Source organism: Atlanticothrix silvestris CENA357, from assembly GCF_016056295.1.
Lineage (GTDB): Bacteria > Cyanobacteriota > Cyanobacteriia > Cyanobacteriales > Nostocaceae > Atlanticothrix > Atlanticothrix silvestris.
In genome coordinates, this window is the sequence record NZ_JAECZB010000004.1 from 115,343 (window position 1) to 158,139 (window position 42,797).

The following is a 42,797-nucleotide window of genomic DNA, read 5'->3' on the forward strand; positions in this document are numbered from 1 at the left end:
TTTTCAAAAACCCTGATGCCTGGATTACGAATTGGTTACATGGTGGTTACAGGTGAACATCATCAACCTCTAGTGAAGCAGAAATTACTTAATGACTTGCATGTTTCTACGGTATCTCAAGTAATTGTGAGCGAGTTTTTAGCATCGGGACATTACCGCCGTCATCTGAATCGTTTACGTATTAGCAACTTGCAAAGTCGGAATGTGATGCTGCAAGCCTTGGAGAGCTACTTTCCTGACGCGATCGCCTGGACTATTCCCAAAGGCGGTTTATTTTTGTGGACTCATCTGCCGAATCATTTACCTATTCAAACGATTTGCTCTGAAGCCTTATCCCACAATGTCCTCATTGCTAGTGGTGCTGCATTTTTTCTAGGGCAAGGTTATCCAGCGATGCGCTTGAACTTTTGCCATACACCAGAGGATATTGAACATGGAATTAAAATTATTGGTCGCTTAATTAAAAATTACTTAACTCCGAGTTTCATCAGTGTAGGTTTGTCATCTCAAGAAGTAAGTGTATCGTCCATGCGCTGATAGTCATTTTCACGAGTGTATGTTTTAATTTGACAGCTTAGGGTACTTTTGGAGTAATTCCTTTAAACCGTTCTTTAGCCTCTTGAAATGCCTCTCGCATCACTGACTGAATTTTTTGAGGGTCGGGTTTTTTACCACCCATTAAATCACCGAAGTAAACGCAAGCCCCTTCACCTAATGCCCAGGTGTAGGCAGCGGCCCAAGAAGCTGCTATGACACTGCCAAAACCAGGCAGGAATTTAATTAATTCCCGTGCAATAGCCTGTGCTAAAAATCCACCTGCGATCGCACTTACAACTCCCCCAGCTTGAGATGGTGTCAATGTTTGCCCATAGAGTTTTCCCAACAGCCCTACCATTGAGACTTGTAAAGCCGTCAGCACAGGCATTGTAGCAAAAGGCAATGGTACAGCTGCGAGTGTGGCTGCCATAATCGCAAATGGCAAAATGTAACGCCGTCCGGCATCTCGGTAAAGGTTGCCTAGTTGTTCACCTGCTGTTTCATCTAATAATTGATAAATCGCACGGGCTTCTGCTTCTGGTAGTAGTTCAGCGAGAGTATCTCTCAATGTCTCTAAGCCATAAAATACCGTATTATAGCCGTCTTCTTCTAGGGTAAAGTCAATCAGAACAGAGCGATCGCACAGGTCTGTAAAAGCTTGCTTAATTGACCTAAAGGCTCGGTTGACTTCCTCAAAATCTGGCGGATAGGCCGGATGATCATCTGTACCTGGAGGATAAATTTCATGTAAGCAAGTCACTACCAAAAGACAGGGAATTTCTGGATATTTTTGACGTAACTGCTGGGTAATTTGCCGCAATGTGTCAGTGGCAAAATCATTGATTTTAATCGTCAAAATCAGGACTCTGGCGCGGCGACTCGACTTTTGTAAATCGCCGACTAATTCTTGAATGATTTTTTGAGTGTCTTGTTTGACATCTCCTAGTCCTACCGTATCTGTAAAAATGAACAAAGGCAGATCATCAGAAGGATAAGCATAGCGCTGGGTATGTTGCGTGTGCGGACGAAATCCCTGACCGACAATTTCGGCAGAAACTCCCGTTAGTCCCCGGACAATTGAACTTTTTCCAGCTTGGGGTTTACCAATCAGCAACGCCTCCGTGGTTGGCAATTCAGCGCGGACTGTTGCTAAAATCTCTGCAACTTCTGTTTCGCTAATGCTAAACCATTGCACAACTGTCTGTGCTACTTGCTCAACGGGTAATACTTGCATTAAATTTGCCGTTGCTTGATTCCAAACACCAGCAACGCGGTTTTTCCAGTAATTGTTAACTGATTTGGTTGTACCATCAGTTGGTTCACTGAACTGCTGAGATTCAGCTGATGGTAAGTCAGCATCATGTTGTTCAGTCATTGGCAACAAAAAGATTGTAACTACACCCTACCTATCATTGTAGAGTGCTTCACTATAATTCCATCCCTGTGTAATTCAAGCAGTCTAAGCATCTAATGCAATCTGCTTGAGTTGAACTTTCAAGCCGTTTTCTGGGCGAACAATAGAATTAACTGGCGGTGCTGGTAACTCAAATACATTGGAAGGCATAGCAAAAATCTTCTACATTTGTGTGCATTGAAGAACATTAATTCACTGTTAATATTGAATTCTTCATCACACAGAGAGATTTGTTACCTAAAATCTGCTTTGTTAAAAATTACCACCTGCTAACGGTAGTAATAGGCGACTGACGACACGATTATCTGGTAACTGATAGAAATGCAGTTCTCCTCCCAATTGCTGCATCAGGTTTTGACAGATTAATAGATGCAAGCCCGGTGGTTGATTGAGGTGGGAAACAGCAAGCACATCTTTGGATGTATTGCAATGTAATGCTGCCAGTAATTGTGGCTCAATAATGCCATTATCTGTGATTGACAGTTCTAGAAATTTCTCATCTAAACGGCGACACCAGATATCAATTCTGCTACCGCTTTGAGAACGGTGACAGGCTGCAACCAATAACTCATGAAGAACTAATTCAAATTTCACAATATCACCAACGATCGCTAGGGAAGATGGATAATCTGAAGTTTGAATTCCTTTAAGAAATGTAGAAGTATCTAGTGACTCTTGCTCTTCAACCGATTGCCCCAAACCATGTACACCCGTCCATAACTTGTTGTGTTTAAATAAATTTTCGACTCGTTCGAGCGATCGCTTGAGAAAACTCGCTATGGGCATAGTTTCGCTGCTAATATGCAACTGCCATTGTTCTAGTTTGAGCATTCCAGTCATCGAGGCAGTTGTATGATCTAACTGTCGTAGCAGTAGTTGGTAGCGTGTCTGAGTTAGTTCACTAGTAGGAATACCCAAATCCTGTATTTGGCCTAGTAACAGTACTGCTGTTCTTTGGATTTCTTGTAAACGCCGATGTTTGTACCAATTGAGTTGTTGTAATTTCTGGTTTGTAGATTCTAAAAGTTGGGTAATTTGCTGCTGACGACGTGACCAAGCCAATTGAGACACAAGAATTTCTGTAGCATTGAGGCTTTGTTGTGACCATTGACGTTCTCGACGGTCTGCGATTAAAACTACCCCGGTAGGTTCATAATCAGCAGCAGTACGTAAGGCAATAATTAAAATTTGACCAATGCTTGAACCATTTAACCATTTCTTAGTTTCCAATGGTAAATCATCTATATTTACACTTAAGTAACCATCTTTGGCTAACGCCCACTGAATCAAAACTTCATTCTTAACGGATACCTTTGCATCTGCAACAATCCCAAACCCCATCTCGGTAACTAATCCAGGGATAATTTCTGCATAAGGCTGACCGGAAGACCAAGACAGTAATAATGTCAGAGGACAACTCAAAACAGATGCAGTTTCTTCTAACGCTATACGTTCTAAATGGTTATCTCTGACCTCAATTTTTTCGTTTTGGGCTTGTTCTAGGGTATATATGCATTGCTTGATGCCATGTAAAATTTTATGCTGTTGCTTTGTATCAGTGTGTAATTGCCATTGATGCACAATCACCCCAATTTGTTGACTAACAACCCAGAGCAATTCTTTTTCTAGAGTTGTCCAAGTGCGGTGAGTTTCGTGAGCAATTATTACCAGTGCTTCTGGTGCATGACCTTGGGCACAGTTACAAACTAAAAGCGATCGCACGTTATTTTCTATTAAAGGGGAACGCCAGTTCAAAAACCGTAAATCTTCATTTAAGTTTTCTACCTCCACCGCAGTTGTTGCAGACTTTAATTTATACTGATCCATTTCTTTGACAGCATTAAAGGTAAATGCCAAAGGGCGGCGATTATGAGGTTGAGTTTGATAAAGAATTTGATAATTATGTTGATCAGGGTCGTACTGTAATAATAAAAAGCGAGTCGCTGCTAGTCGAGCCAACACTCTTGTTGCACAGTTGCGTAAAGTTTCGTGGAGATCATGATGGCTATAAATGGCTTGGGCGACTTGACTAGTTAGTTGAGTATCATCTTGGATTGTTTTAATGGCGCTTTCCATGCTTTCGGTAGGAGTAACCAAAGAAATTAATCCCGCTGCACCTTGGACAAAACTCTTGTCTGTCTCTGTCCAGATGCGAGGTTCATTACCTTCCACCGCTAGAAAACCTAATAAATTATTTTGCCAGATGATGGGAGCTGCCAACAGCGATCGCACCCGCAGGCGTTGCAATAATTTAGCGGTAAAATGACTTTCTAATGAACTACGAGCATCACCAATCCAAACAATTTCATTCACTGACAATGCATAATATAATTCACTCAATTCCTGCACTGTCATTCCGGCCGCTGGTTGTTGCTGGGAATCGCGACTCATGTTGATCAGCTGATTGCTCATTCGACACCAAAAGTAACGTCCTTGGCGCTCAAACCAGTAAACGTTTGTCCGGCTGGGGGAGACAAATTGATGTGTTGTCTCTACAACTGCTTTGAGTCTTTGATCTAGGTTACTCAGGGTGCGTAAGTTTTCTAGCAATGCTAATAGTGGCTCATCAGGGCGCTTGGTTTGCTTTTGCTGCAAATCTATTTCATGTCTATAAAGTACTGCCCCTAATTCACCTAAAACCATCAGCAGTCTTGCTTTGGCTTCTGCTGGAAGTAAGTAACCCCAGCGTTCTGAACCTAATAACAGCAAACCCAAACAACGATCTTTATAGCGAATTGGCAAAAAAATCGTTCCTTGGATGTTGAATTTTCTGCCTACTTCTTGCCATACTGCTGCACGGATTTCAGTTCGTAAATCTGCTAATCCTAAAGGACGTTGTTCTATTACTACTTGCTCTAATAAATCGCCTGGGTTGAGGACAACTCGTTTGTGTAACAATTTGGTGTCATGATCGGGTACAGTGCCCCCTCTACCCAACAACGCGTGCTTCAGGCGATCGTAAGTAGCAATCCAAATCAAACTGTAATCAAACTGCTGTTGAATATAAGAAATCGTAGTTTTAATCAGAACTTCAACATCATCCTGTTCCCTGAGGCTTTGCAGGACATATCCCAAGGCTTGGATTTGCTGTTCGGCGGCTATTGTTTTTTGTGGCTGCCCCATCTGATTATTGGTTACATAACTTGTAATATATAAGATGCCCAGAAAAGTACTCTGAGTAATAATCGGTTGTGGATTTTTGACACACTAATCTTTAAAAGTGTCAGTTTTCGTCTAACAAATGGATATTTATCAAGTTGCAATTCGTCCACTTTTGTTCGATTTGGTAAAAACAGATCCAGAGTGGCTACATCAGCAGACAATTCGGAGTTTAAGCTGGCTTTCACAAACAGACATTCATCCTGCTGCTAGCTGGGTAAACCGAAGTCTACAAAAATCCTTGTGTCTAAAAGATTCACGTTTAGAACAAACTTTATTTGGCTTACAATTTCCCAACCCTTTAGGTTTAGCGGCTGGATTTGATAAAGATGGAGTTGCGGCTAGTATCTGGTCGAGCCTGGGTTTCGGCTTTGCAGAATTGGGTACTGTCACATTTATAGCCCAGCCAGGAAATCCTCGTCCCCGTTTGTTTCGCTTACCGATGGACAAAGCGGCTCTCAACCGCATGGGTTTTAATAATAACGGTGCAGCCGCTATGTCCGCACGGTTAGCAAAAAGCCAGCAAGACTTAGGCTGGTCAATACCGATTGGGATAAATCTGGGCAAATCTAAGGTTACACCCCTAGAAGCAGCAGCAGAAGATTATTTGAATAGTTTTCGCTTACTTAAGGAGTTGGGCGACTATTTTGTAGTTAATGTCTCTTCACCCAATACACCAGGATTGCGATCGCTCCAAGATGCTGCCATGCTTAGTGCCATCTTAGATTTATTGCAATATGAAAATCAATACCAAAAGCCAATTTTTGTCAAGATAGCACCTGACTTGGAATGGGAAGCGATCGCCGATATTATTTCTTTAGCTAAGACCTACAAACTAGCGGGAATTATTGCCACCAATACCACCATTAGCCGTGAGGGATTGCAAACTCAAATCATTAGCCAAACTGGCAAATCACCTCAGGAAGAAGCCGGCGGAATTAGCGGTGCGCCATTACGCGATCGCTCCACTGAGGTAATTCGGTTTATTTGGCAACAAACCCAAGGACAAATCCCAATAATTGGGGTTGGTGGCATATTTTCCACTGAAGACGCTTGGGAAAAAATTACTGCTGGTGCTAGTTTGATCCAGGTATATACAGGCTGGATTTATCAAGGTCCAATGATGGTACGCCAGATTCTCAAGGGTTTACTTTCTAAGTTAGAAGAAAATAACTTAAATTCCATCTGTGAAGCTGTAGGCTTAGAAGCAAAAATTCCTAAATAAATAAAGTCCACCCACAAGGGGATGTAGTTTTGTTAGTAGTCAGTAGTCAGTGTCAAAGCGAAAAGTGCAGTCTTGGGTTCTACCCAAGAGGAGCAACTTTTCAAAAAGATTTGTGAAAACCACCCATAAAGGTATGGGGTATTAGACCAAATTACAAAAAACAACTTAACAACTGACAATTGACAACTGACATGCGCAGCGTCAATAAAAATGCTTGCTTTTGCCTTTGAATTTTTAGCTTTTGCCTTCCTCCTCTAGAGGGAAAAACTCCTTGTTTTTTTCCGAGAATGTCCAAGCAATGCCATCTGGGTCTTTGCTGCGACTCCACTCTGGAAACTCTGGATCGTTTCGTCGTTTATATACCGTGCTGGAATAAACATTTAGCCGCTTGGCGAGTTCTGATTGAATCAGAGAGCCAAAAACTAATTGACTTTCTAACGATCGCTGGACTTGTGTATGGTTTGCGGGCGTTACTAATTCAGTTTCTGGTTCCTCCTCCTGTTGTAGCGGTGGTTCCAGAAGCGAACGTGCAGTTTTGGTCACTGGTTGAGCCGGAAGTTTTTTAACAGGCTCACTACTGTCAAGTATGCTGCCCAGAATACTGGCAGTTATAAAGTAATAAACTTCACCTCCTTCTTCCGAATTGCGTAGACTGGCACCAAACTCAGCAGCTTTGTTATCTAGGTAGCGTTTGGCAATGGGCCCAGAAAAACTGCCCTTCATTGCCAAGTCCATTGGCGTTATCTGACCCTGGTTTTCCCGAATTAGCTGATGGAAAATTGGGTTAACTTGCTTACACCACTGTTGCCATTGATATTGCTGCCAAAGATTGAAACCTAGGGCCAGCAAAATTAACACAAGTAAAGCTTTCCAAGTGGAAACTAGAAAAATAATCAAAAACGAGATTGGCAAAAGCAGAACGAGAAACGCTTTCCCGTTGCCTTGCATTAATTTTTCACTCATGCCGATTCTTGCCAAGTGAATTTTGGAAAATAATATTATATATCTTGGCAAAAATTGGGACATTTTTTTGTATCATTTGGCAAAGTCCTGGCAAATTTGTCAGCAAAAACCAGACTCAGATAAGTTTTATATGGTCTAAAACTTCCTTATTAGCTCTTCTGTGCAGAAAATCAGGAGAAATATTTTTGCCATAAAAATATATTTATCAGGTACTTGACATTTTTGTAACATATATACTACATCAAAGATATAGAACACTTTTAGACAAGGAGTAACAGTGAGTAAAATGTGCTAATGTCAATTTTTCCGCTGTAACCAAGCAAAAATTTCATCCACAGAGAGTGTTAAATTTATATCTTCTAACACTGGTAATATATCTTTTCCTGAAAACAAATCTGGCAAAGAATTAGGTTGATAAACTAAAATACAGCGTTCAATTGGATCAATCAACCATCCTAACTGACTGCCATTCCTCAAACAGTGTAAAATGTTGCCAGTTACTTTAGTTTGACTTTGAGCAGGCGAAAGAATTTCTATTACCCAAGCGGGTGCAAAATCAATACCACTGCTGATAATCTCACCGCTTTCATCTAGTGGTAGTTTATTAGTGGAGATAACAGCTACATCAGGAACTACTGAACGATTACCGCAGGTACAGCGTAATTCAGGAAAAGCTTCGTAACTACTTTCCAACCCATCAATCACTGCAACTAAACGTTTTTGCAATAAGCTGTGCTTACCTCCTCCCATTGGTTTTTGAATCGCCTCTCCGTTAATATATTCCCAAGCTGGTGAATACTCAATGTATGGAAGCTTTAAAAACTCCTCTAGAGTTGTGTTTTCTGGATATGTAGTTTTTCCTTGCGTCAACTCAATATTTTTCATAGCTTCGGCGATCGCTTTGTGTGAAAATATGCAAAAGAGCGATGTCTACGAAAAGCTCGCCCACGCGTTAAATCTCTCGACGAAATGCTCTAATAGCTGCTCCAGCATCGGTCTCAGCCATCAAAATGTAGCGTCTCAGTAAATCCAAATTGAGGTCATTGAGTCCGGGCAGTTGGCTGCGCTCGACGCGTTCATAGCTGCCGCCATGCAGATGATAGAGCGTTAACAGCCCATCTTCCCAAAACCAGACTTCCAGTACTCCCAGAGCTTTATAGCGCTCTAACTTGCTGACACCACCACTGGTAAAAACGACTTCGATGGACAAATCTGGAATCGGTTTAGCGCTGCCAATGCAGTAGGACTCGTCCGCTTGAACCGAGACAACTCCTTCTTTTTCCTGAGTCATTGATCGGGTTGGCTGAAAGAAAATGCCTTTTTCGACGAGAAAGGTTGTCACTAAATAACCGATGATACTGGCAAAAATTTCATGTTCGCGTCCTGGCATGAGAATCTCGATTGTATCGTCATAGTAAAACAGCCGCACACCAGAAGAACCGTCAAAACCTTTTTGGATGAACTTGAACTGTTCCCACGTCCCACAATGGACAATGCGTTGGTCGGTAGTTCGGTCGAGTAGTGGGGGCATCGCGTTCACCTCTAGCAATCCCTGCCTGAATTGTGACATACTCTTTGCCAGTACAACTATTATACGCTTTCAAAATAACTGATTTGTTTTTGATCGCTCCTTTCCTTATATGATTTACTCCATTGCGTCAAATCTCTGCTGATAAATGGCGATGTCTACGACGGGCTACGCCTACGCAGTTTCACGAATAGTCATGAAAATAATCCTTTTTCAGTCCAGGGCGATCGCTTTTTGTAAAAATATTGCTGGCTAGCGCGTTAATTATGCTGATTCTAGATGAATAACTGGAATTTGTTCGGTTCTTTCAGGAGGTTTTGCTCCAGTTGCAACAGCATGAACCGTATGAAGAATATCTGCTGAATAGTAACGATTGCCGCAGGTATCACAAACACCAATCGTCACATCTTCAAGGATGACGAATCCATCTCTATGCTTAAATGCCTCGCGCTTGATGGTTCGGGGTTGAACGGTTTCTTCGCAATACTCGCATTTATAATCCATGCACCTCAACTTTTATTCTTTTTGCTGTACTGTATTGTTGGATTGCTGACTCTGGGCAACCTTGATTAACAACCTCAATGCCTCATTGACCGCTTCTCCGTTGGGAAAAGCTTGGGCAACATCGGGATCTAAAAGTACTAGGTTGTTTTTGTTACGATATTGCTCAACATATTTACCTCTAATTCCTCCTTCCATTTGAGCGAAGTCGTACTCAGGACGTAATTCATCTTCCATTTCGTTTTCAACTTCCTTGTTCATAAAATCTCTTCTCTTGGCGAGTAGCTTTTCGAGCGCTGATAATTCGTATCTTTTCCTCTCTATCAGTATGTGCAACAACTAAGAGTTGTCCAAACCTAGATAAGCCAATAATAACGTAACGACTTTCTCCAATAGAGTGGTCAGGATCGGGAAAAGTTACAGATAATGGGTCATTAAATACGGTTGCGGCTTCCTGAAAAGAAACACCATGCTTCTCAAGGTTTAGTGTTGCTTTGTTTGGATTCCATTCAAATTACATTTACAAATCTCTTTGCCTTTCCTTTCCAGAGTGGCTAAATCTAGGGCAAGGGCGATCGCAATTGCACTATTTTTGAGTAACTTCAGTCAGGGCTTCATGGATAACCTCATCGCTAACACCATGACGCTTCAAGCTAGCAATCAGTGCTGAGATAGTATCCCCCTCTAGTCGTTCCAGATCAGTTCTGAGTCCTTGCCCAATATAAGCGCGAATTAACGGTTGATAGCCAGAAAATCCCAGTAATGGCGCTATTCTTTTCAAATCTTCAATGACATCTTCGGGGATGCGAATTGTGATTGTAGTCATTGGACGATTTTTATCGAGTCGCTTTTTCAATGCTTCAGCTTTCATAATATTCTCGCTCCTTGCGTGTCGCTTTTCGAGCCGAAATGATCCGAATTATTTCGTTTTCACGTTCAATGTAGACGACATACAGAAGATTCCACCGTTTGTCTAAGCCAACAAATACCTCAAGGGGGTCGCCCACCATACCAGAGGTTGATGGGTGGGGAATTGAGGCAAACATTCTGTAACTGAACAAAGTGAATCCTTATTTTTGGGGTGATTGTTGTTGCTGCACATATTGTTTTAACTGTTCAACTGTTACCCCACCACAACTAGCTACAAAGTAAGAACCTGTCCACAACACAGGTTTTGTGTAAACCTTGTTCAACTCTTGAGAGAATTCTTTACGAATTAGTCGACTAGAAACAGTTTTGAGGTTAGCAATAAATTTACTGAGTTCAATTTGTGGATGATAACGAATTAGTAAATGTACATGGTCAACCTCGCCATTGAATTCTACTAATCTACACTCCCATTTAGTACAGGTATCTTGAAATATTTCAGCCAGCCGAGATAGCATCGGCTCATTAATTACTTTTTTTCTGTATTTAGTCACAAAAACTATGTGAGCAGTAAGAGAGTAAACTGAGCGAAAACCTTTATCATATAACTCTTCCATTAAACAGCAATAACTGATATAATTACTTACATGATTCTAACTTACTGTTACAGAATTAAACCTAGTGCCCACCAAATAACTCTGATGTCAAACACATTGGAGCTACTTCGTCGGCACTGGAATTATGCATTAGGGCAGAGGTTAGATGCGCTTAATAGAAGTCGTTGTCAGATTGACCGATGCTCAATAGTCAGCGAACCAATTGGAGAGATCCCAGAACGAATTAATTACTATACCCAGCAAGCAGATTTAAAGCAAACGAAGATACTGTTTCCTGATTACAAAAATATCTGGGCAGAATCTCAGCAAGTCAATTTACAGCGTTTAAATAAAGCATGGGAACGTTGGTTAATCCCAGATGCTCACGGGCGAAGAGGAGGTCGTCCTAGATTTAAAAAACCAGGTGAACTCAGGTCTTTTGTTTACCCACGAGTGAACTGCCCAAAAGCAGGCGCTTACCTTCAACTTGATAACAGATTGAAACTCAGCAAAATCGGTGAAATGCCTGTCATTATGCACCGACCACTACCAGAGGGTTTTGTACTTAAGACTTGTACGATTGTCTGCAAAGCCGATGGATGGTATTGCTGCATTTCTATGCAAGATAATTCTGTGCCGCAATTATTACCACTTGATGAAGTTGAATCGGCTGTCGGGCTTGATGTTGGACTGAAAGAATTTTTGACAACATCAGATGGTGACACAGTTGCTATTCCACAAATTTATCGTCAAACTCAACATCATCTGGCGCGACAACAACGTAAACTAGCTCGTCAGAAAAAAGGCTCTCGGCGGCAAGCAAAGAAGAAAAACCACATAGCCAGAATTCATCAAAAAATTGAGCGTCAGAGGAAAAATTTTCACTACAAAACAGCACACAAATTAGTCAAAAATTTTGACTTAATTGGGGTAGAAGACCTAAATATCAAGGGTCTTGCTAGAACAAGATTGAGTAAATCAATTCTGGATGCAGCATGGGGAGCATTTATCAATATCTTGGAGGCAGTGGCGGTAAAACGCGGTGTCCGAGTAGTTAAAGTTAATCCCCATTCCACTAGCCAGAATTGTTCAGGCTGCGGTCACAAGGTACTAAAAACCCTGTCTGTTCGTTTACATGATTGCCCGAAATGTGGACTATTGATGGATAGAGATGAGAATGCCGCAGTTAACATTTTAAATCGGGCAATCAGCGAGGTGGGACTCATCTTGCCTGTGCGTGGAGGCTTAGGGGTTGCCCTGCCCGTGAAGCGCGAAGCTTTTTTAGAATTTGATGGTTCTCAACTATCTTTCTCTAAATTAGAAGCTCCTGTTATACCGCAAGGTTAACGGGAGAGAACGTCACACGAAAGTGACATTATTAAGCACGAAATACACATCCATACCTTACATAGTAGACATTGTGTATTTACGTTGTCAATACGTTTTATGAAAAAGAGACATTTCCGTAAGGGCGATGTCTACGACTGGCTACGCCTACGCACTGTAAATCTATGCTAGGGTTTGGCGTTAGCGAAGCTGTCCGAAGGCATCGCAGTTTCACGAATAGTCATGAGAATAATCCTTTTTCAGTCCTCTTCATTTTTACTCAAGGATTTGAATAAATGTACGGCAAGGGCGATCACTTTCTGTAAAAATGCCTACTGGTTAGCGATCGCCCTTGGCTTGCGTCGTTATGGAATTTATGCCACGACAACCAATGATGTTGAATTACGTACTCAAAGCAATGAAGCCCAGTTAGCATTTATTAAGGAAACAAGGTTTTCGTACACAATAAACTGGCAACAATTATATACGCTCAACAAGGACTTTTAGTATTTCAAAATCAATATGACATCTTTCTGATTTACCTGATCTGAGCATTAAAAGTATTGGAAGATGACCCGATTGTGCTGTCCGCCAATAGTAAATATCAGAGTAGTATAACCAATTTCCTTCTTTTCGCCAGCCAACTTCATCACCAAATTTTTTTTGGATTTCATATCTATTATAAGTGGTATCAGAACCATCGCCAAGACGTTTCCAAATACGTTTTTGAGCGCTAAATCCAAACCGTCCATTGCTATACTTTAACCAGAGTTTATTTATATTATTTAAGTCTTTTCGGGGAAGGACTTTTATATATTCTGAGCCAAAACTGTTTGTCAAGTAAGTTTTGTATGGTGAGTTTTCTGGTAACTCTTTATGAGATATTACATAGATTATTTTAGCCGTTTCTAAATCAGCCTCTTCCCATTTTCTAGCTTTAAGTAATTCATCTAATTTCTGATAACAACCGGAAACTACTTCAGTGAAATCTTTAGAAGAAGTATGACTATAAACTGTAGCACTAGTAACAACTTCTCTTGCTACCTCGTTTTCATCATTAGTTTTCTTAGTATTAGTACTAAAGGATTTTTTCCACATAAAAAGCTTTTTTCTAACCTTGGGCTTTTTACGGGCTTCTTCTGCTAATTCAGTTGCAATTTCCGTCTTCGCATCTTCTTCACTATAACCCTGATTTTGCAGTTCAGTTATTAACTCACGAATTTCTTGTGCAACTTCTGAAAAATTTTGATCGATGTTAATAACATCTCCATGTATCTCAATGTAATCACCATTAATATTTATATTTTCGTTGTAATTACCTTCTGGATAGATATTGCGAGGCTCATTTATATCATCATTTAGTGAACTTTCTTCTAGACTGTTTTGTTTATATTTAACTCTTGAAATATATAAATAAAAACCTAATCCAAATATAAGTATGCCTAAAAAGATAGCATAAATTATTTGAGATTTTGCTAAAATACTAGTAATAATTGTTTGCCATAAATTAATAATAGTTAGGTATATAGACCTAATTAAAACTATGCCAAACGAACAGTATATTAATTTCTCTACCAACGAAAGCCGATTGCTCAGAAGATAAAACTCTCTGCATATTTGCTTTATTGGGATTTTCATATTTCAACTTTTGAATAGCGCTTTATGGCATCGAAATAGTTGACATTTTAAAATGGCAAAGGAATATTTAATGAAGCAAAAACTAATTTAATCACATTTAGCGTAGCTTCTCCTATGACAGCATTTGCAGCAGCATCACGTATTGATTGCCCTAATTTAACAAGCTTACCTTTAGTTGTGGGATTCTTTTTAACTTCATTTGCCCAGTCTTTAGCTACCTTCTGTTGAGCATCTTGGCGACTATAGCCTTGATTTTCTAGTTGATGCAATAACTCTTGTATCTGTGTAGTAGCTTGATATAAATCCTGACTAATATTTGTGTAATTACCGTGTACTTGTAAATAATTACCTTCAATAGAAATAGAATTGTTAAAGTTACCACCAGCCCCTAAATATATATTGTAAGTATTATTGCGGTTTCCATCGCTCATATAAAAAACTCTCTAACTATTATGTTTGCGAATCTAATTTTACTGATTCGCTCTAAATCGATTATTAATTTATACTAGCGTATAGTGCTAGATTTAACTACCACAGCACTAATAGAAGTAAAAAGCCTGCTGATGCAGGCTTTGTTTTATCATGTTATTAACTAAGTGGATGGAGAAAACCCATCGACGTGAGTTACCGTTTCGCCAACTTTTTAGACATCTTCCGTAGACGAATCGATTGGGGTGTAACTTCCACCAATTCATCGGGGCCAATGTATTCCAAAGCACGTTCTAGACTCATGTCTACTGGGGCTTGCAATTGTACTAATTCATCGCCACCAGCAGCGCGGTGGTTGGTTAACTGCTTGGTCTTACAGATATTCAGTTCCAAATCTTGAGGACGGTTGTGTTCCCCCACAATCATACCTCTGTAAACTTTAGTGCCTGGAGTGATAAAGAATGAACCTCTATCTTCAGCATTCTTCATCGCGTAGAAGGTAGAAACACCTTCTTCAAAGGAGATTAGAACGCCTTTATTTCGGGCTTCAATATCACCACTTAGTTGACGGTAATCTAAGAAGCTGTGGTTCATGATGCCTTCACCACGAGTCATCCGCATAAATTCACCGCGGAAACCAATCAAACCACGGGCGGGAATGACAAACTCTAGCTGAGTGCGATCGCCACTACCTGGTTGCATATCTTGCATTTCGCCTTTGCGTTGTCCTAGGCGTTCGATACAACTACCAACAGCGTCAGCAGGAATATCTAACACTAGAAGTTCATAAGGTTCACAAGGTTGGCCGTTGATTTCTCGGTAAATTACCTGCGGCTGAGACACTTGAAACTCGAAACCTTCCCGGCGCATGGTTTCGATTAAGATACCCAAGTGTAGTTCTCCACGACCACAAACTAAGAATTTATCGGGAGAATCGGTTTCTTCGACACGCAAGGCGACGTTGGTTTCTAGTTCACGGAACAGGCGATCGCGTACTTGTCTTGATGTCACCAATTTACCTTCTTGACCAGCAAAGGGCGAATCATTCACCCAGAAGGTCATTTGTAAGGTTGGTTCGTCTACTTTAATTAATGGTAAGGCTTGAGGTTCGTTGGGGTCAGTAATTGTTTCCCCAATATAAGCATCGGCGAAACCAGCGACGGCAACAATATAACCAGCGGTGGCTTCTTCCATTTCCACCCGCTTCAAACCTTCAAAGCCCATCAACTTACTAATCTTAGACTTGACAATGGTGCCATCTTCTGTAACCAAAGCTGCCTGCTGTCCAGCCCGGATAGTACCGTTGTGAATTCTGCCAATTACAATCCGTCCCAGGTATTCAGAATAATCTAAGGTTGTGACTTGTAATTGCAGAGGCTTGTTGATGTCGCCTACAGGTGGTGGAACATGTTGCAGAATCGCATTAAACAAGGGTTGCATATCTACCGATTCTGCTTCCATGCTTTCTTTCGCAAAACCTCCCATACCGGAGGCAAACAGATAGGTAAAGTCGCACTGGTCTTCATCTGCTCCTAATTCCAAGAACAGATCCAAAACTTTATCAACAGCAACGTGGGGGTCAGCTTGGGCACGATCAATTTTGTTGATCACAACGATGGGGCGCAGCCCTTTTTCCAAAGCTTTTTTTAGCACAAAGCGCGTTTGGGGCATGGGGCCTTCGTTGGCATCGACAATCAAAAGACATCCGTCAACCATGCCGAGTACCCGTTCAACTTCACCGCCAAAGTCGGCGTGTCCAGGAGTATCAACAATATTAATTAGCGTGTCTTTGTAGCGAACCGCTGTATTTTTAGACAGGATAGTAATACCCCGTTCTCGTTCCAGGGCGTTGGAGTCCATGACACAATCCGGAACGTCTTCACCTTCACGGAAAATGCCGGATTGTTTGAGGAGTGCATCAACCAAGGTGGTTTTGCCGTGATCAACGTGGGCAATAATGGCGACGTTACGAATTGGGAGCGTCATAGAAGCTTTTGGTGAACTCTAGAGGGGGTTTTCTGATTTACATTTTGAATGCTAGGCTTTTCTAACAGAATTGGGGATGATCAGCAAATTCTGTAAAGAAGCTTTAATAATTCTAGCGTAATCGTCACAATTGCGGTGAGTTTTGTCAACGCTGTCAGCTAGTAGATGGGCAACCTTACGAAAATTCACTCGTACTCTGTGCCACAATTAATATGATTTTAACCGTAATTTTACTTTTGCTATAAGTATAACTTTGTAATTGATATTTATTTTAAAGACTTGAATGCACAATCTACTACTGTTTTTTAATTCCGTCAAATTCACATTTATTTAATATTTTGATACAAAAAAATAGCCCCCAAAGTGAGTAACAATTGGGGGAGCTATTACCCAAAAAAATATAGAAATGCTATTTGTCTTTCAATCTGACATCAATAACAGTCGCATTGAAATTATAGTTAAAGCCTTCCAATTCAAAAGGCATACCAATTTTCACTTTACTGTTACCTAAAACTGGGCCGTTGTCAGTTACTTGGGCTTTGCCTTCTAGAGTCAAAAGCATATCTGTACTAAAGTTATTTGCCCTTGGATCTGGCAGTTCTTTAACAGATCCGTCTGGTTGGGAAACTGTTACTGTTCTGGGTAGCAGTTGAATCGATTTTATCCCAATCTGACCATAAGGTTGGTTGCGGATAATGACGTTCGTTTTACCACCTTTCTTTAAACCATTGTTAAATAAACTTTCAGGGTCGCGTACGTTCAAACCGCGAACTGCTAAATCGACCTCAATGGGTACTGTTTTTGTACCAACTTGGGCAACAGAACCGGTAGTGCCGGGAAAGACAAAGATGCCAAATATAACTAGCAGAATTACCAGCGCAGCACCTAAATCGAGGATGTTAATCTTACCGAACAAGCGACCTTTGGAATCTAAAATAGCCATAAAAAATCTTTCCAGATACAAGCGAAGTAATTGATTGTAACAACAAGGCTAATGAGAGAAACAGCAATTTTCCCTACTTGGTAATAGCTCAAAGCGTCTGGGCGTTGCAATCATGCGACAGTCTATCACGAGTTTGGAAATGCAAAGTCAACAGGAGTAAGGGGAGAATATTAAAGTGAAAAAAGCAGGGGAGCAGGGGAGAAAAACCACCCACAAGGGGGAGCCAGTTTCGTGGGCGGGTTCCCCGACTTGAGTGAAGTGGCATCAAGGTTTGTACCTTTCCCCCTGCCTCTTATCAAGGGCTGTCTGGTCTATTTTAGAGATAAGGCAGGGATTTTCATGAAACTTTGAGCAGAGAAGTCACAATTTAGTATTTAAGAAACGGAATACTCTGGTCTCTGAATCCTGATTTATCCCATACTACTGCTTCGACACTATGCGTCTACGCATCTTCTTGTGTTGATTATGCAACTTAGAAAGCCCTTGATTCGTCTTGTGATCTTAGTGTTCTTCCGAAATTATCCTCATACCTGACTATGATTAATTGGAAAAATTTCTTGGCTAACCATCGTGTAAGGCAACGTCGCTGGTATTATCCGTTAATTTCTTTGGTGGTTGCCTTAAGTCTGACTTTGAGTACAGCCACCCCAGGTAAGGCGATAGACTTATTACCTCTTCTGTTCCAAGGGGCCCAGATACTTCAGCTATCTAATATATCCGAGCGCCAGGAGGTTGATCTGGGAAAACAAATGAATCAGCAATTGGTAAGCAGGGAAATTCGACTTAACCGCAATTCTGAAATTAATCGTTATGTAGAGCAAATTGGTCGACGTGTGGTAGCTAATAGCGATCGCCCCAACCTACCCGCTACTTTCCAAGTAGTTGAGGATGATGCTATTAACGCTTTTGCTACTTTGGGTGGTTATGTTTATCTCAATACAGGTTTAATCAAAGCCGCAGACAATGAAGCGGAATTAGCTAGTGTTATTGCTCACGAATGGGGTCACATTACTGGCAAACACCTAGTTAAACAGATGCGACAAAGAGCAGTCGCCAGTGGTGTAGCTACAGCAACCGGTTTAGATCGCAATCAAGCGGTAGGTATAGGTGTAGAACTAGCACTCAATCGTCCCCGTAGTCGTCAAGATGAATATGATGCGGATCAAAGAGGATTAAGAACTTTGACACGGGCTGGTTATGCCCCGTCTGGAATGGTTTCTTTTATGCAAAAGTTGCTGAAAAAAAGTTCTGTCCCTACATTTTTGAGTACTCACCCTGCAACTAACGATCGCATTAATGCTCTACAACGTGCTATTAATGCTAACCCTACCAATTCACGTTATGGGTTGGATAATGCCGCTTATAGAGCCAAGATCCGACCATTGCTGTAGTCTTGATTTCACAGTGCAAAATCAAAAAATACTTGACCATCAAAGCCCATCCCATACCTTGTTAAGCTAATCGTCCTTTAAATTGCACTATTTTCATAGTAATAAAAGCTGCAAGCCCTCTCCCTTGCTCCCTACCCCCCGCTCACTGAGCGTAGTCGTTGGCGAAGCCTCTCGTAGAGAAGTGCTGCCCCCCTGCGGTCTCAATGTGCTTTCTTATAGGCTTAACAGCTTATGCTCGCTGCTTCTTGCGGCGCTCAGGGACTTGGGATGGCTCAACAGCTATTACTCCTTCTGTTAAGGGCAGGGTACGGAGGCAATTGCTAAAAACGTTGACTTGATAAATCAGGTTATTTGTAATGTCTAATGCAGTTAACCAGCCGCTACGAGGATGATAAGCACCAGTATCTATGTCTAGCCAGCCTTGTCCTTGGGCTAGTTTACCAGGAGTAACACCAGGAAAAGTAAATGTGATTGTGTGACCAATGATAATCAGTTTATCAGGAAAGTATGGCTTTGCAATGCTGTGAAATTCATCTCGTATCCAGCAAAATTGCTCGGCGCTTTGTTCTGCTAGAGGTATGATAGGGTCAATTCCAGCATGAGTTAACCAAACATCCCCCAAATCAATATATGTGGGTAGAGCTTTGAACCAATCCAAATGCTCATCGGGAATAGTGCCTTCTTGGTAACTAGCTATAGTTGCTTGACCGCCACTGTACAGCCATGCTTGCATCGCGGGTGTAGGGATATTTTCGCTGGTGAGAATATTTAACAACATCTGCTCATGATTTCCTAGCAGACACCCATAATTATTTTGTTTAACAAAATTAACTACATGTGAACTATGAGGGCCACGATCAATTAAGTCCCCCAGAAAATAGATTTGATCATCTAATCCAGGGGCGATCGCCTCTAACAAAGTCATCAATCCTTCATAGTGACCATGCACATCCCCAATAACAATTCGACGTTGGCTAGTTTCGCTCATCGGCTCTAGGCTTGAATAGTTTACTTGAATACTTTTGCTACAGTTTAAGTGGTTTGGTTTCCGCAACGAAAGGTAAAAAGTACTTGACAAATTCCCTTTCCATTAATCTTAGTTATTATCTGCGAAATCAGCTTGACTTGCAAAGACGCAAACTTGCTTACTAGACATCTCCGTAAAAGTAATGTGAAAATCAGCTGTAATGAACTGCTTTACCAGTTTTCATCCCATTTTGTCCACCTAAAGGCAGTAGATAAAAGGTTGACAGAATAACTATAAAAAATGAGAGAAGTAAGTTAGCAAGAATAAATTAAAGTATGTTAAGTAACGTAAAAGTAATGAAATAATTTTGTAGTAAGCGGCTATAGCCCTTTTGGTAAAGCTTTGTGGGCATAGTTGTGCTTAACGCGTAGTGTCTCTTTGGTGCAGCCTCTCGTACAGAAGCTTTAATTATTTATGCCGTTCTACTTAGCTCTGCTTGCCAAATTAAAAAGGAACAGATGGTTATGACATTTGATTACGACCTGTTTGTCATTGGTGCTGGCCCTGGGGGATTGGCAGCAGCTAAAAAAGCAGCTAGCTATGGAGCGCGTGTTGCAGTTGCTGAAAAAGAAACGATTGGTGGTACTTGTGTAAATCGTGGTTGCGTTCCTAAAAAATTGATTGTCTACGCCGCTGACTTTGCTTTGCGCGATCGCATAGTGCACAACTATGGATGGAATGAGTGCCAACGGCATTTTGATTGGACAATATTTATGAAGTCCGTATACCAGCATGTAGAACACATCAACTACTCTTATTGTGAGCAGTTGCAAAAAGCTGGCATTGACTTAATTTGGGAACGTGCAACTTTTGTTGATCCTCACACTGTAGATTTAGATGGTCGAAAAGTTACAGCAGACAAAGTTTTAATTGCAGTGGGAGGAAAACCCAATAAACCCAACATTCCAGGTATAGAATACGCCATCACATCCCGTGAAATGTTTCACTTGCCCTATCTACCGAAGCGTTTGGTCATTATTGGCGGTGGTTACATTGGCACAGAATTTTCGAGCATGATGCACGCTTTAGGCTGTGAAGTCACGGTGATTGAAGTAGATGGAATGATTTTATCAGGGTTTGATGATGATATTCGCTCTTGCGTGCAACAGAGTTTAAGCAAACGAGGCATTCGATTTATTCTCAATAGCACTGTTCAAGAAATCACACTATGCGATGATAGTTTGCTAGTAACTACTGCTGGAAAGTCTCAAGAAACTGTCACCGCAGACACTATTTTAGTTGCCACAGGCTATACTCCAAATACCAAAAATCTCGGTTTAGAAAAAGCTGGAGTGGAACTTGGTGAAGGAGGTGCAATCAAAGTAAATGAATACTACTGCACCACCCAAAAAAACATTTTTGCTGTGGGTGACTGCATCGGCCGTGTACAGTTAACTCCAGTTGCCAAGGCAGAAGGTATTGCCTGTGTGAATACAGTTTTCGGCAACAAACCGCAAAAACTGAATTATGATTACATCCCTTCTGCTGTTTTTTCTCGTCCGGAAGCAGCTAGTGTAGGAATGACCGAGGCCAAAGCACGGGAAAAACTGGGTGAATCTGTGGAATGCTATTGCACCAACTTTCAAACACTGTTGTATGCATTAACTCCAGAAAATGAACCAACCACAGTCAAATTAGTAGTAGATAGTGCTTCTGGACAAGTTTTGGGCGCTCACATGGTAGGTGAACATGCAGCAGATATCATTCAAAGTCTAGGTGTAGCCATTCGCAAGGGTATTACTAAAGAAGACTTGGAGGACACTATCGGTATTCATCCCACCGCAGCAGAAGAGTTTTTATCATGATTGGGGCATTGGGGAGGCAGTGCGGTCTTCTCCCAAAGGGAGACGCTAAAAGCGATGGGGTCTCCCCAAATGGAGCAACTGCCGTCATTGGGCATGGGAATGAGGCAGAGGGGCAAACGAGCAAAGGAGAATATTTTGTACAAGTTCTCTCACTAGCCTCTAGCCCCTTCTGGTTTCTGGGTTGGTTCCTGTCCAAGGTGTAGTGGGAATATCAGAATCTTCTAAAGTTAATGTATGCATTAATGATTCGTCTGTTAGCACAATATGCGTGTCTTGAGAATCGATTAATTTGTTAAGCGCTTCTAAAGGCTCTGATGCAGTTTGATATCGTTGCTTGAAATCATCCAGTACCATTTGACTGAGAATATCCGCGAAAAAGCGACTTACTAGTGCTTTATCCCGCCATTTCACCTCTCCATGAATATCTCTATTTAATTCGTGGGGTGCAATGCCAGTCAAGGCTTTAATGCCAATCATGCCGACTGCATAGATGTCACTATTGTATTGGGGTCGTCCAAAACATTGTTCGCTTGGTGCATAGCCTTTAGTACCAATGCCAATTGTAAAAGGAGTTTGCTCTTGATTGTCTAGTTTTGGTGTGGAGACTTCTTTCACAGCACCAAAGTCAATTAATACAAGTTTGCGGTCTGAGTGTCGTCGGATGATGTTAGTCGGTTTAATATCTCGGTGAATCACACCATGTTCATGAACAAATGTTAATGTTTGCAATAAGTCCCGGACGATATTAATAACTGTAATTTCCTCTAGAGCTATGCCTGACGGTAGTTCATGATTGAGGGGATGACCAAGTATGTATTCTTGTACTAAATAAAATTCTTCATCTTGTTCAAAATAAGCCAGAAGCTGAGGAATTTGATTGTGTGTTCCCAATTTTTCCAGGGTTTGGGCTTCTGAATGAAACAAACGTCTGGCAAGCTCTAACCCTTTTGAATGACTATGAGCTGGTTTTAGTTGCTTGACAACGCATTGTGGGTTCCCAGGACGTTGGGTATCTTCAGCAATGTAGGTTTCGCTAAATCCACCTGAACCTAGAACTTTAACAATTTTGTAGCGTACAGCAAGTATTTTCCCTGATAATGCTAAATCTCTTTGCTGTAGCAATTCCTGGAGATCGTATTGTTGGCTAATAATCTCTTGAACAACGGGAGAAGTTTTATATTTCTGAAATATGCTTACTAGCTTGCGTGTTCTCATTTTTTCTCTGGCTACTTCGGTTCCCAGATAAGATAGCCCGCTGAGAGCGATCGCAATCATTGGTATGGTAGTAGGGAAAATCAATTGACTATGTATAAAGCTGCCATAGCTCAACCCAAACCAAATCACAGCTAAGGCAATGCTATACGTAAATCTAGTGAAGCCTCGTTTACTTCTAGTAATTAATAATGCTGAACTCCCAACTAATACCAGCACAAATAAACCCCGCAGAGGTAAATATTTAATTGCTTGAGCGATCGCTTTGCCGGTCATTAAAGTTGCGATCGCATTGGCGTGAATTTCCACCCCTGACATGCGTTGGGAGCCTTGGCCAATAGCGACTGGATGATAATCGTTGCTCAACTTGTCTGTGGCACCAATCAAAACTATCTTGTCTTTGAAAATCTTTCCTTGTTGCAAATAAGTATCCCAATTTTCTCTATCGAGTACATACCACAAGGGAATCGCTTCAAATGTACCCGCAGGCCCCCAAAAATTAATGCGATCGCCCTTTGGTTGGGGATAATCAACTTGTGCTGTTCTTAGCACCGCTTCATCAAAAGACGGAATTTTTGCTGACAGGGTATTATCTTCAGCTACTAACTTAGAAAATTCGCTAGCTAATTTGTGAACTTTACCATCTACTTCTAAAGGAAAATTCACTGTACCCATCGATACCAGCCCTGTGAGAAACATCTGTTGAGGCGGACTCAACTGCATAAATGTTCCTTGGTGGGTAGCAAAATTTTCGTAGAGCGCTCCTAAGGTAACTTTGCTGCCGTATTTTTTTAATACTGCTTGGAGTTGGCGATCGTCTTCTCTGCCATAACTGCTTGGCGTATCAAAAATGATATCTAACGCTACAGAACTTGCACCAGCCTTGATTAATTTTTGAATAATTTTAGCGTATGCAGCCCGTTTAAAGGGAAATGATTTCAGTGTTTCTAAGTAGGCATAATGTTGCGGATCTGTTTTATAGTACTGTTCGGGAACTGAGATTGACTGATCGTCAATTGCTAAAATCACGATCTTTTCTGGAGGGATCATTGGTTCACGCAATTGAAAAAATGCAGAAATTGCCTGATTTTCCATCAATTGAACCAAGCCGAAACCAGAAGCGCTGAGCAATGCGGCTCCAATTGCTGAAGCACCAGTGAACAGATGACCTAAGCGCGCCATTAGCTGGTATTGGCGTGCTGATCCTGTCATAGTTACTTTTGTTGGTTTACTTGACGCTATATTGGCAGTAGAGACATGTTTATTAGTTAATCTAGATGTAGGTTCTTCTGCCATATCGTGTTAATAATTGGTTTACGCACAACTCTATTTTTTTATTCGAGTCCCTTTTTACTACAAACACATTGAAGTAATAATTAAATGAGAATCTTATACTTTTGTAATATATCTTCTATTCCTCACAAAACTTGGGTTATTAAACCTCTAATCAGCAAATTTTCAACCCAGCTAAGCCCTAATTTATGCTGTGAGTGACATTTCAGCAGTAATTGTTTCACAGTTCAAAGCCGAAAATCCTCCGACTTGGCATTGAAGTGTCCTTAAATTATTAGGGACTACTCAAACCAGGAGAATGTCTGCTAAAAGTAGTTTCAGGGTAGCTTGCTTAAGAACAACTTGTGCTTCTTGGACAACACTGGTATTTTTCATAAAGCTTGTTATTTTATTGACTGCAAAAGTTATAGATGATCATAAATCTATATCCTACCTCAAGACCTATGACTTACCTCTTTAGGAGTAAACTTGACTGTTGTATGGCTAAGAATGCTGTTACTCAGTCAATTTTATTGGTAGATTTTGATCATGGAGTGTTTCTTATAGTGTTGGGGGTGAAAAGGTGTAACGCCCAACAGCTTAAGTCTAATCTTGCAGCTAATTTTATGCTTTGAAAGAGGTAAGATAAAGGCTATACCTAAAAATCCACTTTAAAGATATTAGCAAAATTATCATTTGAGAGTTGCTATAATCTATTGTTCAATCTAAATTCTTTATATATTCTTAGGTGTAATTTTCTATGGGTTCTCCAATGAATCGTCTGTCTATTTTTGTAGACGGAAACAATATGTTCTATGCTCAACAAAAAAATGGTTGGTTTTTTGATCCCCGGCGAGTCTTAGAATACTTCAAACACGAGCAATCAGACACAACGTTAATCAATGCATTCTGGTACACTGGCTTAAAAGACCCACAAGATCAACGAGGTTTCAGAGATGCTCTCATCAGTTTAGGATATACAGTCAGAACTAAAATTCTTAAAGAATATTATGATGATTCATCCGGACGATATTCACAAAAAGCCAATTTAGATATTGAAATTGTTGTGGATATGTTTAATACAGTAGATCAATACGACAGAGTAGTTTTATTTAGCGGTGATGGCGATTTTGAAAGAGCAATCGAACTTTTAAGATCAAAAAATACACATATTACAGTGGTATCTACAGAAGGCATGATAGCCAGAGAATTACGTAATGCTACGGATAGATATATAGATTTAAACGATATTAGAGACCAAATAGAAAAAGTAGAAGGTTAATTATCTTAGCAATTATTTACAATAATAAGAGTAAAAAAAAACTAAGGTTCACATTATTTTAAGCAAAAAGTTAAAACTATATAACGAGCCAAAATGACAAATAAACCAGAGCGAATCATCATTTTTGATACTACACTCCGAGATGGGGAGCAGTGTCCAGGAGCAACGCTAAATATAGACGAAAAGCTCACGATCGCCAAGCAATTAGCACGTTTGGGTGTAGATGTAATTGAAGCAGGTTTTGCCTTTGCGAGTCCGGGAGATTTTGAAGCGGTCAACAAGATTGCTCAAATTGTGGGGACAGAAGATGGCCCCGTAATTTGTAGTTTGGCTAGAGCTAAACACGATGATATCAAAGCAGCCGCCGAAGCAATTAAGCCAGCTGTTCATAGTAGGATTCATACTTTTATTGCCACTTCTGATATTCACCTGAAATACAAACTTAAAAAAACAAAGTCAGAAGTAGTAGCGATCACCGAAGAAATGGTAGCTTATGCTAAAAGCTTCACTAATGATGTAGAATTTTCGCCCGAAGATGCCGGACGTTCTGATCCAGAATTTCTTTACCAAGTATTAGAGCGAGCGATCGCGGCTGGGGCAACAACAGTTAACATTCCTGACACAGTCGGCTACACTACCCCTAGTGAATTTGGGGCAATAATTAAGGGGATTAAAGACAATGTTCCTAACATTGACCAAGCCATTATTTCAGTTCATGGACATAATGATTTAGGTTTAGCAGTTGCCAATTTCTTAGAAGCCGTGAAAAACGGCGCACGGCAATTAGAATGTACTATTAATGGAATTGGTGAACGGGCAGGAAATGCAGCTTTAGAAGAATTGGTGATGGCTTTGCATGTCCGACGGCAATATTTTAATCCATTCTTGGGAAGACCAGCAGATTCTGAACAATCACTCACAAATATCGACACCCGTCAGATTTATAAAACTTCCCGCCTCGTTTCTAATTTAACGGGGATGTTAGTACAACCAAATAAAGCAATAGTAGGAGCAAACGCCTTTGCTCATGAGTCTGGCATTCACCAAGATGGGGTGTTAAAAAATAAGCTCACCTACGAAATTATGGATGCCAAATTGATTGGCTTGACAGACAATCAAATAGTCTTAGGCAAACATTCAGGTAGGAATGCTTTCCGTACCCGCTTAAAAGAATTAGGCTTTGAACTATCAGAAACTGAATTAAACAAAGCATTTATTAAGTTTAAAGAAGTCGCTGATAAAAAGAAAGAAATTTCTGATTGGGATTTAGAAGCGATCGTTAATGATGAAATTCAGCAAGCTCCTGATTTATTCAGAGTAGAGTTGGTGCAAGTTTCCTGTGGTAGCAACGCCAAACCCACAGCCACAGTGACTCTGCGTACTCCAGCAGGCGAAGAATTAACTGATGCAGCGATAGGCACTGGGCCAGTAGACGCTGTTTATAAGGCAATCAATCGTGTAGTTAACGTACCAAACCAGTTGATTGAGTTCTCTGTGCAGTCAGTAACAGCAGGGATTGATGCCATTGGAGAAGTGACTATCCGTTTACGGCATGAATCTAGAGTATTTTCTGGTCATGCAGCGAACACAGATATCATTGTTGCTTCTGCTCAAGCCTACGTTAATGCACTTAATAGATTATATGCATCTTTGCAAACAACCGAAAAGCAACAAGAAGTGATTGCAGAGAAGGTTTGAAAAAGGCAATAGGCAATAAGCAGAGGGAGCAGGGGAGCAGAGGAGCAGGGGAGCAGAAGAGAATAATAATGCCCCTACCCAATGTCCCATGCCCCATGCCCAATTTTTTATAGAATATTTTTGTAACTTTATGACAAATTCCTCAAACCAAGTTTATCCGGTTATTTGGCACAACGACTCAGTGTCACTAATTGACCAAACCCGTTTGCCTAACGAATACGCTTTTGTGGAAATTCACCGCAGTGAAGACATGGCACGGGCAATTAAAACTATGATTGTGCGTGGTGCGCCAGCAATTGGTGTGGCTGCGGCTTATGGCATGTATTTGGGAGCTAGGGAAATTAAGACAAGCGATCGCCACGATTTCTTAGAAAATTTAGATAAAGTAGCTCAATTATTACGTTCTACTCGTCCAACAGCGGTGAATTTATTTTGGGCAATTGGCCGCATGATGAAAACTGCCTACGAAACCCTAGGAACAGTAGAACAAATTAAACAAACCCTTTTCCAAACTGCCCAAAATATCAATACCGAAGATTTGCAAACTTGCCAGGCGATCGGCGATCATGGTTTAGCAGCATTGCCTACGACTCCCCAAAAGCTGACTATACTTACTCACTGCAACGCTGGAGCATTAGCTACCGCTGGTTATGGCACTGCTTTGGGCGTAGTGCGTTCCGCTTGGAGAGAAGGCCGTCTAGAGCGAGTTTTTGCTGATGAAACCCGTCCCCGTTTGCAAGGTGCAAAACTCACAGCTTGGGAATGTGTTCAAGAAGGTATTCCAGTGACAGTAATTACTGATAATATGGCAGCCCATTGCATGAAACAGGGTTTGATTCATGCTGTAGTTGTTGGTGCTGATAGAATTGCTGCAAACGGCGATACTGCTAATAAAATCGGTACTTATAGTGTGGCGATCGCAGCTACAGCCCATAATATCCCCTTTTTCGTGGCTGCTCCCCTTTCTACAATTGATTTTGAATTACCTGATGGTAGTCAAATCCCTATTGAAGAGCGCAATCCAGAAGAAATATACCAAATCGGTGACACTATCCTCACACCATCGAATGTAGATTTTTATAACCCAGCGTTTGATGTCACTCCAGCCGAGTTAATTACAGCTATCGTCACAGAAAATGGGGCATTTGCTCCTAGTGCATTAGTACAATCACAAGTCAAACAGATGGCTTAAAAATAGTTAAAAAATAAATCAAATTGTTGGACATAAAGAAGGTAATTATGCCCACAGTTTTTATTTACATAAAATAATAATTGCGAAAAACTTAGTGTTCAAATTGTTTATTTTTAGGTTATTGCAGATGACAGCAGGAGACAGTAATTTTTATAGCAAAGAGCATATAGATTAACGTGAGTTCGATGAGTATTGTTCTGACCTCTCCCCAGCCCCTCTCCTACAAGGCTACGCGTAGCTTGCTTCTCCCAAGGAATATGCCTTTTAGGATAGGGAGGCCAGCAGGGAGAGGTCTGTCGAACTCACATTAGATTAGGAAATTTTCAGAGTGTGAATGTCAGGAACAGTAACGTTTGATCTCCTGCTACATAGCCTTAATTTAGTTACTTTGCATTAAATATGCATAAATAATAATAACCTTAGACAGAATAAAGACAAATTTTTATGCCTCATGATTAATTAAAATTCATGGTGTTTTCTATGAAAATAAGCTGTAGGTTATGAGAAAGATAAGTAAGTCGGTGGTAAAAAACACCATTATCTTAATAAAGATAAATAAGGCTAAAATCCTTTTTACTCCTGCATTGTCTACGATACGCTGCGCGATCTGCCTCCTCACTCATACCAACTACAAATATTTACGCCGTTCTACTTATACTTTTAAACAAATACAGTCAATATACACTTAACTATATAGCCAAAATTCTGTTACTTTTGTCCAAGCAATTAATTTTAAAGACTTGATTTATAAAAACCAAATTGCCACAATCAAAAATAAGATTGAACACAAAAATAGTTGAGTTTGTCTGGATGGATTTAGTCAATTGGCGGAGTATAAACTCAAATTAAATAGCTATAAAATCATAAACAGGAGGGAAATTATGAATTTTACAGAACTCACTCTAGAACAGCAATTTAAAATAAAAGTATTAGAAATCCATATTCAAGGCTTAAGCCAACAGCAAGCCCAAAAATTATTACTTAAGTTTGTGCAAATAGGTATGATTAAAGATAACATGATGAATAACTACGTAAAACAGATCAAATCAAATACCTATTGATATCAAGCTTAATTATCCATAATTTAACTTTAAATCTTTGTTTCAAAATTCATAACTGTTTAATAGATTACAGGATGACTTACTAACAGGAAAACAACCAACAGTGAATTCATGAAAATTAATGTTAAAAGAGCATAAATTAGCTTAAGCCACCAATAAAAGAAGCCTGAACCTGTAAGTAATTCGCTTTTGTAAAGAGAAAATGACGGCGTATTATTACACTAATACTGAGGTAAAATTCTGTCACCAGTTTTAGGATCAAACACAAATAACTGATGTAAATCTAGTTTTAGATAAAGGCGATCGCCTGGATGCGGATGCACACTTCCACCTACTTGCACATTCAGCACGGTTGTTGATCCAGGTAAACCGACACGAATCAAGGTTTCTCTGCCCAGAGGTTCTACTAGTTTGACATCAACTGATAAAATTGCGGCGTTTTGGTCGTTAAGTTCGGAATCGGTGTTGATTGTGATATGTTCTGGACGAATTCCTAAATCAAAACTATATCCTTGACGCAGATGTAACTTCTGTGTCATGTCTGCTGGAATTGCTAATGACTGTCCACTAACATCAAAAGTATGATTTTTATAGATTGCAGGCAGAATATTCATTGGCGGACTGCCTAAAAAAGTTGCCACCATTTGATTAGCAGGACGCGCATAAACAGTCTGAGGGTCGCCAATTTGTTGAATGCGTCCTTTATTTAGCACTACAATCTTATCAGCCAAGGTCATCGCCTCAACTTGATCGTGGGTAACATAAATAGTTGTAATGCCTAACTCTTGATGTAGCTGTTTCAACTCTGCCCTGGTGTCATCTCGCAATTGGGCATCTAAATTAGATAAAGGTTCATCAAGTAAAAACACTTGTGGTTCACGGGCGATCGCTCGTCCTAATGCTACCCGTTGTTGCTGTCCTCCAGAAAGTTGTTTGGGTTTACGATCCAATAGGTGTTCTAAAGCTAGCGATCGCGCTACATTCACTACCCTCTCTTGAATAATTTTCGAGTCAACTTTTCGCATTTGCAACCCAAAGGCAATATTTTGCGCTACTGTCATGTGAGGATAAAGAGCGTAGTTCTGAAACACCATCGCTACATCCCGTTGTCTTGCGGGAACATTGTTCATCAGAGTATCACCAATAAAAAGTTTGCCAGAGGTGGCACTTTCCAAACCGGCGATTGTTCGCAAAATTGTCGATTTACCGCAACCTGATGGCCCGACTAATACCCAAAACTCACCATTAGGAATTTCAAAGCTAATATCTTCAATTGCGGTAACGTTGTTAAATCTACGTTTAATGTCTTCTAGATGAACTTTTGCCATTGTGGAACTTAGTATTGGACATTTTAGGCGAGGAATTGTCTTGCCATCCCTAACACCTGGACTTATAAATTGTACCTAACAGCCTAGTACCGTTGCGCGTCAGTCAAAAGTCAAAATTGCAAAAACTACGCATGGCATCGGTTAGTTTACAATCGCTCATTCCTTACTTGGCCTCAAAGTAGGAAGCATCTGTCCAATCAAGTCTATGTTTGTGTAGAGAATAACCACTCTTGCGCTTCCTTGATTTGCGATCACTCCAACCGAAGTAGCGCCGGGATCTTTAACATCTTCATTTTTTTCAATCCATTCTTTATGGGCAACAACTGCTTTCTTGCCAAACTTTTCAAAACACTTAAAAACAAACTTCATTTCTTCAAGTAGAGCAGCCATATCTTAATTCTGCTTCAGCCTAGATTTTATATGTTGTTTATTGCTTCTTCTAAATTAGCTATTTGAATATTTAGTTGTCTGTTATCTAACTGCAAATTACTTCTTCTAATTCTTTCCTGCGGATCAGTAAACTTACACAACAGTTCATTATCTGTTCTTATTGCATCGTTAAGATCTAGCACAAACTCTAGTTCGTCGTCAAATAAAGTGTAAGCTCTTTGAGCTATATCATCGAAAAGCATACATCTAATAGGACATGCTCTTGTTAGCTCGATAAATCTGTTATCGAATGAAGCAAAAAAAGGAACAAAAAAATTATGATCTTTTGATAAATTATACGCTAAAGATGATTGATATTCAATCGCTAGTAAATCCCAACTCATGCCTTTTGCTCTTGATAATGTTTTGTTTGAAGGTTGACTTACAAAATCAAAAAAACGTAGAGAGTTGCCATACTTAAACAGCTTCCATGCAAAATAGATTTCTTTGTTTGCGAATTTTCCAAGCTTCCTTAAGCAAAAGTTAACTATTCTTTTTAGACTGAGAAGAACATCTCCATTAGTTTCCCAGTTTATCTGAATTGCCCCAAGCAATATTAAGTATAATATTTTTCTTCTTTGCCAAAAGTAAGAATTAACTTCATGACCACTAAGATTATAAAGATTATACATTGTCTGAATAGCTAATTTTCCTGCTTCTTCTCTATCTATAGGATAAGTGTTTAAGGGATTACACCTTTTAAGTGCCCTTAAAGTATTAAATGGGCGCTCATTATTTTGCTCAATAAACTCAAAATTTTCAAGAAGAAAAAATCCATAATCAAAAGTAAATTGATATTTTTTAATAAACCAAACTAAGTTTTCAAATTTATCTTTAGGTTCAACTTTACCACCATTTTCATAAATTCTAAATTTTTCTGCTACATTTGAATCTAAAGATAAAGAATAGTCAAGAGGTATATGATTATCCTCTTTTTTTTTATAAAGATCTTCAGAAAAAAATAAAAGACCACTGCCTTCAAAGAATTTTTTAAGACTACTACATACTGTTTCAATTTCATGCAGTGATGTGTAACCGAAATCAGAAACTATATTGTTTGTGGAATACATCAACCTAAGCTCAGAAAATACTGTTAAATTAGGTTCGATTAAATCATTGAAACTTAGATGTTTATGGTGGGACAGAATTAGTCGTTTGACTTCTTCCAGACGCATCCCTCTTGCTACTTCGGTTTCCATGTTTACTTGTTTTGGTCAGTACATTTTATTATAAACATGACTTACGCACAGGTAACGGAAAATCGAACCACAAAGGACGCAGAGGACACGGTGAAACAGCGCTGCGGGAGGGTTCCCCTCCGCAGGCGACTGTGAACCCGAAGGGAGGAATAGAGTATCAGAGAGTTCTTGGGTAAGTCCTAATAGATTTGAAGATAACCGTGATTTATCCCTCTTCTGTCACTTTCCGAAAACACTTGCCATTTCTGGATTCTAGAGCTTTTGTATAGCAAGCGATCGCGCAATTATTTTCTAATAACAAATACAAGATAAATTTTTTCTAATAGTATAGCTTGTATTGATTGCCTCATCAGGCTTCTAGCGATCGCCCTCCCGGAAAGTGACAGAAGAGGGTTATAGCGTTTCCTAGTCTACTGAGGTACAGTAGCAGCAATTGATAAACCAATTGCGAATATCATTTAAAGAGACTTTATTAAAAGCGTTCAAAATTAATGGTCTTGCAATATACAAGCCTGTTCAACTGTATTAACTTTACGGACTGTCTGGTAGCTGGCAGACTTTACAGTAGGAAGCATCCGTCTAATCAAGCCTATGTTTGTGTAGAGGTTTTATGAGTCTGATTCTTCCCAAACGCCTTTTATCCCGTCGCCGTTTACTGCAATTATCTGGACTTTCGGGTGTGGGTCTGCTTCTAAATGGCTGTGGGAGAAATTTATTCTCAAATAGTGTTAGGCAAATATCTGAGCCGCTAAATCAAAGTCTAGAAGAACTTCTGCTAAGTCACAAACCTGTACCTGAATTTGCCGTCAGCGACATTGAGCCAGACAAACTACTGGTGAATACCTTTGACTTCACTCCACAAATAAATCCAGCGCAGTTTCAGCTGACTATTAATGGTGAAGTGAGTAATCCAATGCAATTAAGCATGGCAGATATTCAAAAACTTCCCTTGACTTCAATGGTAATTCGCCATGTTTGTGTTGAAGGCTGGGCTGCGATCGTTCAATGGGGAGGCGTGCGATTACAAGACTTAGTTGCATTAGTACAACCTAAATCAAGCGTCCGTTACGTCTACTTCAAATCTGCTGATGGCTACTATGAAAGCTGGGATATCGCTTCTGCTATGCATCCGCAAACTCTCATGGCTTATCAAAAAAATGGAGAACCATTATCAACTGATAATGGTGCGCCCATACGCTTAGCATCCCCCATTAAACTGGGCTACAAGCAAAGCAAGTGGGTAACTGAGATTATCTTAGTCACTAGTTTGTTACCTGCTAAAGGTTATTGGGAAGATCAAGGCTACGAATGGTTTGCAGGATTATAGTCTGTTTTGTTAAATCAGTGAACAGTTATCAAGTAGTTTTTGACTGATAACTGTTAACTGTTGAAACTCAAGACAAGATGATGTAAAGAGATTAGCGATCGCTAATTTTCAAACTCAATCCAAATTGATTAACTGGCGATCACCACTGGCTTTTTGCGGGAAGGACGCTTGCGGTCTGATTTTTTCTTCAATCCTACAGCTTGAGCTTGGTCGCTATCTGAGCCATATTGCCCGCGTACAACTTCTTTCATTGCTAATACAGCATTATGAAAATCCCACTCTGCTAATCGGGCAGTATCGGCAGCCGCACGGTATAAAGCTAATTTTTCGGTTTCAATTTGTTGAGCAATCAACATCGCCTGATAAACATCTTGCAACTTTGTAACTGAGGCATCAGCACGAGTTGTATTATAAGTACTAACAGTTTGCAAACCGTGGAATGAGTCAACATCTTGATTAATCAGTTTAGGACGCAAACGGTTTGTTGTATTTTGCGAAGCCATACATGCATACTTAGTAGGGTACATATTTAATGTGCCCATTACAACAATATTTTTAACAGTAAGGTAAATTTTTCCTATAGGACAAAGTGGTTTAACATAACAGACCGATGTATCAACATAACGGGTAAATGTATTGGCATTGCAGACCGATGTATTAACATAACAGGTCGATGTATTAGCATTGCAGACCGATGTATTAACATAACAGGTCGATGCATTGGCATTGCAGACTGATGTAATTACAAAACCGTAAGATGATCAAGAGTTAATTGCTAGCTGCAAAGAGTCTATTTACTAAATAACGTACGTTACCGTTTTAGCGTAATGCAACTTAACTTGTTGTTGGTGTGTTAGCTTATGATTTACTAATTTATTCCCCAAACCTCAACTCTTGCACAAGTGAATGCTGCTGACAATCACTACGACCCACTTTCCAGCAACAGAATTAGGCTACCTGTTGCATAAACGCCCAGATCGCTGTCAATCTTTTCCTTTAAGTTTTGGACAGGCGCACGTTTTTTATCCAGAAGCTAGTACACAGCGATGTACGGTGGCGTTGTTGTTGGATGTTGACCCGGTGAAGTTGGTGCGGGGACGTGGCGCAAGGCTAGAACAATATGTTAGCGATCGCCCTTATGTTGCTTCTTCATTTTTAAGTGTAGCGATCGCTCAAGTATTTAGCACAGCTTTAGGAGGTCGTTGCAAAGACTTACCGGAACTGGCAAAAACCTCCATTCCTTTGGTAGCGAAACTTTCCGTTTTACCTTGTCGTGGTGGTGAAGAATTTCTGCGGCAATTATTTGAGCCATTAGGCTACAACATTAGTGCCCAAGGCCACACTTTAGATGATCAATTTCCTGATTGGGGTCAGAGTCGATACTTTACAGTCGAACTTCAGCAAATCATAACTTTAAGCGACTTATTAAGTCATCTCTATGTTCTAATTCCAGTATTAGATGACGAGAAGCATTACTGGGTAGGCGACGAAGAAATCGAAAAGTTGCTGCGTCATGGTGAGGGTTGGTTAACAGAACATCCAGCGCGAGAACAAATTACCAAGCGTTACCTCAAACGTCAGCAACGCTTAACTCGTCTGGCTTTAGCCCAACTGGTAGAGTCAGACAATCCCGATCCCGATAGTGCTGAAGAAAATCATGCCCAAGAAGAAGCGGCGGTAGAAAAGCCCATTAGCCTGAATCAGCAGCGTTTGGATGCGGTGATTACTGCTCTCAAACAAAGCAATGCTAGGCGGGTAATTGATTTAGGCTGTGGACAGGGTAATCTGTTGAAAATTCTCCTCCAAGATAGCTTCTTTGCCCAGATTACAGGTGTCGATGTTTCCTACAGAGCGCTAGAAGTTGCCCAAGAACGATTAGACCGCCTGCATCTTCCCCGTAACCAGTGGGAACGTATACAACTGATTCAAAGCGCACTCACTTATCAAGATAAACGCTTTAGTGGCTATGATGCTGCGACGGTGATTGAAGTGATTGAGCATCTTGATTTGCCGCGACTGGGAGCATTTGAGCGAGTTTTGTTCGAGTTTGCCCAACCTAAAACGGTAGTGGTGACAACGCCTAATATTGAATACAACGTTAAGTTTGAAAATCTCCCAGCTGGAAAATTGCGACATCAAGACCACCGCTTTGAATGGACACGTGCAGAGTTTCAAAAATGGGCTAACAAAGTAGCAGAACGCTTTAGCTACACCGTGGAATTTCAACCTATCGGCACAGAAGATCCAGAAGTTGGTTCACCGACACAAATGGCCATATTTAGCCGCAATTTTTAATTAAAGGAAACTTTTTATGGTTGCAACAGTACCATTTGCAGAAACAAGAACTTTGCTGAAAAATATTAGCTGGCAGACTTTCAAAACCATGCTGTTTGAGATGGGAGGTGAGCGTAACTCTAGACTTGCCTACGACAATAAAATAGTAGAAATTATGACTCCACTAATGCCGCATGAAAACTCCAATCGCCTAATTGAAAGCTATATTCTCGTGCTGTGTGAGGAATTTGGTTTAGAAGTGAAAAGTACAGGCTCAGTGACTTTAACAAGAGATGATTTAGAAAAAGGAGGGGAGCCAGATAGCAGCTATTACATTCAAAATGAATCCTTAGTTAGAAATAAACAAAATATTGATTTAGCTCAAGATCCACCACCAGATCTAGTAATTGAAGTAGAATATTCTAAATCCAAAATAGATAAATTATCTCTTTATGCTTCAATGAATATTCCTGAATTTTGGAGATATAACGGCACTGTATTAAGAATTTATATCCTTTTAGATAATCAATATTCAGAAGTTGAACTTAGTCCTACTTTCGTGCCAGTACCAGTAAAAGATATGACTCAATTTCTCGAAGAAAGCAGAAAGATTGGTCAATTGGCAGCAAAGAGAGCTTTTCGTGCTTGGGTAAAACAGCAAATTTCTGACTCAGAACACAACAATATCTAAAACTTCATATTTCTTTCTTTGCGCCTTTGCGCGGCAGTCGCTACAAGTCGGCAAAGCCGCCCAACGCGCTGCCTTGTCTTTGCGTGAGCTTTTCATAATATGAAAATTACTATTCCCGAATTATCTCTAATTATTCTCATCGGTGCTTCTGGTTCCGGTAAATCGACTTTTGCCCGCAAGCACTTTCAACCTTTTGAAGTTTTATCCTCAGACTTTTGCCGGGGCTTAGTTTCCAATAACGAAAATAGCCAATCTGCAACCAAAGACGCTTTTGAAGTACTACGCTTCATTGCCGAAAAGCGGCTAACAGCAGCTAAACTAACAGTTATTGATGCTACTAATGTACAAATGGAAGACCGCAAACCCTTACTGCAAATGGCACGGCAGTATCACTGTTTTGCGATCGCCATTGTTCTTGACCTACCAGAAGAATTATGCCACGAACGTAACCAACAAAGGAGCGATCGCTCCTTTGGTTCCCATGTAGTACATCGTCATACCCAAATGTTGCGGCGTTCTCTGCGGAATTTAGAAAAAGAAGGCTTTCGTTATGTCTATACTCTTAACTCTTTAGAGGAAATCGAATCTGTCGAAATTGAGCGCCAACCTCTTTGGAATAACCTTAAGCACGAACATGGCCCCTTTGACATTATTGGTGATATTCACGGCTGTTGTGATGAACTCGAAGCATTACTCCAACAGTTAGGCTATCAAAAGGGTACAGGGGAAGAATTATCTTCTACCCTTTGGAACACCCCCACTTACCACCATCCCCAAGGACGCAAAGTTGTATTTCTGGGTGATTTGGTAGACCGGGGAACGCGCATTTTAGATACAGTTAAACTGGTGCGAAACATGGTTAACGCAGGTACAGCTCTCTGCGTTCCTGGTAATCATGAAAACAAACTCTTGCGGAAACTACGGGGTAAAAATGTCCGGGTGAATCACGGGTTAGAGCAAACCCTAAATGAAATTGCGGCTTTACCCGACGAAGTGCGGGAACCCTTCACCAAAGAACTGCAAAAATTTCTAGATTCCCTAATCAGTCATTATCTTTTAGATGACGGGCGATTGGTAGTAGCGCACGCAGGGATGAAACAAGAAATGCAAGGACGAGGGTCTGGTGCTGTACGCGAGTTTGCCCTTTATGGCGAAAGCACTGGCGAGATTGATGAATTTGGCTTACCCATTCGCTACAACTGGGCGGGAGAATATCGAGGTGAAGCAATGGTGGTTTACGGACATACTCCTGTACCAGAAGCAGAATGGCTGAATAACACTATTGATATTGATACAGGCTGCGTCTTTGGCGGCAAACTTACCGCCCTCCGCTATCCAGAAAAGGAACTAGTGAGTGTAGCTGCTGCCCGTGTCTACTGTGAACCAGTAAAGCCCTTGATACAGAACACAGCAACCCGTACCTCACAACAGGAACTAGATGATGTCTTGTACATTGAGGATGTATTAGGTAAGCGCATTATCAACACCCGACTTAAATCTAACATTACCATTCGAGAAGAGAATGCGATCGCAGCTTTAGAGGTAATGAGCCGTTTTGCTACTAATCCCAAATGGTTGATTTATTTACCTCCTACGATGTCTCCTGTGGAAACATCCCCGATACCAGGATTTTTGGAACATCCTACCCAAGCTTTTCTCTACTACCAAAATCCGGGAATTACGGAAGTAGTATGCGAAGAAAAACACATGGGTTCACGAGCAATAGTGATTGTTTGCCGAGATATAGCCGCTGCCGAAAAACGATTTGGCGTGGTAGATGAGGGAATTGGTATCTGTTATACCCGCACAGGACGGAGGTTTTTTGATGATTCTGCATTGGAGGCGGAACTTTTGGGGCGGGTAAATACAGCCCTTTCCCAAAGCGGCTTCTGGTCAGAATTTCAAACCGACTGGGTGTGTTTAGACTGTGAATTGATGCCTTGGTCAGCCAAAGCACAAGGGTTGCTGCGAGAACAATATGCACCCATGGGAGTGGCATCACGGCTTGCTTTGAATGATGCTGTTAGCTTACTACAACAAGCAAGCGATCGCGGTGTAGAAATTAATACGCAACTTACTCATTACCAACAACGTGCAGAGATGGCACATCAGTATGTCAATGCCTACCGCCGCTACTGCTGGTCTGTCACCGATATTTCTGGACTAAAGTTAGCCCCTTTCCACATCCTGGCAACTGAAAAAGCTGTCCACATCGACAAAGACCATCGCTGGCATTTGAATCAAATTGCCAAAATCTGCCATTTAGACCCTGCCTTGCTTTTAGCTACTGCCTATAAAGTGATCAATTTGACTGACCCCAGCAGTCAAGCAGAGGGGGTTAATTGGTGGGAAGAACTTACCAAAGCGGGGGGTGAAGGTATGGTTGTCAAACCTATGGATTTCATTGTTCGAGGTAGTCGTGGTATTGTCCAGCCTGCGGTGAAATGTCGCGGACAAGAATATCTGCGGATTATTTATGGCCCTGAATATTCCACTCCAGAGAATTTGCAACGTCTGCGTCAACGTGGATTATCACACAAGCGTTCTTTGGCTATGCGCGAGTTTGCCCTTGGTGTTGAAGCATTGGAGCGATTTGTCACCCATAGCCCTTTGCGCCGTGTGCATGAATGCGTTTTTGGCATTTTGGCGTTAGAAAGCGAACCTGTTGATCCGCGACTTTAGCCTTTGCCGCCTGTAAATGTTGCACTTTGAATAAAATAACGGTTAAAAAAGGCGTAAATTCCTAAAGCAGGTAAGGTAAATATCATAGAAGCTGCCATAATGTAATTCCAATAGCTGATGTATTGACCTTTGAAAGTATTCAGCCCTAACGGCAGGGTAAACATTTCGGGGTCGAACAAGATTACTACAGGCAGCAAGAAATTATTCCAACTACCCATAAACACAAAAACTGCTTGTGCTGCTAGTGCTGGTTTAGCCAGAGGTAAAACAATATGCCGGAAAATGCCAAAGGTATTTAAACCATCAAGCTGAGCAGCTTCTTCTAATTCTCTAGGGAAATTAACAAAAAACTGCCGCATCATAAAAATGAAAGTGGCATTGATCATACTGGGGACAATCATGCCTTGATAAGAATTTAACCAACCAATCGCCTTCAAAATCAAAAATGTCGGAATTAGGGTAATCTGTGCTGGTACTGCTAATACTGCCAAAATTAAGAAGAACCAAAAGCGCTTACCTACAAAGTTCAATCTTGCCAAGGCATAACCTGCCATTGAGTTGAGTATTAGATTTAACAATGTAACGCTAATGGCAATTACGACACTATTAAATAACCAGCGCCAAAACAGCGGTTCTTGCAAAAAGATTTGCCTGTAATTGTCAAGGGTAAAATTCTTGGGTAACAAATTAGGTTCGCCGCTGACAATCTCTGATAGCGGCTTAAAGGATGCCGAAAGTGCCCACAAGAAAGGAACAATGGTAATTAGACCATAGATTGTTAGTAAGACATATAACAGTACTTTTAGCCAAGGAAGGCGAGAAAAATTTATCAAATTCTTTCACCTCCAAAAAATCGCTGCTGCATTAAAGTGATGATAATGATTACCGCTGCCAATAAAAATGCGATCGCAGCTGCATATCCCATTTGTAAATTACGAAATACAGCTTGGTAGATGAGTAGCACCACAGTTAATGTCGCGTTATTCGGCCCGCCAGTACCACCGGAGAAAATATAAGACTGGTCAAATAATTGAAACGTCCCAATTATCCCCACAGCTACCACAAAGAAAGTTACAGGCTTGACCAAAGGAATAGTAATGTAAATAAACTTTTGCCATCCATTTGCCCCGTCGAGTTCTGCTGCTTCATAAAGCTTTTCAGGTATGTCCTGTAAAGCCGCCAAATAAATCACCATGTAAAACGGTGCTGTTGACCAAATATTCATGATCATGATGCCTTTGAGTGCAACTGCTGGATCGCCCAACCAGTTATAGGTAGGTAGTCCGACAAAAGCGAGAAAATCGTTGAGTAGCCCATCAGTGTTATAAATCCACATAAAGATGAGCGTTAACACTGCTGAAGAAGTCACTGTCGGCAAAAAATAAAGAATGCGCCACCAGTTCTTACCGCGAATCCCAGCATTGAGTGTGACTGCCAAAATTAAAGCCAATACAGTTTGAGTTGGCACAACAATCACAACATACTCTGCCGTATTTTTCAACGCAATCCAAACTCGTTCATCTTCAATCAATCGAGTGAAATTGCGAAAACCAATGAACTCGTATTCAATCCCACCCAAAAGTTGGACTTTGTGCAAAGAAAGAAATACAGCATAGAGAATGGGCAAAACTACAAAAGTCCCTAAAACCAGAATGGTGGGGATCATAAACAAATACCCAGCCAGGCTTTCTGTCATATTCCATCTAGGGTTTCTATACCGCCGCCTAATTTCCCACACTGCTAGAACCTCCGCCTAATCTTGTACAAATCGGCTGTAGCGATGGGTAGTAGATGATTATTAATCGTAGCGCCTGCTAGAAAAATATATATCAATCCCTGCTGAGTACATTGAGGGTGAGGACTTCTAGGTTAAGTTAAAATGACCTCTAGGAAGTAACGATTTTCCTAAATTGAGGGCAAATCATTTCAAAATTACAAGAGCTATGACTGCCATAACAGCTCAACCTCTGACTCTCGAAGAATTTCTGAAACTCCCAGAAACGAAGCCTTCTAGTGAATACATCAATGGGGAGATTACCCTGAAGCCAATGCCGAAAGGGAGACACAGCCGATTACAAGGTAAATTATGTACAACAATTAATCAAATTGCTGAGGAACCGCAGATTGCATACGCGTTTCCAGAATTGCGATGTAGTTTTGGAGGGCGATCAATCGTACCAGATGTAGCTGTGTTCTTGTGGGAACATATACAGTTCACAGCCGATGGTCAAGTTCCAGATAACTTTGACTTACCACCAGACTGGACGATTGAGATTTTGTCACCAGAACAAAAGCCTAACAAAGTTATTGGTAATATTCTTCACTGCTTGAAGCACGGTAGTCGTTTGGGATGGTTTATTGACCCTGATGACCTGAGTATTTTGGTATTTTTACCAGGTCAGCAACCAGAATTACTTCAAGCAGAAGATGATTTACCTGTTTTACCAGAAACTCAAATGCTACTAACTGTTAATCAAGTTTTTAATTGGTTAAAGATGGGTAGTTAGTTTTTCTGGTGCTATACACAGTCAGCGACAAAAATTATCATGTAATCTATTAAAATCAATCCCAAGCGCTATTTTTTTAGCAAGCATTATGGACGTTTTAGAACTCAAACGCGAAATCGAAACATTGTCCGGTCGTCTGGGTAAAGCCCAGGACTATCTTTGACATACCTGCACTGACCGCCAAAATTCAAGACCTGGAACAAATAGCAGCACAACCAGAATTTTGGGAAGACCAAACCCAAGCCCAAGAAACTTTACAAGAACTCAACGACTTGAAAGCTCACCTAGAACAGTATCATCAATGGCGAGCGAATTTAGAAGATACTAAGGCAGTAGTTGAGTTATTAGAGTTAGAAACCGACGAAGCGCTATTGCAAGAAGCGGAATCTACCATTAACAAGCTCAATCGTGACCTTGACCAATGGGAGTTACAACAGCTACTTTCTGGCACTTACGACAGTGAAGGGGCAGTACTGACAATTAATGCTGGTGCTGGTGGTACAGATGCTCAAGATTGGGCATTTATGCTGCTTAGGATGTACACCCGTTGGGCAGAAGCCCACGGCTACAAAGTCAGTTTAGCTGAAGAGTCCGAGGGTGATGAAGCCGGCATTAAATCAGCAACCCTAGAAATTACTGGTCGCTATGCTTATGGTTACTTGCGCTCAGAAGCAGGCACACACCGCTTAGTGCGGATTTCGCCCTTCAATGCCAATGGTAAGCGGCAAACTAGTTTTGCTGGGGTGGAAGTGATGCCGCAAATAGATAATTCCGTGCAGTTAGATATTCCAGAAAAGGATTTGGAAATTACTACTTCTAGGGCTGGCGGTAAAGGTGGACAGAACGTCAACAAAGTAGAAACAGCAGTACGGATTGTTCACATTCCCACTGGTTTAGCAGTGCGTTGTACAGAAGAGCGATCGCAGCTGCAAAATAAAGACAAAGCCCTTGCTCGTCTTAAAGCCAAATTACTAATTATCGCCAAAGAACAAAAAGCCCAAGAAATTGCCCAAATCCGCGGTGATATGGTGGAAGCTTCTTGGGGCAACCAAATCCGTAATTATGTCTTTCATCCTTACCAGATGGTAAAAGATTTACGGACAAGTGTAGAAACAACTGCGATCGCCGATGTCATGAACGGCGACCTCGATACTTTCATCCAAGCCTATCTGCGGCAAGAAAACCAGCTGGTAGAAAACACTCCTGCCTAAAAAAAGCAGGGGAGCAGGGGAGCAGCAAGAGGGGTAAAGGGTAAAGGGTAAAGGATGAAAAAACCAACCCTTTAACCCTGCCCCTTATCCCCAAAGG

At 40.8% G+C, this 42,797-nt stretch carries 38 protein-coding genes and 1 pseudogene (1 of these 39 cut by a window edge); 16 read left to right on the forward strand and 23 right to left on the reverse strand.

Annotated elements, in window-relative coordinates; all coding sequences use genetic code 11:
* Window positions 1-537 carry the final stretch of a MocR-like pyridoxine biosynthesis transcription factor PdxR gene (gene pdxR, locus I8751_RS03660; RefSeq protein WP_318780290.1) on the forward strand. It extends 969 nt beyond the left edge of the window, so 537 of the gene's 1,506 nt are visible here — the last part of the coding sequence; its start codon lies beyond the left edge, outside the window; the stop codon is at window positions 535-537.
* Between the two features lie 37 nt (window positions 538-574).
* On the opposite strand, the gene I8751_RS03665 is transcribed toward pdxR, so the two are convergent.
* Both I8751_RS03665 and I8751_RS03670 read right to left on the reverse strand, forming a co-directional pair.
* Window positions 575-1,912 carry a YcjF family protein gene (locus tag I8751_RS03665; RefSeq protein ID WP_214437798.1) on the reverse strand — a complete coding sequence of 446 codons (1,338 nt, stop codon included), beginning with the start codon at window positions 1,910-1,912 and terminating at the stop codon, window positions 575-577.
* Between the two features lie 291 nt (window positions 1,913-2,203).
* A complete protein-coding gene (locus I8751_RS03670) occupies window positions 2,204-5,074 on the reverse strand; it encodes a sensor histidine kinase (RefSeq protein WP_214437799.1) in 2,871 nt (956 codons plus the stop codon).
* Window positions 5,075-5,192: 118 nt separating this feature from the next.
* Here I8751_RS03670 and I8751_RS03675 point away from each other — a divergent pair, with 118 nt between their 5' ends.
* Window positions 5,193-6,335 carry a quinone-dependent dihydroorotate dehydrogenase gene (locus tag I8751_RS03675; RefSeq protein ID WP_214437800.1) on the forward strand — a complete coding sequence of 381 codons (1,143 nt, stop codon included), beginning with the start codon at window positions 5,193-5,195 and terminating at the stop codon, window positions 6,333-6,335.
* A 234-nt stretch (window positions 6,336-6,569) separates the two neighbouring features.
* Here the strand turns inward: I8751_RS03675 and I8751_RS03680 are convergent, their stop codons facing one another.
* The 9 genes and pseudogenes from I8751_RS03680 to tnpA form a co-directional block, all read right to left on the reverse strand.
* Complete coding sequence (locus I8751_RS03680; protein ID WP_214437801.1) at window positions 6,570-7,298, reverse strand: hypothetical protein; 729 nt, start codon at window positions 7,296-7,298, stop codon at window positions 6,570-6,572.
* Window positions 7,299-7,595: 297 nt separating this feature from the next.
* Window positions 7,596-8,183, reverse strand: a complete 588-nt coding sequence (locus tag I8751_RS03685) for a Uma2 family endonuclease (RefSeq protein WP_214437802.1) — start codon at window positions 8,181-8,183, stop codon at window positions 7,596-7,598.
* A 67-nt stretch (window positions 8,184-8,250) separates the two neighbouring features.
* Window positions 8,251-8,829, reverse strand: a complete 579-nt coding sequence (locus I8751_RS03690) for a Uma2 family endonuclease (protein WP_214437803.1) — start codon at window positions 8,827-8,829, stop codon at window positions 8,251-8,253.
* Window positions 8,830-9,090: 261 nt separating this feature from the next.
* Entirely contained in the window at window positions 9,091-9,330 is a 240-nt protein-coding gene (locus I8751_RS03695; RefSeq protein WP_214437804.1) for a YgiT-type zinc finger protein, read from the reverse strand.
* Window positions 9,331-9,342: 12 nt separating this feature from the next.
* Window positions 9,343-9,588, reverse strand: a complete 246-nt coding sequence (locus I8751_RS03700) for a hypothetical protein (protein ID WP_214437805.1) — start codon at window positions 9,586-9,588, stop codon at window positions 9,343-9,345.
* Window positions 9,572-9,841 (reverse strand): annotated as a pseudogene (locus tag I8751_RS03705) (BrnT family toxin); the annotation flags it as partial. The pseudogene I8751_RS03705 and the gene I8751_RS03700, both read right to left, overlap by 17 nt.
* Window positions 9,842-9,913: 72 nt before the next feature.
* Window positions 9,914-10,198: a BrnA antitoxin family protein gene (locus I8751_RS03710; protein ID WP_214437806.1), complete on the reverse strand. Its 285-nt coding sequence runs from the start codon at window positions 10,196-10,198 to the stop codon at window positions 9,914-9,916.
* Window positions 10,188-10,373 (reverse strand): BrnT family toxin, encoded by a 186-nt coding sequence (locus tag I8751_RS03715; RefSeq protein ID WP_225893936.1) that lies wholly within the window; start codon window positions 10,371-10,373, stop codon window positions 10,188-10,190. Before I8751_RS03715 ends, I8751_RS03710 begins: the two co-directional genes overlap by 11 nt.
* 24 nt (window positions 10,374-10,397) lie before the next feature.
* On the reverse strand, window positions 10,398-10,811 hold the full coding sequence (tnpA, locus tag I8751_RS03720; RefSeq protein WP_214437807.1) for an IS200/IS605 family transposase: 414 nt from the start codon (window positions 10,809-10,811) through the stop codon (window positions 10,398-10,400).
* 30 nt (window positions 10,812-10,841) lie between these two features.
* Here tnpA and I8751_RS03725 point away from each other — a divergent pair, with 30 nt between their 5' ends.
* Together I8751_RS03725 and I8751_RS03730 are read left to right on the forward strand one after the other, a co-directional pair.
* A complete protein-coding gene (locus I8751_RS03725; RefSeq protein ID WP_214437808.1) occupies window positions 10,842-12,137 on the forward strand; it encodes an RNA-guided endonuclease InsQ/TnpB family protein in 1,296 nt (431 codons plus the stop codon).
* Between the two features lie 222 nt (window positions 12,138-12,359).
* Window positions 12,360-12,623, forward strand: coding sequence for a hypothetical protein (locus tag I8751_RS03730; RefSeq protein ID WP_214437809.1), 264 nt, complete (start codon window positions 12,360-12,362; stop codon window positions 12,621-12,623).
* Here I8751_RS03730 and I8751_RS03735 read toward each other — a convergent pair.
* The 4 genes from I8751_RS03735 to I8751_RS03750 form a co-directional block, all read right to left on the reverse strand.
* Window positions 12,597-13,754 (reverse strand): GUN4 domain-containing protein, encoded by a 1,158-nt coding sequence (locus I8751_RS03735; protein WP_214437810.1) that lies wholly within the window; start codon window positions 13,752-13,754, stop codon window positions 12,597-12,599. The two genes, I8751_RS03730 and I8751_RS03735, sit on opposite strands and share 27 nt — an antisense overlap.
* A 47-nt stretch (window positions 13,755-13,801) precedes the next feature.
* Entirely contained in the window at window positions 13,802-14,185 is a 384-nt protein-coding gene (locus I8751_RS03740; RefSeq protein ID WP_214437811.1) for a hypothetical protein, read from the reverse strand.
* 193 nt (window positions 14,186-14,378) lie between these two features.
* Window positions 14,379-16,169: a translational GTPase TypA gene (gene typA / locus I8751_RS03745; protein ID WP_214437812.1), complete on the reverse strand. Its 1,791-nt coding sequence runs from the start codon at window positions 16,167-16,169 to the stop codon at window positions 14,379-14,381.
* Window positions 16,170-16,578: 409 nt separating this feature from the next.
* Window positions 16,579-17,112: a DUF4330 domain-containing protein gene (locus I8751_RS03750; RefSeq protein ID WP_214437813.1), complete on the reverse strand. Its 534-nt coding sequence runs from the start codon at window positions 17,110-17,112 to the stop codon at window positions 16,579-16,581.
* Window positions 17,113-17,648: 536 nt separating this feature from the next.
* Between I8751_RS03750 and I8751_RS03755 the strand changes: the two genes are divergently transcribed.
* Window positions 17,649-18,503, forward strand: a complete 855-nt coding sequence (locus tag I8751_RS03755; RefSeq protein WP_214437814.1) for a M48 family metallopeptidase — start codon at window positions 17,649-17,651, stop codon at window positions 18,501-18,503.
* A gap of 229 nt (window positions 18,504-18,732) precedes the next feature.
* Here the strand turns inward: I8751_RS03755 and I8751_RS03760 are convergent, their stop codons facing one another.
* Entirely contained in the window at window positions 18,733-19,491 is a 759-nt protein-coding gene (locus I8751_RS03760; protein ID WP_214437815.1) for a metallophosphoesterase family protein, read from the reverse strand.
* Window positions 19,492-19,994: 503 nt separating this feature from the next.
* Between I8751_RS03760 and gorA the strand changes: the two genes are divergently transcribed.
* Entirely contained in the window at window positions 19,995-21,335 is a 1,341-nt protein-coding gene (gene gorA, locus I8751_RS03765; RefSeq protein ID WP_214437816.1) for a glutathione-disulfide reductase, read from the forward strand.
* Between the two features lie 159 nt (window positions 21,336-21,494).
* On the opposite strand, the gene I8751_RS03770 is transcribed toward gorA, so the two are convergent.
* A complete protein-coding gene (locus I8751_RS03770) occupies window positions 21,495-23,843 on the reverse strand; it encodes a serine/threonine-protein kinase (RefSeq protein ID WP_214437817.1) in 2,349 nt (782 codons plus the stop codon).
* 736 nt (window positions 23,844-24,579) lie between these two features.
* On the opposite strand from I8751_RS03770, the gene I8751_RS03775 reads away from it, so the two are divergent.
* The 4 genes from I8751_RS03775 to I8751_RS03790 all read left to right on the forward strand — a co-directional run bounded on the left by I8751_RS03775 (window position 24,580) and on the right by I8751_RS03790 (window position 29,052).
* Entirely contained in the window at window positions 24,580-25,101 is a 522-nt protein-coding gene (locus tag I8751_RS03775) for a LabA-like NYN domain-containing protein (RefSeq protein WP_096557221.1), read from the forward strand.
* Window positions 25,102-25,194: 93 nt separating this feature from the next.
* Window positions 25,195-26,799 carry a 2-isopropylmalate synthase gene (locus I8751_RS03780; protein ID WP_214437818.1) on the forward strand — a complete coding sequence of 535 codons (1,605 nt, stop codon included), beginning with the start codon at window positions 25,195-25,197 and terminating at the stop codon, window positions 26,797-26,799.
* Window positions 26,800-26,929: 130 nt separating this feature from the next.
* Window positions 26,930-27,991, forward strand: coding sequence for an S-methyl-5-thioribose-1-phosphate isomerase (gene mtnA / locus I8751_RS03785; protein ID WP_214437819.1), 1,062 nt, complete (start codon window positions 26,930-26,932; stop codon window positions 27,989-27,991).
* 881 nt (window positions 27,992-28,872) lie between these two features.
* On the forward strand, window positions 28,873-29,052 hold the full coding sequence (locus I8751_RS03790; RefSeq protein WP_214437820.1) for an NblA/ycf18 family protein: 180 nt from the start codon (window positions 28,873-28,875) through the stop codon (window positions 29,050-29,052).
* 221 nt (window positions 29,053-29,273) lie between these two features.
* On the opposite strand, the gene I8751_RS03795 is transcribed toward I8751_RS03790, so the two are convergent.
* The 3 genes from I8751_RS03795 to I8751_RS03805 form a co-directional block, all read right to left on the reverse strand.
* Window positions 29,274-30,380 carry an ABC transporter ATP-binding protein gene (locus I8751_RS03795; protein ID WP_214437821.1) on the reverse strand — a complete coding sequence of 369 codons (1,107 nt, stop codon included), beginning with the start codon at window positions 30,378-30,380 and terminating at the stop codon, window positions 29,274-29,276.
* A gap of 156 nt (window positions 30,381-30,536) precedes the next feature.
* Window positions 30,537-30,770 carry a hypothetical protein gene (locus I8751_RS03800; RefSeq protein ID WP_214437822.1) on the reverse strand — a complete coding sequence of 78 codons (234 nt, stop codon included), beginning with the start codon at window positions 30,768-30,770 and terminating at the stop codon, window positions 30,537-30,539.
* Between the two features lie 26 nt (window positions 30,771-30,796).
* Window positions 30,797-32,008, reverse strand: a complete 1,212-nt coding sequence (locus I8751_RS03805; RefSeq protein WP_214437823.1) for a hypothetical protein — start codon at window positions 32,006-32,008, stop codon at window positions 30,797-30,799.
* A gap of 610 nt (window positions 32,009-32,618) precedes the next feature.
* Between I8751_RS03805 and I8751_RS03810 the strand changes: the two genes are divergently transcribed.
* The gene (locus I8751_RS03810; protein ID WP_214437824.1) at window positions 32,619-33,335 is read left to right on the forward strand and encodes a molybdopterin-dependent oxidoreductase; all 717 of its coding nucleotides are present in this window, start codon (window positions 32,619-32,621) and stop codon (window positions 33,333-33,335) included.
* Window positions 33,336-33,463: 128 nt separating this feature from the next.
* Here I8751_RS03810 and I8751_RS03815 read toward each other — a convergent pair whose 3' ends face one another.
* Complete coding sequence (locus I8751_RS03815) at window positions 33,464-33,838, reverse strand: hypothetical protein (protein WP_214437825.1); 375 nt, start codon at window positions 33,836-33,838, stop codon at window positions 33,464-33,466.
* Between the two features lie 403 nt (window positions 33,839-34,241).
* On the opposite strand from I8751_RS03815, the gene I8751_RS03820 reads away from it, so the two are divergent.
* From I8751_RS03820 to I8751_RS03830, 3 genes are all read left to right on the forward strand, one after another.
* Window positions 34,242-35,630 (forward strand): 3' terminal RNA ribose 2'-O-methyltransferase Hen1, encoded by a 1,389-nt coding sequence (locus I8751_RS03820; protein WP_214437826.1) that lies wholly within the window; start codon window positions 34,242-34,244, stop codon window positions 35,628-35,630.
* A gap of 16 nt (window positions 35,631-35,646) precedes the next feature.
* A complete protein-coding gene (locus tag I8751_RS03825; RefSeq protein ID WP_214437827.1) occupies window positions 35,647-36,300 on the forward strand; it encodes a Uma2 family endonuclease in 654 nt (217 codons plus the stop codon).
* Window positions 36,301-36,399: 99 nt separating this feature from the next.
* A complete protein-coding gene (locus I8751_RS03830) occupies window positions 36,400-38,982 on the forward strand; it encodes a polynucleotide kinase-phosphatase (RefSeq protein ID WP_214437828.1) in 2,583 nt (860 codons plus the stop codon).
* On the opposite strand, the gene I8751_RS03835 is transcribed toward I8751_RS03830, so the two are convergent.
* The gene (locus tag I8751_RS03835) at window positions 38,979-39,815 is read right to left on the reverse strand and encodes a carbohydrate ABC transporter permease (RefSeq protein WP_214437829.1); all 837 of its coding nucleotides are present in this window, start codon (window positions 39,813-39,815) and stop codon (window positions 38,979-38,981) included. The genes I8751_RS03830 and I8751_RS03835 overlap by 4 nt on opposite strands.
* Window positions 39,812-40,678, reverse strand: coding sequence for a carbohydrate ABC transporter permease (locus I8751_RS03840; RefSeq protein ID WP_225893937.1), 867 nt, complete (start codon window positions 40,676-40,678; stop codon window positions 39,812-39,814). Before I8751_RS03840 ends, I8751_RS03835 begins: the two co-directional genes overlap by 4 nt.
* Window positions 40,679-40,925: 247 nt before the next feature.
* Between I8751_RS03840 and I8751_RS03845 the strand changes: the two genes are divergently transcribed.
* Both I8751_RS03845 and prfB read left to right on the forward strand, forming a co-directional pair.
* Complete coding sequence (locus tag I8751_RS03845) at window positions 40,926-41,489, forward strand: Uma2 family endonuclease (protein WP_214437831.1); 564 nt, start codon at window positions 40,926-40,928, stop codon at window positions 41,487-41,489.
* Between the two features lie 88 nt (window positions 41,490-41,577).
* Window positions 41,578-42,700 (forward strand): peptide chain release factor 2 gene (gene prfB / locus I8751_RS03850; RefSeq protein ID WP_214437832.1). Its coding sequence is split into 2 segments (ribosomal slippage): window positions 41,578-41,649 and window positions 41,651-42,700, totalling 1,122 coding nucleotides; the frame shifts between segments, so codons are not numbered across the junction.
* Window positions 42,701-42,797: the final 97 nt, after the last annotated feature.

Excerpts from the sequence above, each read along its gene's own strand:
- I8751_RS03685 (WP_214437802.1), bottom strand. The coding sequence starts at position 8,183 with ATGAAAAATATTGAGTTGACGCAAGGAAAAACTACATATCCAGAAAAC.
- I8751_RS03750 (WP_214437813.1), bottom strand. The coding sequence starts at position 17,112 with ATGGCTATTTTAGATTCCAAAGGTCGCTTGTTCGGTAAGATTAACATC.
- I8751_RS03710 (WP_214437806.1), bottom strand. The coding sequence starts at position 10,198 with ATGAAAGCTGAAGCATTGAAAAAGCGACTCGATAAAAATCGTCCAATG.
- I8751_RS03810 (WP_214437824.1), top strand. The coding sequence starts at position 32,619 with ATGAGTCTGATTCTTCCCAAACGCCTTTTATCCCGTCGCCGTTTACTG.
- I8751_RS03675 (WP_214437800.1), top strand. The coding sequence starts at position 5,193 with ATGGATATTTATCAAGTTGCAATTCGTCCACTTTTGTTCGATTTGGTA.
- I8751_RS03805 (WP_214437823.1), bottom strand. The coding sequence starts at position 32,008 with ATGGAAACCGAAGTAGCAAGAGGGATGCGTCTGGAAGAAGTCAAACGA.
- I8751_RS03845 (WP_214437831.1), top strand. The coding sequence starts at position 40,926 with ATGACTGCCATAACAGCTCAACCTCTGACTCTCGAAGAATTTCTGAAA.
- I8751_RS03815 (WP_214437825.1), bottom strand. The coding sequence starts at position 33,838 with ATGGCTTCGCAAAATACAACAAACCGTTTGCGTCCTAAACTGATTAAT.
- I8751_RS03780 (WP_214437818.1), top strand. The coding sequence starts at position 25,195 with ATGACAAATAAACCAGAGCGAATCATCATTTTTGATACTACACTCCGA.
- I8751_RS03775 (WP_096557221.1), top strand. The coding sequence starts at position 24,580 with ATGGGTTCTCCAATGAATCGTCTGTCTATTTTTGTAGACGGAAACAAT.
- mtnA (WP_214437819.1), top strand. The coding sequence starts at position 26,930 with ATGACAAATTCCTCAAACCAAGTTTATCCGGTTATTTGGCACAACGAC.
- I8751_RS03800 (WP_214437822.1), bottom strand. The coding sequence starts at position 30,770 with ATGGCTGCTCTACTTGAAGAAATGAAGTTTGTTTTTAAGTGTTTTGAA.
- I8751_RS03830 (WP_214437828.1), top strand. The coding sequence starts at position 36,400 with ATGAAAATTACTATTCCCGAATTATCTCTAATTATTCTCATCGGTGCT.
- I8751_RS03725 (WP_214437808.1), top strand. The coding sequence starts at position 10,842 with ATGATTCTAACTTACTGTTACAGAATTAAACCTAGTGCCCACCAAATA.
- I8751_RS03755 (WP_214437814.1), top strand. The coding sequence starts at position 17,649 with ATGATTAATTGGAAAAATTTCTTGGCTAACCATCGTGTAAGGCAACGT.
- I8751_RS03690 (WP_214437803.1), bottom strand. The coding sequence starts at position 8,829 with ATGCCCCCACTACTCGACCGAACTACCGACCAACGCATTGTCCATTGT.
- tnpA (WP_214437807.1), bottom strand. The coding sequence starts at position 10,811 with ATGGAAGAGTTATATGATAAAGGTTTTCGCTCAGTTTACTCTCTTACT.
- I8751_RS03760 (WP_214437815.1), bottom strand. The coding sequence starts at position 19,491 with ATGAGCGAAACTAGCCAACGTCGAATTGTTATTGGGGATGTGCATGGT.
- I8751_RS03695 (WP_214437804.1), bottom strand. The coding sequence starts at position 9,330 with ATGGATTATAAATGCGAGTATTGCGAAGAAACCGTTCAACCCCGAACC.
- gorA (WP_214437816.1), top strand. The coding sequence starts at position 19,995 with ATGACATTTGATTACGACCTGTTTGTCATTGGTGCTGGCCCTGGGGGA.
- I8751_RS03730 (WP_214437809.1), top strand. The coding sequence starts at position 12,360 with ATGAGAATAATCCTTTTTCAGTCCTCTTCATTTTTACTCAAGGATTTG.
- I8751_RS03715 (WP_225893936.1), bottom strand. The coding sequence starts at position 10,373 with ATGTTTGCCTCAATTCCCCACCCATCAACCTCTGGTATGGTGGGCGAC.
- I8751_RS03665 (WP_214437798.1), bottom strand. The coding sequence starts at position 1,912 with ATGACTGAACAACATGATGCTGACTTACCATCAGCTGAATCTCAGCAG.
- I8751_RS03670 (WP_214437799.1), bottom strand. The coding sequence starts at position 5,074 with ATGGGGCAGCCACAAAAAACAATAGCCGCCGAACAGCAAATCCAAGCC.
- I8751_RS03770 (WP_214437817.1), bottom strand. The coding sequence starts at position 23,843 with ATGGCAGAAGAACCTACATCTAGATTAACTAATAAACATGTCTCTACT.
- I8751_RS03740 (WP_214437811.1), bottom strand. The coding sequence starts at position 14,185 with ATGAGCGATGGAAACCGCAATAATACTTACAATATATATTTAGGGGCT.
- I8751_RS03840 (WP_225893937.1), bottom strand. The coding sequence starts at position 40,678 with ATGACAGAAAGCCTGGCTGGGTATTTGTTTATGATCCCCACCATTCTG.
- I8751_RS03700 (WP_214437805.1), bottom strand. The coding sequence starts at position 9,588 with ATGAACAAGGAAGTTGAAAACGAAATGGAAGATGAATTACGTCCTGAG.
- typA (WP_214437812.1), bottom strand. The coding sequence starts at position 16,169 with ATGACGCTCCCAATTCGTAACGTCGCCATTATTGCCCACGTTGATCAC.
- I8751_RS03820 (WP_214437826.1), top strand. The coding sequence starts at position 34,242 with ATGCTGCTGACAATCACTACGACCCACTTTCCAGCAACAGAATTAGGC.
- I8751_RS03735 (WP_214437810.1), bottom strand. The coding sequence starts at position 13,754 with ATGAAAATCCCAATAAAGCAAATATGCAGAGAGTTTTATCTTCTGAGC.
- I8751_RS03825 (WP_214437827.1), top strand. The coding sequence starts at position 35,647 with ATGGTTGCAACAGTACCATTTGCAGAAACAAGAACTTTGCTGAAAAAT.
- I8751_RS03790 (WP_214437820.1), top strand. The coding sequence starts at position 28,873 with ATGAATTTTACAGAACTCACTCTAGAACAGCAATTTAAAATAAAAGTA.
- I8751_RS03795 (WP_214437821.1), bottom strand. The coding sequence starts at position 30,380 with ATGGCAAAAGTTCATCTAGAAGACATTAAACGTAGATTTAACAACGTT.
- I8751_RS03680 (WP_214437801.1), bottom strand. The coding sequence starts at position 7,298 with ATGAGTGAAAAATTAATGCAAGGCAACGGGAAAGCGTTTCTCGTTCTG.